This is a genomic window from Chitinimonas violaceus (assembly GCF_052601015.1).
This window is the reverse complement of record NZ_JBQXDJ010000030.1, coordinates 1-49,116: the sequence shown is the minus strand read 5'-3', so window position 1 is coordinate 49,116 and position 49,116 is coordinate 1. Positions and strand designations below refer to the sequence as shown.

General features: G+C 53.3%; 50 protein-coding genes, 5 tRNA genes and 1 pseudogene. 27 read left to right on the top strand and 29 right to left on the bottom strand.

Features of this window, described 5'->3' with window-relative positions; genetic code table 11:
- Window positions 1-105 (top strand): annotated as a pseudogene (locus tag ACUHMQ_RS11875) (IS5/IS1182 family transposase); the annotation flags it as partial.
- Complete coding sequence (locus tag ACUHMQ_RS11870) at window positions 57-389, top strand: DUF1501 domain-containing protein (protein WP_445295673.1); 333 nt, start codon at window positions 57-59, stop codon at window positions 387-389. The pseudogene ACUHMQ_RS11875 and the gene ACUHMQ_RS11870, both read left to right, overlap by 49 nt.
- Before the next feature lie 227 nt (window positions 390-616).
- Here ACUHMQ_RS11870 and ACUHMQ_RS11865 read toward each other — a convergent pair whose 3' ends face one another.
- Complete coding sequence (locus ACUHMQ_RS11865; RefSeq protein ID WP_445295672.1) at window positions 617-1,375, bottom strand: c-type cytochrome; 759 nt, start codon at window positions 1,373-1,375, stop codon at window positions 617-619.
- A 146-nt stretch (window positions 1,376-1,521) separates the two neighbouring features.
- On the opposite strand from ACUHMQ_RS11865, the gene ACUHMQ_RS11860 reads away from it, so the two are divergent.
- Window positions 1,522-1,598: transfer RNA gene (locus ACUHMQ_RS11860), tRNA-Arg, on the top strand.
- Window positions 1,599-1,649: 51 nt separating this feature from the next.
- Here ACUHMQ_RS11860 and ACUHMQ_RS11855 read toward each other — a convergent pair.
- From ACUHMQ_RS11855 to cyaY, 5 genes are all read right to left on the bottom strand, one after another.
- Window positions 1,650-2,357, bottom strand: coding sequence for a Type 1 glutamine amidotransferase-like domain-containing protein (locus ACUHMQ_RS11855; protein WP_445295671.1), 708 nt, complete (start codon window positions 2,355-2,357; stop codon window positions 1,650-1,652).
- Between the two features lie 45 nt (window positions 2,358-2,402).
- Window positions 2,403-2,855, bottom strand: a complete 453-nt coding sequence (gene mscL, locus ACUHMQ_RS11850) for a large-conductance mechanosensitive channel protein MscL (protein WP_445295670.1) — start codon at window positions 2,853-2,855, stop codon at window positions 2,403-2,405.
- A 142-nt stretch (window positions 2,856-2,997) separates the two neighbouring features.
- The gene (locus ACUHMQ_RS11845) at window positions 2,998-4,017 is read right to left on the bottom strand and encodes a porin (RefSeq protein WP_445295669.1); all 1,020 of its coding nucleotides are present in this window, start codon (window positions 4,015-4,017) and stop codon (window positions 2,998-3,000) included.
- A gap of 492 nt (window positions 4,018-4,509) precedes the next feature.
- On the bottom strand, window positions 4,510-4,950 hold the full coding sequence (locus ACUHMQ_RS11840; protein WP_445295668.1) for a YqaA family protein: 441 nt from the start codon (window positions 4,948-4,950) through the stop codon (window positions 4,510-4,512).
- Window positions 4,951-4,981: 31 nt separating this feature from the next.
- Entirely contained in the window at window positions 4,982-5,293 is a 312-nt protein-coding gene (gene cyaY, locus ACUHMQ_RS11835; RefSeq protein WP_445295667.1) for an iron donor protein CyaY, read from the bottom strand.
- A gap of 58 nt (window positions 5,294-5,351) precedes the next feature.
- Here cyaY and lptM point away from each other — a divergent pair, with 58 nt between their 5' ends.
- A complete protein-coding gene (gene lptM / locus ACUHMQ_RS11830; RefSeq protein ID WP_445295666.1) occupies window positions 5,352-5,468 on the top strand; it encodes an LPS translocon maturation chaperone LptM in 117 nt (38 codons plus the stop codon).
- Between the two features lie 258 nt (window positions 5,469-5,726).
- Here lptM and ACUHMQ_RS11825 read toward each other — a convergent pair whose 3' ends face one another.
- A complete protein-coding gene (locus ACUHMQ_RS11825; protein ID WP_445295665.1) occupies window positions 5,727-7,985 on the bottom strand; it encodes an Orn/Lys/Arg family decarboxylase in 2,259 nt (752 codons plus the stop codon).
- Between the two features lie 180 nt (window positions 7,986-8,165).
- Between ACUHMQ_RS11825 and ACUHMQ_RS11820 the strand changes: the two genes are divergently transcribed.
- Window positions 8,166-8,291, top strand: a complete 126-nt coding sequence (locus tag ACUHMQ_RS11820; protein ID WP_445295664.1) for a hypothetical protein — start codon at window positions 8,166-8,168, stop codon at window positions 8,289-8,291.
- Between the two features lie 88 nt (window positions 8,292-8,379).
- Here ACUHMQ_RS11820 and ACUHMQ_RS11815 read toward each other — a convergent pair whose 3' ends face one another.
- The 7 genes from ACUHMQ_RS11815 to ACUHMQ_RS11785 all read right to left on the bottom strand — a co-directional run bounded on the left by ACUHMQ_RS11815 (window position 8,380) and on the right by ACUHMQ_RS11785 (window position 16,065).
- On the bottom strand, window positions 8,380-8,988 hold the full coding sequence (locus tag ACUHMQ_RS11815) for a glutathione S-transferase (RefSeq protein WP_445295663.1): 609 nt from the start codon (window positions 8,986-8,988) through the stop codon (window positions 8,380-8,382).
- 180 nt (window positions 8,989-9,168) lie between these two features.
- A complete protein-coding gene (locus ACUHMQ_RS11810; RefSeq protein ID WP_445295662.1) occupies window positions 9,169-9,942 on the bottom strand; it encodes an ATP-binding cassette domain-containing protein in 774 nt (257 codons plus the stop codon).
- A 407-nt stretch (window positions 9,943-10,349) separates the two neighbouring features.
- On the bottom strand, window positions 10,350-12,449 hold the full coding sequence (locus tag ACUHMQ_RS11805) for a M12 family metallo-peptidase (RefSeq protein ID WP_445295661.1): 2,100 nt from the start codon (window positions 12,447-12,449) through the stop codon (window positions 10,350-10,352).
- A gap of 873 nt (window positions 12,450-13,322) precedes the next feature.
- Window positions 13,323-13,811, bottom strand: coding sequence for a hypothetical protein (locus ACUHMQ_RS11800; protein WP_445295660.1), 489 nt, complete (start codon window positions 13,809-13,811; stop codon window positions 13,323-13,325).
- 133 nt (window positions 13,812-13,944) lie between these two features.
- Window positions 13,945-14,691, bottom strand: coding sequence for a UDP-2,3-diacylglucosamine diphosphatase (locus ACUHMQ_RS11795; RefSeq protein ID WP_445295659.1), 747 nt, complete (start codon window positions 14,689-14,691; stop codon window positions 13,945-13,947).
- 253 nt (window positions 14,692-14,944) lie between these two features.
- Window positions 14,945-15,439: a peptidylprolyl isomerase gene (locus ACUHMQ_RS11790; RefSeq protein WP_445295658.1), complete on the bottom strand. Its 495-nt coding sequence runs from the start codon at window positions 15,437-15,439 to the stop codon at window positions 14,945-14,947.
- 59 nt (window positions 15,440-15,498) lie between these two features.
- Window positions 15,499-16,065 (bottom strand): peptidylprolyl isomerase, encoded by a 567-nt coding sequence (locus ACUHMQ_RS11785; RefSeq protein ID WP_445295657.1) that lies wholly within the window; start codon window positions 16,063-16,065, stop codon window positions 15,499-15,501.
- 172 nt (window positions 16,066-16,237) lie between these two features.
- Here ACUHMQ_RS11785 and coq7 point away from each other — a divergent pair, with 172 nt between their 5' ends.
- Window positions 16,238-16,855 carry a 2-polyprenyl-3-methyl-6-methoxy-1,4-benzoquinone monooxygenase gene (gene coq7 / locus ACUHMQ_RS11780; RefSeq protein WP_445295656.1) on the top strand — a complete coding sequence of 206 codons (618 nt, stop codon included), beginning with the start codon at window positions 16,238-16,240 and terminating at the stop codon, window positions 16,853-16,855.
- A 100-nt stretch (window positions 16,856-16,955) separates the two neighbouring features.
- A complete protein-coding gene (locus tag ACUHMQ_RS11775; RefSeq protein WP_445295655.1) occupies window positions 16,956-18,230 on the top strand; it encodes an MFS transporter in 1,275 nt (424 codons plus the stop codon).
- A 147-nt stretch (window positions 18,231-18,377) separates the two neighbouring features.
- Here the strand turns inward: ACUHMQ_RS11775 and ACUHMQ_RS11770 are convergent, their stop codons facing one another.
- A complete protein-coding gene (locus ACUHMQ_RS11770) occupies window positions 18,378-18,794 on the bottom strand; it encodes an OsmC family protein (RefSeq protein WP_445295654.1) in 417 nt (138 codons plus the stop codon).
- 467 nt (window positions 18,795-19,261) lie between these two features.
- Here ACUHMQ_RS11770 and rplM point away from each other — a divergent pair, with 467 nt between their 5' ends.
- From rplM to erpA, 6 genes are all read left to right on the top strand, one after another.
- The gene (gene rplM, locus ACUHMQ_RS11765; RefSeq protein WP_072429251.1) at window positions 19,262-19,690 is read left to right on the top strand and encodes a 50S ribosomal protein L13; all 429 of its coding nucleotides are present in this window, start codon (window positions 19,262-19,264) and stop codon (window positions 19,688-19,690) included.
- 26 nt (window positions 19,691-19,716) lie between these two features.
- Window positions 19,717-20,109 (top strand): 30S ribosomal protein S9, encoded by a 393-nt coding sequence (rpsI, locus tag ACUHMQ_RS11760; RefSeq protein WP_445295653.1) that lies wholly within the window; start codon window positions 19,717-19,719, stop codon window positions 20,107-20,109.
- Window positions 20,110-20,273: 164 nt separating this feature from the next.
- A complete protein-coding gene (argC, locus tag ACUHMQ_RS11755; RefSeq protein WP_445295652.1) occupies window positions 20,274-21,302 on the top strand; it encodes an N-acetyl-gamma-glutamyl-phosphate reductase in 1,029 nt (342 codons plus the stop codon).
- Between the two features lie 6 nt (window positions 21,303-21,308).
- Window positions 21,309-22,031: a DUF6776 family protein gene (locus ACUHMQ_RS11750; RefSeq protein WP_445295651.1), complete on the top strand. Its 723-nt coding sequence runs from the start codon at window positions 21,309-21,311 to the stop codon at window positions 22,029-22,031.
- A 3-nt stretch (window positions 22,032-22,034) separates the two neighbouring features.
- Complete coding sequence (locus ACUHMQ_RS11745) at window positions 22,035-22,463, top strand: bactofilin family protein (RefSeq protein WP_445295650.1); 429 nt, start codon at window positions 22,035-22,037, stop codon at window positions 22,461-22,463.
- Between the two features lie 102 nt (window positions 22,464-22,565).
- Window positions 22,566-22,916 carry an iron-sulfur cluster insertion protein ErpA gene (gene erpA / locus ACUHMQ_RS11740; protein ID WP_445295649.1) on the top strand — a complete coding sequence of 117 codons (351 nt, stop codon included), beginning with the start codon at window positions 22,566-22,568 and terminating at the stop codon, window positions 22,914-22,916.
- A 59-nt stretch (window positions 22,917-22,975) separates the two neighbouring features.
- Here erpA and ACUHMQ_RS11735 read toward each other — a convergent pair whose 3' ends face one another.
- Both ACUHMQ_RS11735 and ACUHMQ_RS11730 read right to left on the bottom strand, forming a co-directional pair.
- A complete protein-coding gene (locus ACUHMQ_RS11735; protein WP_445295648.1) occupies window positions 22,976-23,743 on the bottom strand; it encodes a 3-hydroxyacyl-CoA dehydrogenase in 768 nt (255 codons plus the stop codon).
- Between the two features lie 112 nt (window positions 23,744-23,855).
- On the bottom strand, window positions 23,856-24,428 hold the full coding sequence (locus tag ACUHMQ_RS11730) for a TetR/AcrR family transcriptional regulator (protein ID WP_445295647.1): 573 nt from the start codon (window positions 24,426-24,428) through the stop codon (window positions 23,856-23,858).
- A gap of 160 nt (window positions 24,429-24,588) precedes the next feature.
- Between ACUHMQ_RS11730 and ACUHMQ_RS11725 the strand changes: the two genes are divergently transcribed.
- From ACUHMQ_RS11725 to thiD, 9 genes are all read left to right on the top strand, one after another.
- Complete coding sequence (locus ACUHMQ_RS11725) at window positions 24,589-30,225, top strand: alpha-2-macroglobulin family protein (RefSeq protein ID WP_445295646.1); 5,637 nt, start codon at window positions 24,589-24,591, stop codon at window positions 30,223-30,225.
- A 106-nt stretch (window positions 30,226-30,331) separates the two neighbouring features.
- Window positions 30,332-30,715, top strand: a complete 384-nt coding sequence (locus ACUHMQ_RS11720; protein ID WP_445295645.1) for a hypothetical protein — start codon at window positions 30,332-30,334, stop codon at window positions 30,713-30,715.
- 29 nt (window positions 30,716-30,744) lie between these two features.
- The gene (locus tag ACUHMQ_RS11715) at window positions 30,745-31,398 is read left to right on the top strand and encodes a Crp/Fnr family transcriptional regulator (protein WP_445295644.1); all 654 of its coding nucleotides are present in this window, start codon (window positions 30,745-30,747) and stop codon (window positions 31,396-31,398) included.
- Between the two features lie 120 nt (window positions 31,399-31,518).
- On the top strand, window positions 31,519-32,025 hold the full coding sequence (locus tag ACUHMQ_RS11710; protein WP_445295643.1) for a glycine zipper 2TM domain-containing protein: 507 nt from the start codon (window positions 31,519-31,521) through the stop codon (window positions 32,023-32,025).
- A 393-nt stretch (window positions 32,026-32,418) separates the two neighbouring features.
- On the top strand, window positions 32,419-32,661 hold the full coding sequence (locus ACUHMQ_RS11705) for a PepSY domain-containing protein (protein ID WP_445295642.1): 243 nt from the start codon (window positions 32,419-32,421) through the stop codon (window positions 32,659-32,661).
- Between the two features lie 3 nt (window positions 32,662-32,664).
- Window positions 32,665-33,342, top strand: coding sequence for a response regulator transcription factor (locus ACUHMQ_RS11700; protein WP_445295641.1), 678 nt, complete (start codon window positions 32,665-32,667; stop codon window positions 33,340-33,342).
- Window positions 33,342-34,673 (top strand): ATP-binding protein, encoded by a 1,332-nt coding sequence (locus ACUHMQ_RS11695; protein ID WP_445295640.1) that lies wholly within the window; start codon window positions 33,342-33,344, stop codon window positions 34,671-34,673. Before ACUHMQ_RS11700 ends, ACUHMQ_RS11695 begins: the two co-directional genes overlap by 1 nt.
- 148 nt (window positions 34,674-34,821) lie before the next feature.
- Window positions 34,822-35,460 (top strand): thiamine phosphate synthase, encoded by a 639-nt coding sequence (gene thiE, locus ACUHMQ_RS11690; protein ID WP_445295639.1) that lies wholly within the window; start codon window positions 34,822-34,824, stop codon window positions 35,458-35,460.
- Window positions 35,457-36,254 carry a bifunctional hydroxymethylpyrimidine kinase/phosphomethylpyrimidine kinase gene (gene thiD / locus ACUHMQ_RS11685; RefSeq protein ID WP_445295638.1) on the top strand — a complete coding sequence of 266 codons (798 nt, stop codon included), beginning with the start codon at window positions 35,457-35,459 and terminating at the stop codon, window positions 36,252-36,254. The genes thiE and thiD overlap by 4 nt, the downstream gene beginning before the upstream one ends.
- Window positions 36,255-36,275: 21 nt before the next feature.
- Here thiD and lysA read toward each other — a convergent pair whose 3' ends face one another.
- The gene (gene lysA / locus ACUHMQ_RS11680) at window positions 36,276-37,514 is read right to left on the bottom strand and encodes a diaminopimelate decarboxylase (RefSeq protein ID WP_445295637.1); all 1,239 of its coding nucleotides are present in this window, start codon (window positions 37,512-37,514) and stop codon (window positions 36,276-36,278) included.
- A gap of 249 nt (window positions 37,515-37,763) precedes the next feature.
- On the opposite strand from lysA, the gene ACUHMQ_RS11675 reads away from it, so the two are divergent.
- Window positions 37,764-38,681, top strand: a complete 918-nt coding sequence (locus tag ACUHMQ_RS11675) for a LysR family transcriptional regulator (protein ID WP_445295636.1) — start codon at window positions 37,764-37,766, stop codon at window positions 38,679-38,681.
- 185 nt (window positions 38,682-38,866) lie between these two features.
- Here the strand turns inward: ACUHMQ_RS11675 and ACUHMQ_RS11670 are convergent.
- The 5 genes from ACUHMQ_RS11670 to ACUHMQ_RS11650 all read right to left on the bottom strand — a co-directional run bounded on the left by ACUHMQ_RS11670 (window position 38,867) and on the right by ACUHMQ_RS11650 (window position 40,201).
- A tRNA-Glu gene (locus ACUHMQ_RS11670) sits at window positions 38,867-38,942 on the bottom strand.
- 44 nt (window positions 38,943-38,986) lie between these two features.
- A tRNA-Ala gene (locus tag ACUHMQ_RS11665) sits at window positions 38,987-39,062 on the bottom strand.
- Between the two features lie 67 nt (window positions 39,063-39,129).
- A tRNA-Glu gene (locus ACUHMQ_RS11660) sits at window positions 39,130-39,205 on the bottom strand.
- Window positions 39,206-39,251: 46 nt separating this feature from the next.
- Window positions 39,252-39,327: transfer RNA gene (locus ACUHMQ_RS11655), tRNA-Ala, on the bottom strand.
- Window positions 39,328-39,412: 85 nt separating this feature from the next.
- Window positions 39,413-40,201, bottom strand: coding sequence for an outer membrane protein assembly factor BamD (locus ACUHMQ_RS11650; protein WP_445295635.1), 789 nt, complete (start codon window positions 40,199-40,201; stop codon window positions 39,413-39,415).
- Between ACUHMQ_RS11650 and rluD the strand changes: the two genes are divergently transcribed.
- Window positions 40,200-41,174, top strand: coding sequence for a 23S rRNA pseudouridine(1911/1915/1917) synthase RluD (gene rluD / locus ACUHMQ_RS11645; protein ID WP_445295634.1), 975 nt, complete (start codon window positions 40,200-40,202; stop codon window positions 41,172-41,174). The two genes, ACUHMQ_RS11650 and rluD, sit on opposite strands and share 2 nt — an antisense overlap.
- Window positions 41,171-41,914, top strand: a complete 744-nt coding sequence (pgeF, locus tag ACUHMQ_RS11640) for a peptidoglycan editing factor PgeF (protein ID WP_445295633.1) — start codon at window positions 41,171-41,173, stop codon at window positions 41,912-41,914. The genes rluD and pgeF overlap by 4 nt, the downstream gene beginning before the upstream one ends.
- 53 nt (window positions 41,915-41,967) lie before the next feature.
- Here pgeF and ACUHMQ_RS11635 read toward each other — a convergent pair whose 3' ends face one another.
- The 5 genes from ACUHMQ_RS11635 to ACUHMQ_RS11615 all read right to left on the bottom strand — a co-directional run bounded on the left by ACUHMQ_RS11635 (window position 41,968) and on the right by ACUHMQ_RS11615 (window position 45,683).
- Window positions 41,968-42,258: a TFIIB-type zinc ribbon-containing protein gene (locus tag ACUHMQ_RS11635; protein WP_445295632.1), complete on the bottom strand. Its 291-nt coding sequence runs from the start codon at window positions 42,256-42,258 to the stop codon at window positions 41,968-41,970.
- A 173-nt stretch (window positions 42,259-42,431) separates the two neighbouring features.
- A complete protein-coding gene (locus tag ACUHMQ_RS11630; RefSeq protein WP_445295631.1) occupies window positions 42,432-43,334 on the bottom strand; it encodes a metal ABC transporter substrate-binding protein in 903 nt (300 codons plus the stop codon).
- A 33-nt stretch (window positions 43,335-43,367) separates the two neighbouring features.
- Complete coding sequence (locus ACUHMQ_RS11625; RefSeq protein ID WP_445295630.1) at window positions 43,368-44,240, bottom strand: metal ABC transporter permease; 873 nt, start codon at window positions 44,238-44,240, stop codon at window positions 43,368-43,370.
- A 29-nt stretch (window positions 44,241-44,269) separates the two neighbouring features.
- Window positions 44,270-45,100, bottom strand: a complete 831-nt coding sequence (locus ACUHMQ_RS11620; protein WP_445295629.1) for a metal ABC transporter ATP-binding protein — start codon at window positions 45,098-45,100, stop codon at window positions 44,270-44,272.
- A 109-nt stretch (window positions 45,101-45,209) separates the two neighbouring features.
- On the bottom strand, window positions 45,210-45,683 hold the full coding sequence (locus ACUHMQ_RS11615) for a Fur family transcriptional regulator (RefSeq protein WP_445295628.1): 474 nt from the start codon (window positions 45,681-45,683) through the stop codon (window positions 45,210-45,212).
- Between the two features lie 555 nt (window positions 45,684-46,238).
- On the opposite strand from ACUHMQ_RS11615, the gene ACUHMQ_RS11610 reads away from it, so the two are divergent.
- Entirely contained in the window at window positions 46,239-48,293 is a 2,055-nt protein-coding gene (locus ACUHMQ_RS11610) for a patatin-like phospholipase family protein (RefSeq protein ID WP_445295627.1), read from the top strand.
- Between the two features lie 99 nt (window positions 48,294-48,392).
- Here the strand turns inward: ACUHMQ_RS11610 and ACUHMQ_RS11605 are convergent, their stop codons facing one another.
- Window positions 48,393-48,683 carry a hypothetical protein gene (locus tag ACUHMQ_RS11605; protein WP_445295626.1) on the bottom strand — a complete coding sequence of 97 codons (291 nt, stop codon included), beginning with the start codon at window positions 48,681-48,683 and terminating at the stop codon, window positions 48,393-48,395.
- 121 nt (window positions 48,684-48,804) lie between these two features.
- Here ACUHMQ_RS11605 and ACUHMQ_RS11600 point away from each other — a divergent pair, with 121 nt between their 5' ends.
- Window positions 48,805-48,954 (top strand): nitronate monooxygenase, encoded by a 150-nt coding sequence (locus ACUHMQ_RS11600; RefSeq protein WP_445295625.1) that lies wholly within the window; start codon window positions 48,805-48,807, stop codon window positions 48,952-48,954.
- The last annotated feature ends 162 nt before the right edge of the window (window positions 48,955-49,116 follow it).

The following is a 49,116-nucleotide window of genomic DNA, read 5'->3' as shown; positions in this document are numbered from 1 at the left end:
TATCGGTATCGTCGACTCTCCAAGGACTATGAATGCCTCACCCTATCCAGCGAAACATTCATTCAAATCGCCATGATCAATTTGATGCTCAACAGACTGGAATAGCAACTTTTAAAACACGCTCTTATGCCGAGTTTGGGCGCAGGCCACAGGAAAATCGGTCTGCCGGAACCGACCATGGAACGGCAAATGCCCACTTCGTTTTAGGTGGCCAAGTGCACGGCGGATTGTATGGTAAACGCCCGGACTTCAACGATCTCGATGGGGATAACTTGCGGTTTGGGGTTGATTTCCGGCAGCTCTATGCAAGTGCGTGCCACTATTGTTGGCAAAGTGATGGTGTGGCGGCGTTAGGTGGGCGTTTCGAACCGCTTCCTGTTGTAGCGTAAGAGCTTGATCAAAGTCTTCTGCGCTTCAGCAATACTGCGTTAAAAACAGCCTCGAAATGCTCATTTACCACGCGTAAACTCTGTTCCCTCGGTTGCTTTCGCCTTGTTTTGTCCTAGCTCGCGAGACGCTGAACCGGTTCTAATCAGTACAGGTGCTTCCTTTATGAATATCAAAATAAAAAACGGTGCACTGAATGGTGCACCGTTTTTATTCCAGCTAGGACGATTTATTTGGCAGCGTTGATCATGTATTCCGCTGCAGCGTGGAACTCTTCGTCCGAACCCTGGTAACCACCTTTCGGGGGCATTGCACCTTTACCTGCTATGCCAATCTTGATGGCGGCATCAACACCCTCTTTCAGGCGGGATGCCCAGTCGGCTTTGTCACCGAACTTGGGTGCACCAGCCAAACCACTTGCATGACAGGCCATACAAACCGTGTCATAGATTTCTTTGCCCTTGGCTGCGGGGTCGGCTTTGCCACCGGCAGCGCCACCGGCAATGGGTGGCTCGGTGAACTTGCCGCCACCCGCATTGCCCAAGTAGGCAACTGCACGGGCGACTTCGTCATCGGTTAGGTCAGCGGCGCCACCTTTGGCTGGCATAGCATTAAAGCCCTTGACCGCATGTTCAACCAATGTCGCAAAGCCCTTGCTGATACGCGCTCCCCAGGCTGCTGTATCAGAAAATTTGGGTGCGCCAGCCAGCCCTGCAGCATGGCAGGAAGCGCAGATATTTTCGTACACGGCTTTGCCGTTGCGACTGCCGGGAGGGCCTGAGTCATCCAGTTTGGAATAGCCCACCGGTTGCACACGAGCAATGACCGCTTCATTGGTCATGCTGGGGCTACCAGCATCGAGAACCATACCCCCTGTGGCAACTTTGATGACTAGGTAGATGAATAGGGGGATACCAATGATTGCGGCAAGAATAATGCCGATAAGACCTTTTGCCGACATCCCGGACTCGGCTTGCGCTTCGCTCATGCTGCGATCCTTTTTTATGCGCTACGGTAAAAACCAATACGGAAAAACCCCGCGATTATAGCGGGGATTAGGCAGGCAACCAATCTACAGCGCTATTGGCTGGACGCAGGAGACCAAATCAGCTATTCTTGCGCGCCTCTAAAGACGCGTCCGTAGCTCAGTTGGATAGAGTGTCAGTTTCCGAAGCTGAAGGTCCCTGGTTCGATCCCAGGCGGGCGCGCCAGAGTTAAATAAAAAAGCCAGCATTTTGCTGGCTTTTTTATTTATTAACCAATCAGTTATTCGTTATGCCCAGATATTGGCAATCAATGGCTGTTTCGGTTATTTGCCTATTTGTGTCGCTGCTAATACGCCAGGCTTTGGCATTTGGGCGTGATGTAATGGCAGCGTGAAATTGTCCGTCAATAAAATGCAACGCTGCGCCATCGTCTGCTGCCCATGTGGTGGGCATCGCACCGCTGGCAACATGGTGGTGCAAACTAGGCCGCCGTTCCGATTCGCCGTCGTAATGGGGGCATGCGCCGCCAGCTAACCAGCCAAGGCCTGGGAGAGGGGTTAATGCACCAGGAATCGAGTCTGTCAGGCCATATTCGAACCAGCAAATCATGCCGGCGCTGATGCCACCGATAACAGTACCCTGTTCATAGGCTTGTTTTAACGTGCTGTCGATTTGCCAATCATGCCACAGCGCCAGCATGGATTTGGTGTTGCCGCCCCCGACAAAAATGACATCTTGTTCCAACAAGTAACCAGCAATATCGTTGGTGTGCGGCCTGAATAAGGAAAGATGGCTGGCAAGGCAATTATAGCCCGCATGGGCCGCGTAAAATTTGAGCAGATAGTTGTCTGCATCGCCGCTCGCTGTGGGTATGAAGCAGATACGCGGCTTTTCCTTACGTGTGGCGTGAAGAACATACTGGTCGAGCAGGGGAGACTTTTCCATCGAAAAACCACCACCACCGAGCACAATAAGCTGTTGCATGTCGATCTGCTTTTCAGTGAAGTACAGGCGCGGCAAGTAGGGGCTTTATGCGAGCTGAGAAGTACAGCAAGGGCAGCGTGTCGCTTTGACAGGTACCGGGCTGTAGCAGAACTCGCATTCCTTGGTGGTAGGAGATGTGGCTACAGGTGTTTCTTCGCGCTTGAGCTTGTTCAAGGTGCGGATTAGTAGAAACACAGCGAATGCGACGATGATGAAGCTGATGACCGCATTGGCGAACAGGCCGATATTGATGGTGACAGCACCGGCATCCTGTGCGAATTTGAGTGTGTCATACGGGCCGGCGGCTTTGACACCTTCCTTCAAGACGATAAACAGGTTGGTGAAATCTACGTTGCCCAGCATCCAGCCTATAGGGGGCATGATCACGTCTTTTACCAACGAATCCACGATCTTGCCGAATGCACCACCAATGATCACCCCGACTGCAAGGTCAACGACATTGCCTCGCATGGCGAATTCTTTGAATTCCTGGAGCATGCTTTCTCCTCAAATTAAAGGTGGATGGGTAGGTTTAGTGCTTAAAGAGGATAACGGCTTGCCAGACTAACATTCATCCAACAAACAAAAAAGGCAGCCTAAGCTGCCCTTTCTGTTTATGCACTAACCGTTGCTGGAACGATTAGAACGAGTGATACGCACCCACTGAGAAGTAGGAGGTGTCCTTTTGACTACCAGCAAAGTCCGTAGCCATATACTCGGTCACGATGTTGGTACGCTTGGACAGAGGTACTGCCAAACCAGCGCCGTAACGAACATAGCGGCTGTCTGCCAACTTGACACTACCGTACTTGAGCTTGTCAGCAATGATTACACCACCGTACAGGGAGTTGCCTTCCAGGTTGTACATGGCGTTGACCAGGAAGCTGTTGCGCTTGTTGGTGCCGTAACCGTTCTCAGAAAATACGTGGCGTTGGAAGCCAGCGCCAAGAGCCAAGTCACCGAAAGCAGTACCGCCGCCCAGCAGAACGTTGTTCAGCTTGGAACCATTATTTGTCAGATTACGGCCCATGTTTGCACCAACGATGTACCAAAAATCGCTTATCGTACCCTTGACTGAGTAGCTCAGGTTGGTGGCTTCTTTCTGGCCTGTGGTCTTGTTCTTGTTCTCGCCAACTGAATAGTCAACCATTACATCCATGCCAGGCATGGAGTAGGTGTAACGAATGGTATTGTCAGTACGGTATTTATAGCCACCGTCTTTTTTGTCTGGCACCAAGGCTGTGCCGGTGTAACCCAGCTGATCATCGCCGTTGACCGAAAAACTCTTGTCTTGATACCAAGGATCGAATTCTTCGTAGGCCTTGGTGTAGGCACTCTTACCGCGACCCAGTTGAATACCACCGAACTCGCTGCTCTTCAAACCCACCCAACCCTCGCGTGTTGCAAAGCCGTTTTGGTTGGCATCATCAGGTCTGACCTTGCTCTCGATCTGGAACCAAGCATTCATGCCATTGCCCAGACCTTCGCTACCTTTGACACCAATACGGGAAGCTTCGTCATCAACGCTGAATGTGTTGTCCTTGGTGTTGTCGGAAACAATAGCCACGTTCACTTGACCGTACAGAACCACTTCGTCAGCAGCAAACGCCGCAGGCGCAACTGCAGCAGCTACGGCGAGGGCGATGAATTTCTTGTTCATTGCGTCTTCCTTTTAAGAAAAGTTTGGAAAGGCGGTGTAGCAAAATCAGACTGCTCATTGAATTTGGAGCAGTACGGTACAGCGGCATGATAGGCGGCGCTCTGTGCACTAAGCAACGAACTGGCAATATGCATGAAGCGTATGAACCGCGGAGTCATGGTCTCTGATTGTTTGTAACGTATTGTTTTTTAATTGCTATTAAATTCTTCGCGGGGAAAATCCTGGTTGCGGCAATGCAACACAAAAGGCATTTTACATTCCAGCAATATCTATTGGCCTGTCTAAATACACCGCTACCTCATCCGGATTGTGTTCGCGGAGAGGAAATGAGGAAATCAGGGGCTTCCTCAATACTTTTATAAAATTGGACTTACCAGACAAGCGTTAGGTTGTGCATTTTCGGAAATGTTCAATTGCCCTGTGTAATTAAATTTTGGGTATTCATAAGTCAAGACAGCTTACATGTTGTGAATGGACAATTATGCATATGGGTTAAAGAATGAATGGTAAACCGACCAAGAGGTAACGTATTGCTTTACCAAGGAAAATGAATAATGCAGTGGGTGTTTTAGCTAGGGTCAGCCAACCTGCTGCCAAGCATAACGCGTCGCCAATCAAGGGTAGCCAAGCGAGCAAAAGGGTAATAACACCATATCGTTTCATTAGGGCAAGTGCGCGTGGCGATAGGTGATCGGTTGCTCGGGGATTGAATCGCCTCAAGTATCTGCCAAGCCAATAACTGCTCAGGCTACCCAAAGTATTGCCAACAGTGACGCAAATTAATGCGGGCACCCAATCATAGGGCCGTTGGTACAGCACGAATGCCAATGCGATTTCGGAATTACCAGGCAGCAAGGTTGCTGATAGCAGGCCGGAAACGAATAGACCGGGTAGGCCAAATTCGGCAACAATACGGATAAGCCAGTCCAGCATGCGTAGTAGTGACTGCTAGGATGCGTATTGCTCAGAATGCAGGGGAGGAGCCAGCCTGGTCGCAGATTAGTTCTGCCAGTTTCTTAAAGAATTCAGATCCGTCGCGGGCACTTTTCCAAACGCCGTTTTCTAGCCGGTAATGAAAGCCACCAGTACGGGCGGCAACCCAGATCTCCTGATTAGCGGCATGCCGGTTGACGATAATCTTGCTGCCATCGTTGAACTCGATTTCCAGGACGTTGCCGTTGCGATTGAGATCGACATCAAACTCGCCTTCATCAAGCGCTGTCTCAATCCGATCGAAGATGCGGTCGCTTAAGCTGAGGAATTCGCTTTCGTTCATTGGCTGGCTCTTAGGTAGGTTGTTAGTATCTTGATTTTACCCTTCCAAAGGCTTTGTGATGCGTGTTGTTACTCTCTGCCTATTGGTTTGCCTCTTGAGTGCCTGTGGGTTCAAAGGGGCGCTGTATCTGCCTGATGCGGCCAAGGCACCAGCCAAGTCAAAGACACAGCCTTAAAACCTGCTTACGAACTTTACTGGTGCAGCCGTGAGCAGGGCTTGTGTACTGCTCAAAATCCTCACGGACAAGAGCACATTTCGGTTTCTGCGCCTTAGGTATTTTCGCCCCGGTTCGCGAGGCTTTGTAAAGGTGCGTAGAAGCTGTTTACATCCTTGTGGCAGGTTAGGGGCTACTTGTAGCACCGTTAGTCCGTTGCCTAACCAGAGAAATAAAAAACCGCCTGTTGAAAGGCGGCATTTTATCGAGCATGTACGCTTACTGGATAACGCAGTCGACGTAGTATTCGCCGCTGTTTTCATCCTTCACCAAACCGTGGATATCGGTTTCGAAGCCAGGGAAACGTTCGTTAAAGGCCCGTGCGAAGCGTAGATAGTCCACGATAGTTTTGTTGAAGCGCTCACCCGGAATCAACAGCGGAATACCCGGGGGATAAGGCGTAAGCAGAATCGCAGTAATACGGTCTTCCAGCTCGTCCAACGGTACCCGCTCGATTTCCCGGTGTGCCATCTTGCTGAAGGCCTTGGCGGGCTTCATTGCAGGCACCATATCGCTGAGGTACATCTCGGTGGTCAAGCGTGCGACGTCGCCAGCGTGGTAAACCTCGTGGATCTGCTGACACAGATCACGCAATCCAATCCTTTCATAACGCGGGTTCTTGGCAATGAACTCCGGCATTACCCGCCACAATGGCGAATTGGCATCGTAGGCGTCCTTGAATTGCTGTAACTCCGTCACCAGGGTGTTCCAGCGGCCCTTGGTGATGCCGATGGTAAACATGATGAAGAAGCTGTAGAGGCCGGTTTTTTCGACGATGATGCCGTGCTCTGACAAGTACTTGGTCAGGATGGCAGCCGGGATACCGGTATCGGAAAAGTTGCCGTCCACATCGAGACCTGGCGTGATCACGGTTGCTTTAATCGGGTCCAGCAGATTGAACCCATCTGCCAATGCACCGAAGCCGTGCCAATGCTCGTTGGCATGCAGTTCCCAATCAGCGCGTTCTCCTAAGCCTTCTTCCGCTAAATATTCTGGTCCCCAGACTTTAAACCACCAGCTGTCGCCATATTCTGCGGCGACTTTGCGCATGGCGCGTCGGAAATCCAGTGCTTCGAAAATCGACTCCTCCACCAGCGCAGTACCGCCAGGTGCCTCCATCATGGCGGCAGCTACATCACAGCTGGCAATGATCGAGTATTGCGGTGAGGTGGAGGTATGCATCAAGTACGCTTCGTTGAAGCGATACCGGTCCAGCTGACGGGTTTCTGATTCCTGTACCAGGATCTGTGAGGCTTGGCTCAGGCCGGCCAACAGTTTGTGCGTTGATTGGGTTGCGAACACCATCGCTTCTTTCGAACGCGGGCGGTCACGGCCAATCGCGTGCATATTCTTGTAAAAGTCGTGGAAAGCGGCGTGGGGCAACCAAGCTTCATCAAAGTGCAGCGTGTCGATGGTATCGCCGAGCACGTCTTTGATCATTTCAACGTTGTACAGCACGCCATCGTAAGTTGACTGAGTAATGGTGAGGATGCGCGGCTTACTGCCAGGACGTTTGGCCAACGCTTCCTTGGCGAATGGGTTCGCTTCGATCTTCTTCTGGATGGTTTCCGGGCGGAATTCATCAAGCGGAATTGGACCGATGATGCCGTAGTGGTTGCGCGTCGGCATCAGAAACACCGGGATAGCGCCACACATCATGATCGAATGCAGAATAGACTTATGGCAGTTACGGTCGACAACGACGATATCGCCAGGTGCCACTGTAGCGTGCCAGACCATCTTGTTGCTGGTGCTGGTACCGTTGGTGACGAAGAACAGATGGTCACAACCAAAGATGCGGGCGGCATTGCGCTCGGAAGCGGCAACAGGGCCGGTATGGTCGAGCAACTGCCCCAGTTCATCCACCGAGTTGCAAACGTCTGCGCGTAGCATGTTCTCGCCAAAGAACTGGTGGAACATCTGGCCTACTGGCGACTTCAGGAAGGCAACGCCGCCAGAATGGCCAGGGCAATGCCAGGAGTAGGAGCCATCCTGCGCATAATGGAGTAGGGCGCGGAAGAAGGGTGGGGCAAGCGAGTCCAGGTACTGCTTGGCTTCGCGCACGATGGCCCGGGCAACGAACTCAGGAGTGTCCTCGAACATGTGGATGAAGCCGTGCAGCTCCTTTAACACATCGTTGGGGATGTGGCGGCTGGTACGCTTTTCGCCATACAGGAAGATGGGGATCTCAGCGTTTTTGTAACGAATTTCGGCGACAAAATCCCGCAAGTTCTTGACGGCAATGGTCTCTTCACCGGGCTCTCCGCCGATGAATTCCTCGTCATCGATGGAAAGGATAAAGCTGGAAGCGCGACTTTGCTGTTGTGCAAAGCCTGTCACGTCGCCATAGCTGGTTACGCCTAGGACTTCATAGCCTTCTTCCTCAATCGCTTTGGCGAGGGCGCGAATACCCAGGCCACTGGAATTCTCGGCACGAAAATCTTCATCGATGATGATGACAGGGAAACGGAATTTCATCGGGGAAACCTCATTAGTCTGGTAAAGACTGATATTGCGTGTTCAAACAAGACATCCATATAGATTGCCAACGCCCTAGTGCCTATCCACAACCTTGCTGCACAGCCATTATCTGGGCACATGTGCTGCGCCTTATCCTGCGGACAACTACTCGTAACAGGTCGTTAGCAGTTTCTAGTTGTGAACAAGAACCTGATGCAGGCCGCCCCCATTCAAAAGTTTGGAGATGGATTTGTGCAGGCGATGCGGTTCTATGTCAAAGGCAATATAGCTAGCGGTGGCTTTGAACTGGTTCTTTGGATGTAGCGACGGAAAAAGGACGAGGCCGCTCCTTCATGGATGCGGCCCCAGGAATATTCAAGTTAAATGTAGGCGCTAGGCAGGCAATCCGTGTTTAGGCTTGTGGGACGGTATCGGCGAAAGCTGGCCGCTGAGCCAGTTTATCTGCCAGGCGAGCAAGGTTTGGGTATCCATTTCGCCAACCAATTTCTGCGAAACGAAGATCCAGGTAGCCAAGGCATGCGCCGACGGCGATATCTGCAAGACTGTAACTTTCCCCATTGCACCAGCTGCCTTCCCCGAGTTCTTCAGAGAGCGTTTTCAGGCCGCGGTGAATTTTTGCTTCCTGCCGCGCGATCCAATCCTGGCTTTGTTGCTCGGATGGGCGTTTACGCTCAAGAAAGATTGTGGCGGCAGCATCGCAAATGCCATCAGCAAGTGCTTCCCAGCGTTTGACTTGTATCGCTTGGCGATAGTCGTTGGGAATCAGCTTGGCCACTGGCGAGACATGGTCGAGATACTCAACGATGACGCGGGAGTCAAACAGCGTTGAACCATCATCCAGAACTAGTACAGGGATTTTGCCAAGCGGATTGACGTCGGGCACTTTGGAGTCGGCATTCCAGGGGATGTCCACGGTCAATGGGCATTCGATGCGCTTTTCCTGCAGCACAATGCGCACCTTGCGGGCGTAGGGGCTGGTGAGCGATGCGATCAGCTTCATGGCAATAACCGTTGAACAGGAACCGTAGATTTTAGGGAAGTGAGGGAGGGATCGCCAGCGCTTCCTATATATGCTGTATCGAGCGGCCAACAACTGCAAAACACGGTGAAGGGCAACGATGAGATACGCTTTTTACCCCTGAATGGTGCAGCGCGCAATGCATGTGTCTATTCGTTGGCATCAGGCCCCAGGCAGGCTGAAGAAAAGTGCTTCCGTACTGCTGCCTACATTCAGCGGAAAGACCCGATTCAGCTGAGCTGGGGAGAGGATCTCACGGCTTGGGCCTGCTGCAACCAGTCTGCCCTGCCGAAGCAGCCAAGTCTGGTCGGTATAGGCGAAAGCCAGATTGACGTCTTGCAGGCTGGCTACGACAGATAAAGGTAGGGTGCGGACCAGCTGATGCAGGCCAGCCAGCAGAACATGCTGATGATAAGGGTCCAAGTAGGCGGTAGGTTCATCAAGTAACAGGAGCGCGGGTGTTTGTGCGGCTGCCGCACAGGCTTGAACCAGTACACGCGCCAGTTGGGTTCGACGTTGTTCACCTGCGGAAAGCCGGGGGTAGGGGTGTTCGGCCAGTTCATATAAGTCGCAGAGCCGCAATACGCTGTCGATAAGCCCTTGCAGTTTACCCAAGGCAATCTCAGCGAAGGGGGCTGCGCCGAGGAGGGCAACTTCGCGTACATTGAACTCGGCATTCAGCTTGCTCGACTGCGGCAGGAAGGCACGCCGCCTCGCCAACTGTTCGGTTGGAACAAGACTTAAATTCAATCCATCAAATGATATTTCCCCACCTCCGGGGCTGAGTTCGCCAGCCACTACTGACAGTAGGCTGGATTTGCCAGCGGAGTTCATCCCCAACAGGCTGATGAGCTGGCTTAGCGGTGCGTCCGCGCTGACACCATCGAGCACTGTTTTGCCATTGCGCCAGAGACTGACTTGGGTGAGTTTGAGCATGAGTTGATGCTAGGTGCTTAGGTCAACAGAGGCTAGTGCAGTGAGCCTGACGGTATGCAGCAGAATAATTTCGTCTTAGAACCTGTTTAAAGTCTGCTGTGCGTCAGCAATACGGCGTTGAAAACACCCTCGGAATGCTCATTTACCACGCGTAAACTCCGCTTCCTTGGCTGTTTTTGCCTTGTCTTGATCTAGCTCGCGAGACTTTAGACAGGTTCTTAAGTGTTCTTGGGTGTTGTGGTTAGTAGGAAGCTTGAATTGGCTACCCAAAAAGAAGCGGGGCATAAATGCCCCGTGTTATTGAAATATTGCCTGTAGGTTATCCAATAAGGTCAATACCAAGGCTTAAATAGGTTCTATCGATCGTGAACAGTTGGCGAGCGATATTTGGCCCGCCAGCCGTTGATTCACTTGCCGTGTACCTGGAACAACCCGGTAGAAGCTGCATCGATGGCACGGGTCTGCGTATTATTGTCCAACCGCTGCCAGCCTGGGCAATAGTTACCCGAGCAGGGTGTGCCTGTGTAACGCCATATCCAGCCGTCGTTATGCAGTTGGTAAAGTCCACCCGTTGCTGCCACGATGGCGGTGGTCTTCGGGTTGTTGTCCAACCGCTGCCAGCCGGGGCAGGAGTTTCCCGTGCAAGGTGTACCGGTGTAGCGCCAGATCCAACCATCGTTATGCAATTGATACAGCGCTGTGCCAGCTGCAGTGATGGCTGTGGTTTTCAGGTTGTTGTCTAACCGCTGCCATCCTGGGCAGGAGCCACCGCTGCATGGTGTGCCGGTGTAACGCCATATCCAGCCGTCGTTATGCAACTGGAACAGCCCACCAGATGCGGCGACGATGGACTTGGTCTTGGCGTTGTTGTCCAGCAGTTGCCAACCTGGGCAGGAGTTGCCACTGCAGGGTGTACCGGTATAGCGCCAGATCAACCCATTATTGTGCAGTTGGTAAAGTGCGCCGTTAGCTGCGGTGATGGATTGGGTTCTGGCGTTGTTGTCCAGCATTTGCCAGCCAGGGCAGGAGCTGCCGCTGCATGGCGTACCGGTGTAGCGCCAGATCCGGCCATCGGTATGCAGCTGGTACAAATTGCTGCCGTCCGCTGTGATGGCAATGGTCTTGGTGTTGTTATCGATCAACTGCCAGCCAGGGCAGGAGACGCCACTGCAAGGCACGCCGGTATAGCGCCATATCCGTCCATCGTTATGCAGCTGGTAAAGTATGCTGCTACTGCCGGCCGCTACGCTGACTGTGCGCGTGTTGTTGTCCAGCCGTTGCCAGCCTGGGCAGGAATCACCGCTGCAGGGCGTACCGGTATAACGCCAAATGGCGCCAGATGGATTACGGAATGTAGAGACCTGCGGGCCGGTAGTACTCAGTGCACGGGCATCATTGGCCTGATCCGCATTGCCCATCGCTACGCCGCCGTATTTGATGCTGGGGTTTGACCAATATGGCAGACGTGGGCAGCTGGGCGAGCAGTCGTAAGCCATGATGGTGCGCCAGGATGGACCCTGGAAACCGTGACCATACGAAAACGGCGTGGTGGTTGGGTCTGCAGCGATATTGTGCCGTGCACCCTGCAAGTGGCCAATCTCGTGACCAAATGAGTAGTAGCCAGTCGCACAGCTGTAATGCACGGCAGCAAAGGCACTGGTAGGCGTTGCCCAGATCGCGTCAGCCATACCGCAGTAATCGGTCTGGTTGACGATCAGCACCACCACGTCCGCGGCATAGGTGTTACGCAGAGTGTGGAGCGTATCCATGCTACCGTCAGTGGTGCCAGCCAAGTCGTTGACGATGGTGTCGTAGCTCTTACCCGATTCCGAATAAGCGACTTTGCCCCGATAGACGAGCTGCAGGCGTGTGTTCACCTTGCTGTTCTGGTAGCTGGCGTTGGTTTCATCCACGGCTAGCTGGATCATTGCCAGTGTATTGGCTGCACCACCCTTCGCGGTTTCCACCGAGCCGGTATAAGCCACCAACACCTTGGTGACAGGGCCTATCGAGCTGAGTGTACTGCTGTCGAGGTTGGCGCTATCGAGCGTAGCGGTGTTGTCCATGGTTGCATCGCCTGCCGCCATATCTGCCTTTCCCTGCTGCAGATTGACGGGTCTGGCCAGCAACTCTTTCTGCTTGAAACTTGGTGGCTCATCGGGTGGGAACTGTGATTCGTCCACTTCGATCAGCGCGTGCATGCCGTTGCCAAGTGATTCAATACGGAACAACTGATTGCCACGCCGGATCGTACCTTCCACGGCTTCGCCATACACTGCCAGCATGGCGTCACCAGGCTGATCGGCCAGTTGGCCACGCCAAGAGAAGTCATCTTCGCTTCGTCGCGTCATGCTCTGCCGAGTTGCAGAGCTGGCTTGGCCCTGCAGTGTAAAGTCAAGCTGCTTGCTCTGTTTGATTGCATCGAGATTGATACGTACAACGGTGAATTGCTTGGTGGTTTTGCGGGCTTTGATCTGATCGGTCAGTTGCTGTTGTTCGGGGCGCATATCGTTATTTGCTGACTGCGCGAGTGGTGTGAACAATTGTGCGGCAAAGGTTGAGATAGGCAGTAGCAGACACCACAGTAAGAGCTGTAGGCCTTTGCTTAGCCATGACCAGAGGGATAAATGTGAAAACATAACCTTCCTCCTTGCTAATACCTGTCAATTAGCAAAACAATAGTGTCCCGTCATTTATGAAAATAAATGAACAGTCTGACGGGTACGCCATCGCTTTAATGGAAAAGTCGGGTTCTATGCGAACGTTGACTTATCGATTGCCCGGTATTTAAAAAGCAAATATGCCGTTGCGATCGATGAGTAATTTTCAGAGCAATTGCCCTAATCTCACATCCCTCATTTGGAGGAAAGATTCGCTAATTGTCTGGAAATGGTATTTTTGCCGATTGGCAATTGCGGAAAATCACTTTTCCATTATTGATCAGCATCGTCGAAGGCTTGACGTGGGCAATCACCATTTGTCGCCAAGACATACTAGGGGTGCAGGTTGCGGTCAGTAATACTGCTCAGTAGTAAAGTTGCTATTTGTCGAAATATGCTGGGATGTTTGGATAGCAAGGCTTGCGTGTTATATGGCTTATTTTCTGCTTATTTTTCAATGAGGTTTAGGTTGGAATTAAATAACTCATGCAAAATAAGGTGAGTGATTTACTTGTGGGTGGTTAATAAAAATAAGTTGGCAATTAATCACGGATATATTCCGTATTCTTTCACTAATTCAAATCAGATTAATATATTGGCGATGGGTTGAAAATATTTGCAATCCATACGCTGCGGTAATCTTTCGGTGTATCCAATTAATAGAGCTTGAGAGGGGTGTAATCTTCGTTCGGGGTGCCTACGTTATCGGCCCATTGGAAGCTAACCAATCTCACTGATTTTGTCGCGTGCTTGCTGGACCGCATTCTTGGCAGCGGCTGAGAAGCGTGTACTGGCGAAGTTGGCAACTTGGCGAGTAGCTTTTGATAACGAGTCCAGTGCACAGCCGCTAACGCAGACAGCTTTCTTCAGGGGATCGCTCACCGCTTCGGGTTGTGTATCCAGGCTGGCTAGGACACCACGTTGTTGCTCGGCCAATGTTTTTTCCATTAGCTGCATCGCATCGGTGATGGCCGACACTTGGGCAACGAAAACAGCGCAACTCAGGCTTATGCCTTGATCGATATGGTGCTGGAATTGTTCTGCAGGAGCGCCAGGACTCCTTAAGGCGGTCATCCAATCACGGTACCCATCAAATTGGGCTGTGAGCAGCCGTTCGAAATTGCGGGCGGCTACGTCGGCACTTTCATTGAAGAGTTCAAACTGTTGATCGAGCCGGGGTTTGGGCCGGGCGGCGGTAGGAGCATTCATTTGCCGTTAACTTCCTGAATCAATCGGTCCTGTAGACAGATGTTGCACCGCAATAATTGGCGCAGTCTATGCCGCTGTAGGGGGAAGTCAATTAGGAAAACGTGAATAATGACATTGATACAACATAGGGAATTCAGCGCCAAGTCACTTCGGTATTGATCCCGACGAAGGATAGGCCTGCCTCTGCGAGCTTTAGATACCCCCCTTTTCCAGCGTACCAATCTGGCAACACCCAACGTTCGCGTACATCTTCGGCCAGTTCATGTTGATGCTGTGCAGGGCGGTGGGTATGGCCATGTATGAGGTCTGCCCCTGCGTGTTTGGCAAACAGTGTGGCAACGGCCTGTAAATTCACATCCATGATCTCGGCAGCCTTTTGCTTCTTGGCTATTTCACTGGCGGCTCGGATGCGTTCGACCTCTGCTTTACGTTCTGCAAGTGGCCTTGCCAGGAAGGCAGCCTGCCAAGCTGGTTGGCGTACAGTGGTACGAAACTGCTGATAGGCGGTGTCATCGGTACACAGCACATCGCCATGGCTTAGAACGAGCTTACGGCCGAAAGCGTCGAGTAGATGCGGGTCATTCAGGAGTGTTGCTCCGGCTGCTGTGGCGAATTGCTGCCCCAGTAGAAAGTCACGGTTGCCATGCATCAGGAAAACCGCAGTGCCTTGGTCTGAGAGCACGCGTAGTTCGGCGGCTATACGCCAGTTCAGGGCGTCATTGTCATCGTCACCTACCCAATATTCGAAGATGTCGCCGAGCAGATACAGCGCGCTGGCTTCTCGGGCGGGCTTCTGTAGAAATTCGATGAAAGCGGCTGTCGTAGCGGGATCCGCATCAGATAAATGCAGGTCGGAAGCGAACAGAATGGGTTGAGGCATATTGCGTGGCTTTTAAATGAGAACGGCGCGGATAACCGCGCCGTGCAGGCTGTGAGCAGATTCTAGGAACACGCTCTTGAGCATTGAAAATAAGCTCGAAGAACTTGCCTTAGAACTTGTTCAAAGTCTCGCGAGCTAAAGCGAGACAAGGCGAAAAACAACCGGGGAAGCGGAGTTTACGCGTGGTAAATGAGCATTCCGAGGGTGCTTTCAACGCCGTATTGCTGACGCACAGCAGACTTTAGACAGGTTCTTAGACCAGCTCGGCCTTTTCGATCACGACATCAGTCACTGGCACATCCTGGTACATAGCTTTGGAACCCGTGCGTACTACCTTGATGGCATCGACCACATTGGCACCTTCAACTACTTTGCCAAATACGCAGTAGCCAAAACCTTGCGCAGTCGGTGCTGTGTAGTTCAGGAAGTTATTGTTGTTGACGTTAATAAAGAATTGGGCGCTGGCTGAGTGTGGATCAGGCGTGCGAGCCATAGCCACCGTGTACTTGTCGTTCTTGAGGCCATTGGCAGCTTCGTTCTCGACGGGTGGACGGGTTTCTTTTTGCTTCATACCGGGTTCAAAACCGCCGCCTTGGATCATGAAGTCGTTAATGACGCGGTGAAAAATCGTTCCGCTGTAATGGCCAGCTTTTACGTACTCGACAAAATTGGCCACGGTTTTAGGTGCTTTTGCCTCATCAAGCTCGATACCGATAAGACCGTGGTTGGTATGCAGATTGACGCGCATGGGGAATGTCCTTTCGTTTATTTTTTGTTTGTTGTCTGTCAGCGAATCAAGACGGACAGTCAGGGAGTTGAAGGTAGCGGTTTGGCCGTCATGATGATGATAGGTTTGAGCGGTACATCTGGCATCCCATTCACAATGCCAGTTGGCTGAGTGGCCATTTTATCGACCACATCCATGCCCTTCACTACTTTGCCGAATACGGTATAGCCCCAACCTGCTGGTGTAGATTCACGGTAGTTCAAGGCGGCGTTATCGCGCAGATTGATATAGAACTGTGCGCTGGCTGAGTGGGGGTCATTTGTGCGTGCCATGGCCAGTGTACCGGGGCTGTTCGATAAGCCGTTGTTTGCTTCGTTCTGAATTGGCTTATCGGTGGGTTTTTCCTTCATGTCGGCACCATATCCACCAGCTTGTGCGACGAAACCCGAAATCACCCGATGGAAAATCGTACCGTTGTAATGACCTTTGTTGACGTACTTAAGGAAGTTCTCGACCGATTTGGGCGCTTTGTCGGCAAACAGCTCTACTTCGACATCGCCTTGATTTGTTTTGAATAGAACGTGTGGGTTTGCTGCCTGGACCAACGGTGCACAAGCAATCAACAAGCTGCAGAGAAGGCGTTTCATCGTATTCCTGTGTGGTTTTACGGTAGTCGATAATGTTAGCACAGCCCTGTGGGCAGACTTTTACTGTGCTTTGGCGTTGCGATGTAAGCAATTTAGCGTATGCGGGCGTGAAAGTTTCCCCATCAACCCCTACAATCGCTCTTCCTCCAAACTGCATAGGGAGCATGGACCCATGGACAAGCTGATTACCGAATTCGATCGTGCATTGCGTACGGTTTTCGCACCAGCAGCCAGTGTACGTCCACATCCCGATGCGCATCTCCATGAAGCTGGCTTGAGCGTAGAAGAAAAACGTCATGCGGCAGGCCTGATGCGGGTGAATCATTGTGGAGAGGTTTGCGCTCAAGCCCTTTACCAAGGGCAGGCATTGACAGCGCGTAACCCTGCAACGCGTGAAGCGTTACGGCAGGCCGCTCAGGAAGAAACAGAACATCTGGCCTGGACCGAACGGCGTTTGGATGAATTGGGCAGTCATAAGAGCCTGCTCAATCCATTCTGGTACGCAAGTTCGCTGGCGATGGGGGTGACTGCCGGGTTGATTGGCGATCGTTGGAATCTGGGCTTTCTTGCCGAGACCGAGCGCCAAGTCAGCGAGCACCTGGACAGCCATCTGACTTTGTTACCTGTTGATGATGCACGTAGCCGTGCGGTGGTGATGCAGATGTTTGCTGATGAGACTGCACATGCGGAAGCTGCGGTTGAACTTGGAGCAGCTGAGTTGCCAGCCCCCGCCAAGGCAGCAATGCGCGCTATGTCACGCGTTATGACCACGCTGTCTTATCGTCTCTAGTACCAATCCACTCGAATTATCGCAGTCAAACCAGTCCAGTCTGCCCATACGCTTGGTACTCTGTTGGGTAAAGCAGTAATAAGAATTAGAAAGCTGCAGTATGTTCCGCATCCGTTTCGATGGGCTGTGGAGGAATCCTGACTTCGTACGTCTTTGGCTAGCGCAGGGGATTTCTGATTTCGGCTCCTATATTTCCCACTTGGCTTTGCCGTTGACGGCTGCCGTGTTATTGCATGCCAGCCCGATGCAGATGGGTATTCTGTCCGCTATCGAAGTGCTGCCATTTGCAATATTCAGCCTGCATGCCGGTGTGTTGATAGACCGGAATCGGCGTATGCCGTTGATGATGTTTCGCGACATACTCTGTGCGTTGTCGCTATTGGTTGTACCTATTGCAGCATGGGGTGGGTGGCTTTCCATGCCGGTACTCTGGGTAGTGGGTTTTCTGTGCCTTAGTGGGGAAGTGGTCGGTGGCTCGGCACATCAGAGCTATGTGGCCAACCTGATTGGCAAGGACAGGCTGGTTGAAGCCCACAGTAAATTTATGGCGACCTCTTCCACGGCCCAGCTGGCGGCACCTGGTTTGGCTGGCATGTTGATCCATTGGCTTACAGCGCCCATGGCGATCTTATTCAATGCGGCGTCATTCATTGTGTCCGCATTCATTCTGCGTACGATCCGTGCCGTAGAGCCGCCAATCGAGGTACGTCAGCGCGAGTCAGTCTGGCTTGAGATCAAGGCGGGCTTGCGTTTGGTGTGGTACACGCCGTTGTTGCGCGCGTTGGCGATCCAGACGTGCCTGTGGCAGTTGCTTAACTACATGCTGGCGGCTGTTTTAGTCCTGTTTGCCGTACGTGAGTTGGGCATGGATGCGGCGCGTATGGGCATGAGTTATATGTTCGGTGGTCTAGGCAGCATGTTGGCGGCGCTCAGTGCAGAACGCCTTGGAAAACGATTTGGTGTAGGACCGATGGTGGGGTGGGGCTTTGTTGCTACCGCGGTATCGTGGTTGAGCTTTGGTCTGATCCCTGGCAGTGTCAGTACCACCATCGTGTGGTTCAGTCTTTGTCAAAGCCTGTTTTCTTATGGCGCCACTATGTTCTCAATCCATTATCTCGCTACACGCGCTGCGGTCACGCCTGACGTATTGTTAGGCAGGATGATTGCGACCATGCGCTTTTTCACTGTAGCGCCGGCGCCATTGGGCGCGCTGGCGGGTGGCGCTTTGGGCACGGTTTGTGGCTTGAGGGGAGCGATATATGTGATTGGCGGGCTTGGTGCGGTGCTTGCCTGGTATGTCGTCAAACACTCACCTGCCAGATTGATATTGGTGCTACCCAAACGGCATGAGCAAGGTATGGTGGGCGTGGGATAAAAGCGGGACAGCAGGTTTTTCCACTTTAATAGAACCTGTTCAAAGATCGGTCGCAAGCAGGCTATGCAGCTGGACGAAGCGCAGCACAGTAGGATCGTGAGCAGGTTCCATAGGCTGTCCTGTGTGGGTCTGATATTGCCAGCTACGTTAAGCCTCGACAATTTCAAAGTCGTGGGTGATTTCCACACTCTTCCCCAGCATGATTGATGCCGAACAGTATTTCTCTGCAGAAAGGGCGATAGCGCGCTTTACTTGCTCGGTTTTCAGTTGACGGCCCTTAACCACAAAATGCATATGGATGTGCGTGAATACCTTGGGGTCGATTTCTGCCCGTTTGGCTTCCAGCGTCACATCGCAATCGACGATTTCCGCGCGCCCTTTTTTTAAGATGGTCACTACGTCGAAGGCAGTACAGCCGCCTGTACCCATCAACAACATCTCCATAGGGCGGGGGCCGAGATTCTGTCCGCCAGCAGCAGGGGCGCCATCCATTAATACGGCGTGGCCAGATTCGCTCTGGGCCAGGAAGCTGACGTTCTCAATCCATTTGATGCGAGTACGCATCGCTTACTCCTTAAAAAAGTGGGGTGGAAGATTGGACTTGCGGCAGTGCAGTAAGCATATTGCGGTTGATAGCAGAGCGGAACTACAGAATTGAAACTTAAGACGTGGATTCAAGCTTTTTTATGGTAATGGGATGTAATTTTGCTCCCGTTTGTCGATTCTATGTCGCGATGCACAAAAAATGCTTGCGATGTTGGGATGTGCTGCGTATTATTCGGACTGCATTGAGGCGGTACACGCAATGTGTGTGCTTTGATGTTGTCTCCTCCATCCTCCTTCTTTGGTGGAACTACGCGCAACCCTTAACCGGTTGCGCTTTTTTTTTTGCCGGCATTTTATGATCCCCTTTATTTGGTGCCGAGGGCTGACCGGGGCGATACGCCTACGTTCCACCGGTTTGACAGCGCTTTGTTTTTTCAAATAGAATGCCCGACTTTCCGTAAATCGAACGAATCTGGAAGAGCCGTATGAAAACCTTCTCCGCCAAGCCGCACGAGGTACAGCGCGACTGGTTTGTAGTCGACGCCACCGATAAGGTGCTGGGTCGCCTCGCCGCCGAAATCGCTCACCGCCTGCGCGGTAAGCACAAAGCTATTTACACCCCTCACGTGGATACCGGTGATTTCATCGTTGTCGTTAACGCAGACAAACTGCGCGTGACCGGTGATAAGGCTAAACAGAAGACCTATTTCCGCCACTCGGGTTACCCGGGCGGTATTTATGAGCGTTCTTTCACTGAAATGCAGGAACGTTTCCCAGAGCGCGTGCTCGAGAAAGCTGTCAAGGGCATGTTGCCCAAGGGGCCTCTCGGCTACGCCATGATCAAGAAGCTCAAGGTTTACGCTAGCGCCGAGCATCCGCACGCCGCGCAACAGCCTAAAGTCCTTGAAGTCTAATCACGACCAGATACAAGGACAGAAAAATGGTTGGTAAATATTATTACGGTACAGGTCGTCGCAAGAGCGCTATTGCTCGTGTGTTCCTGGCTAAGGGTTCGGGCAAGATCGTTGTGAACGGTAAGCCGCTGGACCAGTATTTCTCTCGTGAAACCGGCCGTATGGTGGTTCGTCAACCTTTGGTGTTGACCGAAAACCTGGAAGCGTTCGACATCATGGTGAACGTGGTTGGTGGTGGTGAGACCGGTCAGGCAGGTGCGTTGCGCCACGGTATTACCCGCGCCTTGATCGAGTTCGACGCAGCTTTGAAGCCTGCGCTGTCTCGCGCTGGTTTGGTGACTCGCGACGCTCGTGAAGTTGAGCGTAAGAAGGTTGGTCTGCGCAAAGCTCGCCGCGCCAAGCAGTTCTCGAAGCGCTAATCGCCAGATTCGACGCGAAGATTCGTTCGGGTACGTCGGCGAAAGCCGAAAAAAGCCGCCAGTTTTACTGGCGGTTTTTTTTTGCTTTACCTGCTTGGCTGGGTACACCAAAGAATCGATGTATCATCGACCCTCTCTGGCACTAGGTTTAAAGGAATTACGGCATGATCAAGGTAGGTATCGTAGGCGGTACAGGCTATACGGGCGTGGAATTGATACGGTTGTTGTCACGCCATGGTGGCGTTTCACTCCAGGCAATCACTTCGCGCAAAGACGCGGGAATGCCGGTAGCGGAAATGTACCCCAGCTTGCGAGGCCATGTTGATATTGCTTTTTCTACACCTGCAGAAGCCGAGCTGGATAAGTGTGATGTCGTCTTCTTTGCTACGCCCAATGGCATTGCCATGCAAGAAGCAGAGGCATTATTGGCTGCCGGTGTAAAGGTGATTGATCTTGCTGCTGATTTTCGTATTAAAGATATTAGTGAGTGGGAGAAATGGTATGGCATGAGCCATACAAGCCCTGCTCTTGTAGCAAGTGCAGTTTATGGTTTACCGGAAGTAAATCGGGAGCGGATCAAGTCTGCTCGACTGGTTGCGAATCCTGGTTGTTACCCTACTGCGGTACAACTGGGCTTTTTGCCGTTGATAGAAGCCGGTGTTGTTGATGTAGGCAGTTTGATCGCCGATTGCAAATCCGGGGTATCGGGTGCTGGCCGTAAAGCAGAGGTTCATACCCTGCTGTGCGAAGCAGGCGACAACTTCAAAGCCTATGGTGTTGGTGGTCATCGTCACTTGCCTGAAATCAAGCAGGGATTGATTACTGCGGCGGGTAAATCTGTCAGATTGACCTTTGTACCGCATTTGACACCGATGATTCGCGGTATTCACGCGACTTTGTATGCGCGTCTGACTAAGGACGTAGATGTTCAGAGCCTGTTTGAACATCGGTACGCAAATGAGCACTTTGTTGATGTTATGCCCGCAGGCAGTACGCCAGAGACGCGCTCAGTGCGGGGTGGGAATGCCTGCCGAATTGCGGTGTATCGTCCTCAGGGAGGCGACACTGTCGTGGTGCTGTCTGTGATTGATAACTTGGTTAAGGGGGCCGCAGGGCAAGCTGTGCAGAATATGAATCTGCTGTTTGGTCTGCCCGAAGGGCTGGGCCTGGATATTGTTCCTTTGTTGCCTTGATTTCTCATGATCAGGCGCTGGAAACGTCGTGGTAATCACCTCGCGACCGCAAAGCTGGCGGTAAGGCAGCATCGACCCTGGTATATCCTGATGGGATTGACGTTGCTCAGCGTCGCTGCTTTGGCGGGTATTGGTATGCTGCTATTTCGCTATGGAGAGAGCGAAGGGCGGCGCGACCCAAATGCCATATTGGCGGTGCAAGGCGCATCGCGCGAAGCCAGCCGGCTGACGCAGGAATTGGGTGATACGCGTCAAAAGCTGATCGCGCTGGAGCAGCAGCTCCGCGTTGAGTTGGCCACCCGGGAGACATTGTCGCGCCAGTTACAGCAATTGCAAGCCGATAATGGTGGGTTACGCGAACGGGTAGGTTTCTACGAGTCTTTGCTGACCAAGACTGACCGTGCGCCAGCCCTTGCTATTGAAGTCTTCCGGGTGGAAACACTTGGGCCGGGGCATTATCGCCTCAGCGCAATCTTGTTGCAGGGGCAGTCGAGCCAAGAGGCGTTTAAAGGTGAACTGGAGTTCCGGTTGACGACCGAACGTAACGGCAAACGGGAAACTGTACTTTGGCCGCTGCCGAGAGAGGCTTTTACTGTATCTCGTTTCACTCGCCTGGAGCGGGAGACAAACCTGCCCGTAGATGTGACCCTAAAGCAGGTTGAACTCAGAATTTATGCTGCTGGCGAAAACCGCACGCGGCTGACACGCATTTATGATGTGAAAGGATAAACCGTGTTTGGTAAAGACAAACATAAAGCCACAAACCGGATTGATAGTTTGATTGGTTTGGATGCCCGTATTGAAGGGAACATGAACTTTGGTGGCGGGTTGCGTATTGATGGAGAAATAGTCGGCGATGTCACCGCAGTTGACGACAAACCCAGCACCTTGGTGGTAAGTGAAAAAGCCAAGATCCGCGGTACTGTGCGCGTATCACATCTGGTGCTTAACGGCTCAATCGAAGGCCCCATTCATGCATCTCATTATTTGGAGCTGCAATCCAAATGCAAGGTGGTGGGCGATGTGTATTACAACTCGCTGGAAATGCACCCTGGCGCTGTCGTTGTCGGACAATTGATTCATATGGGCGGCGCGGACAACAAGCCGGCCTTACTGCCGCCAGCGAAAAAGATAGCTAAACTTGAAACAGTGGACGAGTGACTCCATCTGTAAGGTAAGTCTCTCGCAATAATTGGGTTAACAAACGCTTCCCAAACGCGGATAATCGACGCTGTAAATCACTGATTTGTTGGAGTAACCGCCATGAATGCCCCCGCCGAAATGAACACCCCCTTTATATTCACAGACAATGCTGCTGCAAAGGTGGCGGATCTGATCGCCGAGGAAGGCAACCCGGATCTGAAACTGCGTGTATTCGTCACTGGCGGTGGTTGCTCGGGTTTCCAGTATGGTTTTACATTCGATGAAATCGTCAACGACGATGACACACCCTATGAAAAGAATGGGGTGACTTTGTTGGTAGACCCCATGAGTTACCAGTATCTGGTGGGGGCTGAAATCGACTATGTAGAAAGCATTGAAGGTTCCCAGTTCACTATTAAGAACCCGAATGCATCATCAACCTGCGGCTGCGGTTCGTCTTTCTCTGTTTGATCGATATCCAGGCATATAGAAGCCCCGAATTGCCGGGGCTTTTTTATTGGTTGTTCTAATTACTTGGGCTGCATACGCATTGCACCATCAAGACGGATTACCTCACCATTCAACATGGGGTTTTCAATAATCGCACCAACCAGGTGCGCAAACTCAGCTGGCTCGCCTAGGCGGGAAGGGAATGGGACTGCAGCACCCAGGGCATCTTGTACATCGTCGGGCAGGCTGGCCATCATCGGTGTCTTGAAGATACCAGGGGCGATGGTCATGACGCGAATGCCAAAACGCGCCAATTCACGTGCTGCAGGCAAGGTCAGCCCTACAATGCCTGCTTTGGATGCGGTATAGGCACATTGGCCGATCTGGCCGTCGAAGGCGGCAATCGATGAGGTATTGATAATGACCCCACGCTCACCAGACTCTTGAGCGTTCTGTTTGCTCATCGCCTCTGCGGCCAGTCGGAGTAGATTAAAGCTGCCTATCAGGTTCACATCGATGACGCGTTTGAATGCATCGAGCGAATGGGGCGCTTCGCGGCCCACCACCTTTTCACCGTGAACGATGCCAGCACAATTGACCAGTGCATCTAGCCGGCCAAACTGGCTGACAGCTAACGCCACAACGGCGCGGCAACTGGCTTCATCCGCCACGTCGGTTTGCACGAATTGAACCGATGCGCCTAGTTCATCGGCCAGTTTTGCACCTGCAGTGTTGTTCCGGTCCGCAATAATAGCGCGCCCACCGCTTGCCACCACCTTACGCACAACAGCTTCACCAAGCCCGGAAGCACCTCCGCTGACGAGTACAACGCTGTTTTTTATCTGCATGACTTTGTCTCCTGTTCTTATGGAAAAGGTTGGCCGGGCATTGGAACAGACCCATGGCCACCATGAAAAACGCCCCCCTTTGGTTAAGGAGGGCGTGGGATACGGTGTGTGCTTATTTTTTCAGAACCAAGCTCAGCATGCGGTCGGCAAGTTCTCTGGGGGTACTGCCGCCATCGGCCTTGTACCATTGAATGGTCCAGTGCAGTCCACCCAGCAGCAACTTGCGCAAGAGGCGCGTATCGTTGTGTACGAGTCCGGCCGCAGCAGCTTCATCCAATACCTGTTGCCAGTCGCGTTCGTAGCTGTCACGTAGTTTGATTAATTCTGCACGCGCCTTGTCAGATAAGCTCGGCCACTCGTATAACAACACCGATAATGCACCTTTGTCATCTCCGAGCAGGGTTTCGAGGTGAACGCGGAATACGGTCTGTAATCTGTCTAGTGGTGTCTTGGCTTCGGCTAGCGCTTCTTCCAGGCGATCGGTCAACTCGCCTATGCCGGCAGCCATCACGGCTACCAGCATCTCTTCCTTGGTACGGAAGTGGTAGAACAGGCTGCCTGACTGCATGCCAACAGCCTGGGCCAGATCGCGCACCGTGGTACGCTCATAGCCCTGCTCCTTGAACAGACGGCTGGCCGCCATAATGAGCTCGGCGCGGCGAGTTTTTTCTTCTTGGGATGTCATGGTGTGATTTTCTGGTTAGATGGCGGTAGTTGCCGGGGAGTTGCCGCATTTTATACTTTTCCCTCAGTCTAGCGCTTGCTGGTAAGGTAAAACCTTAATAAATGCTCTAATCTGTGGCCTGCTAGCATGTAAGCCACATTGTTCATATGTGAAAGCGGCTATGCGTCCTCGCTGGTTATTTATCTGTCTTCCTATATTGGTTGGTGCCGCTGAGTTAGAGAGCTTTTCTCCTCAGGGCGCTGTCCGCGAAGTACGTCAAGCCAAGGCACGCTTCAGTGAACCCATGGTTCGCTTTGGCGACCCCAGGCTTGCTGATCCGTTTGATGTGACCTGTGGCGAGGAAAAAGGTGCAGGCCGGTGGCTGGATGACCGTAACTGGGTTTACGACTTTAACCGCGATTTACCCGCGGCGACGCAGTGCCAGTTTCGCCTGAAGCCAAACTTGAAGAGCTTGGCGGGCAGTTCCCTCAGCCCAGCCAGTTACAGCTTTTCAACCGGTGGGCCGGAGCCGGGTGCTATCTGGCCAGAAAATTGGCAGCCCATTGCCGAAGACCAGGTATTCATAGTCAGTTTTGCAGCTCCTCCCACACCAGCATCGTTAGCGGCAAAGACACGTTGTGAAGTGGAAGGCGTGCGCGAACGCATACCGGCAGTGATCATGCCGGTAGCCGAGAGAGAAAAGTTGCTGGCTGGATACTTCGGGGAAGATCGCAAGCGCTGGCCTGCCAACGCAGAAGCGCTGCGGTGTCAGCGCCCCTTGCCGAACGAAGCTTCTCTGAAACTCGTTTTCGATGCTGGCTTGAGTGCGGCGAATGGGGCCAGCCTGCGTGAGCCGATGGAATTCGAATTTCATGTCCGGCCGCGCTTTACTGCGTGGGTATCGTGTGAACGCACGAGAGAGAAGGCTGATTGTCTGCCATTGGCGCCGATTGAATTACGTTTTTCTGAGGGGGTTGATGCAAAGTTGGCCCGCCAGATCAGTTTGCGCAGTTCAGACGGTAAGCAGAGCTGGGCACCTGAGCTCATTTTCAACGATGAGGGGGCCTCAGACGACTCTGAAAACGCACAATTGGTTTCTGGTGTACGTTTCAAGCCGCTCTTTCCTGAGAGTGCTTCGTTGAAACTGACCTTGCCGGATGGGGTGCGTGATGAATACGGCCGCTCGCTCAGCAACGCCGGCCAGTTTCCGCAGACTGTCAAAGTGGATACCTTTCCTGCCCTGGCCAAGTTTGCGGCGGACTTTGGCTTGGTAGAGCGTAGCGTCGGGGTGTTGCCGGTTACCGTAAGAAATGTCGGAGTCGCAACGAAGGCAAAGGATAAGCCTGCCCCTGGTTTCTTTGACAACCTGGTCGATGCTGCCAAGACAGCCATGGACAGCAAGCCTGCAGGTAAGTCGTTGGGATTGCCCTATCGGCAGCTGAATGTAAACAGGGAAGCCGATATCCTGCGCTGGTACCAAGCTTTGAAGCGAGGTGCCCAGCCGGCAGCGGGGCAGGATTATCGCTCTGGGTCGTTGCTCAAGAAGGTTGCAGCAGCCCAGCGTTATCAGTTGCCTACACCAAACGATGATCGCGCCGCGGAAGTCATCGGCCTGCCTCTCCCTAAGACTGGTCTGACTGTGGTGGAAGTGGAGAGTGAACGGTTAGGTAAGCGGAACTTACAGCCTGCCGCTCCCATGTTTGTGGCGAGTGGTGCATTGGTGACCAACCTGGGCGTGCACTTCAGGCGTGGGATGGATGACGCGCTGGTGTGGGTGACAACGCTGGATAAGGGTTGGTTGGTCAATAACGCGACAGTCAGCGTATTGGACTGTAAAGGCAAGCAGCTGGCTGCAGGTAAGACCAACAAGCAAGGTGTGTGGCAGCTGAATAAAGCCTTGCCGGCCGAGCGCTACGATTGCCCACTATTTGCGTTTGCTCGCCAAGGAGAAGATGTCAGCTTCGTCGCATCCAACTGGGACGAAGGCATCGAGCCGTGGCGATTCGGTTTGAATACCGAGCATGACCGTAATCAGCGCCGTAGTTACCACGCAGTACTCGACCGGGGTTTGTATCGGGTGGGTGAAACCGTGGCGATGAAGCTTGTGGCGCGAGAAAAGACAGCAAGCGGTTTTGGATTCGTTCCTGCAGGTCAGTTGCCCAATCAAGTGAAGTTGCGGCATATGGGCTCTGATGAGGACACGGTATTGCCGCTGGTATGGCGTGCCGGTGCGGCTGAAATCAGCTGGAAAGTGCCTACCGAGGCAAAGCTTGGCAGCTACAGCATCGAGATGGAGCGCAAGCAAGGGAAGCAGGTTAATGGTCTGGGCGAGGCCGGCGTGCTTAATGTGGCCGAGTTCCGTGTGCCACTGATGCGGGGCATGGTCAAACTGCCATCCGATACAGTTGCAGTCAATAGCATACAGGCTGTAGCCCAGGTGCAATATCTGGCAGGTGGTCCTGCTGCGGGCGAGGCGGTCAAGCTGCGAGCGGTGGTGCGGCCTGCGGAGCACCGTCAGCTTGATGACTTCGAGGGCTTCACATTTGCGAATGGTGATGTCTCTGCCAATGTGCTCAAGGGGGGCGCGTCGGGGGATGAGGAAGTTGAAAACCCTGAGGCAGACCAAGTACTGGAAGTCAAAAATGCGGTATTGGATAAAGCTGGTGGCGCGACGTTGGTATTGGATGGTTGGCGTAAGCAGAGCAGCCCGGCTTGGTTGAATGCAGAGTTGGAATACCGTGATCCCAACGGTGAGGTTCAGACTTCTTCCACCCGTACACTGTTATGGCCTTCAGCGGTGCAGACCGGCTTGAAGTTTGGCGAGAGGAAGTCTCAAGGTGGTATGTCGCTGGAGCTTGGTGTTGCCAATCTTGTCGGGAAGCCGCTTTCCGGACGGCAAGTCAAAGCCCAGGCATGGTCACGGGAGGTGTTCAGCCATCGTAAACGGCTGGTTGGGGGCTTCTATAGCTACGAGCATGAAACCCGCTATCAACCCTTGGGAGATATCTGTAGCGGGAAAACGGATACCCGCGGTCGTCTGGCCTGTTCATTCCCTGCCAAGTTCAAGGGCAACGTAGTGGTGCGGGTCAGCAGCAGTGACGACGCGGGCCATGTGGCCTATGCAATGAATGAAGTATGGCTTCCTGGCGAGGGAGAGAGTTGGGACAGCAGCAATGATGGGGATCGTATCGACCTGATCGCCGATAAGAAACAGTACGAACCGGGTGAGACAGCTACGGTACGTGTTGTTATGCCTTTCCGTGAGGTTACTGCGTTGGTAGCGGTTGAACGCGAGAAAGTGCTGGAATGGCGTACGGTAACGCTCAGTGCAGCCAACCCTGTTATCAAGCTGCCTATTCATCCCCACTATGGTCCGAACGTATTCGTTTCTGTCTTGGCAGTGCGTGGCAGAGTTGCGGAGCCCAGTGCGACGGCATTACTCGACCTTGCGAAGCCGGCCTATAAGCTTGGTGTAATCAAACTGAAAGTCGGCAGCAAAGACTACGGTTTGGACGTGAAGGTGACAGCTGATAAGCCGCTTTACCAGGTGCGAGATAAAGCCAAGGTAAAGGTCGTTGTGAAACGCGTCGATGGCAAGCCAATGGCTAAGGGCTCGGAAATCGCCTTGGCTGCAGTCGATGAAGGGCTTCTGCAGCTGCGTGCCAACGAGAGTTGGAAGTTGCTACCCGCTATGTTGGGTGAGCGTGGCTACGGTTTTTACACGGCGACGGCCCAAGGACAGGTAATTGGTAAGCGTCACTTTGGTCGTAAGGCGGTGCCGATAGGTGGTGGCGGTGGACGTAATGGCACGCGCGAGCTTTTCGATACGCTGCTGTTGTGGAAAGGCCGGGTAACGCTGGATGCCAACGGTGAAGCCAGCGTGGAGATACCGCTGAATGATTCGCTGACCAGCTTCCGTATTGTTGCGGTTGCCACGTCCGGCAGTGACCGCTTTGGTACCGGCGAAACCAGTATCCGTGCCAGCAAGGATGTGATGTTGTTCAACGGCTTGGCGCGTACTGTGCGAGAGGGAGACCACTTTGAGGCAGGCTTTACGGTCCGCAATACCACCAAAGATGCCGTGGCGTTGACAGTGAAGGCCAGTGCCAAGGGTTTGCCTGCACTACCGGACCAGGTGATCAGTTTAGGTGGCGATGAAGCGCGAGAAATCATTTGGCCGGTGGTTACGCCCACCGATATCGGGAAACTCGATTGGACCGTGATGGTTCAGGACAACGCTGGTCGCCAATACGATAAGTTGGCGTTCAGTCAGTCGGTTATCCCGGCAGTACCAGTGCGTGTGCTGCAGGCGACGATTACGCAGCTTCCGCCCAATCTGGATCTGCCATTGGCTCGACCGACCGATGCAATTGCAGGGCGTGGTGGCGTGAACGTTACTTTGTCGCCCAGCTTGGTGGCAGCGCTGGATGGCGTAGCCGACTATTGGCGCGCTTACCCCTATACCTGTCTTGAGCAGCAGACCTCGAAAGCCTTGGGATTGAATGATGAAGCATCCTGGAAAGCCATTGTGGCGAGGTTGGATGGGTATCTCGATAGCGACGGCCTTGCCAAGTACTTCCCGACGGTAGAGCGAGGCAGCCCGGTGCTGACTGCACATCTGTTGACGCTGTCGGCTGCGAGTGGCTGGGAACTGCCTGATAAGGGGCGTGAGCGGATGAAGCAGGCTTTGACGGCTTATGTTGAAGGCCGTCTGGCGCGGGAGGAGTTTCCGAGTGACAGTACGCACCGGGCCAGCCGCAAGCTGGATGCCATTGCTGCCTTGGCGCGGTGGGATGCTGCCCGTCCAGCCATGCTTGATGGCTTGGTGCTGGAGCCAAACCGTTGGTCTACTGCCACCTTGCTGGACTGGATCGCTGTACTGGAAAAGCTGACTGACCTGCCTAAACAACCGGAAAAACTGAAGGAAGCTCGGCAGATTCTCAATGCAAGGCTGGATATGTCGGGGACTTCGTTGAATTTCTCGACTGCTGTAGCTGACGATGCATGGTGGAGTATGGATTCCGCCGATGCCGATGCCGCCAGGATTCTGCTGGATGCGTTGACCGTGAAGGGCAATCGTGCTGACCTGGGTCGGCTGGCGCGTGGCGTGGTCAGCAGGCAGCAGCGTGGGCATTGGGATACAACGGTCGCCAATGCCTGGGGCGCGCTGGCGTTACGCCGGTTTGCGCAGGAAGCGGAAGCAGGGGTGCCTACAGGCAGTACTGTAGCGAAGCTTGGGAATGAAACCCGATTTGATTGGGCAAAGTCGCCCAAGGGTGGGACGCTCAAACTCGCGTGGCCCGAAAAGCCGGCCAGCCTGCAGTTGACCCATCAAGGTCAAGGCAAGCCGTGGGCCATAGTGGAGGCTCGGGCCGCAATACCGTTACGGGCGCCATTGAACGCGGGTTACCGGGTGGAGAAACGCTGGGAACCTGTAGACGCCAAGGGTAAGACATTTGCACGTGGCGAGGTCTGGCGGGCAAGGCTGACAATCGACGCTCAAGCCGATATGACCTGGGTTGCCGTGAATGATCCGATCCCCGCGGGAGCTACTTTACTTGGGCGTGGCATGGCAACCGACTCGACTATTCTTGCAAGCAAGGAAAATCGCGAAGGTGCTTGGCCGGCTTTTGAGGAAAAGGGCGAGACAGCCTATCGCGCTTATTACGATTGGTTGCCAAAGGGACGCCATGTGCTGGAATACACCGTGCGTTTCAATACGCGTGGCGAATTCCCTTTGCCAGCCACGCGCGTTGAGGCTTTATATGCGCCGGAACGATTTGGCGAAACACCTAACTTACCTCTCAAGGTGGAGTGATCGAAACGCCGAGGTTATCGCTTTGGTCGGAATACTAGGTATTGCGGGAAAGTGGCTTACAATTTAAGTACTACTTGAACTTATTTGAAATCAACGCCGGAATACGATGACTACACGCATTTTTTTTCTGGCTGTGCTGGTATTGGGCTTATCTGGCTGTGAGCGAATCACCGAGTTGGCTAACCAGTCCAAGCTCAACGGTCGTGCCATCGGTGCAGCCTGCCGGCATACGGGGCGATCGCTGGAAGATTGTTTCCAGCGTAACCCCCGGGTTTCAAAGGCCGATGTTTTTTCCGGCTGGAAGGAAATGAATGAATACATGGCTAAGAATAAGCTGGAGGTGATCCCGCCATTACCCGACCCACCCAAAAAGGGGGCGGCGGTTTCCAGTATCGAGATTGGTGGCGGGACGGAAGCGACTGAAGAGAAATCGGCTGAGGCGAAACCAACGGCTGATGCGGAAAAAGCGGCATCTTCGTCGGGTCACTAACTGAAGAGTATTACCGTGGAGGGCATCGTATGAGAGCCACACTGAAACAGATCCCCCTCTTTTTTGGGTTGTCCGATGAAGAGCTGTCCCATGTAGAAGCCTCTGCGGCTTCCAGAACGTATGCCAAGGGCACCATTATCATCAACGAAGGTGAGGCTGGTAGCTCGATGTTCCTGCTGGTGCAGGGACGAATGAAGGTGTACGTCAGCGATGTAAATGGCAAGGAATATATCCTCGCGGTATTAGGGCCGGGCGAGTACGTGGGTGAGTTGGCGCTGTTGGATGATGAGCCACGTACTGCATCGGTTGAAACGGAAGATCAGTGCACCTTCCTGGTGATCCAGAAGGAGGATTTCCTCGCATTGCTGCACAATCACCCACATATCCAGTTCAAGGTCTTGGTGAATCTGGTGCACCGGACCCGCCAGTTGACCGAGGCAGTGAAAAATCTGGCGCTGCGCGACGTTTATACGCGGGTGCGCATTCTGTTTGAAGACTTGGCAATTGAGCGTGATGGCCAGGTCATGATAGATGAGCCCCTGACCCAGCAAGCAATAGCGGACCGCGTAGGTTCTTCGCGTGAAATGGTGGCACGGATTATGAAAGAGTTGGTTTTTGGCGGTTATGTCCGCCTGGAAAACAAGCGGTTGATCATATTGCAGAAGCTGCCAGATGCATTTTGACCGTTTCAGGACCCAACCAGCCGGCGCAAAAGCGCCGGTTTTTCTTTGTGGCGACCATTCAGTTTCGGTTCACGGCCTCAAGTGCAAACTGCGTGCAACTTAACTAACAAGGAGCACGCCATGAAACGTATTACTACCCTTTGCCTGTTGGCCACCAGCATCGTAGCAGCCCATGCTGAGTCTTTCACTGATGTTGCCCGTGTGCGTAGCGCCACACCGGAATACGAGCGGACCAACACACCACGTAAGGAATGCAGCAGTGAATGGGTTCGTGAAACGCGGGAAGTGCCTGCCCAACGCCAATACGGCGGTGCTGTGATTGGTGGCTTGGCCGGTGCGCTGATTGGTAATCAGGTCGGTAAAGGCCATGGTCGCGAAGCAGCGACAGCGGTTGGCGCGGTAGTGGGTGCGTTGGCTGGTGACAACATCGACAACCGTGATCGTGGTGGTTATACCGAGGAAGTACCTCGCGAAATCAAGCGTTGTCGCACTGTGGAAGATTGGCAGCGTCGTTTGGTCGGCTACCGTGTGGAATATGAGTATCGTGGTCAGCAATACAGCACGATTATGAGTGAGAACCCAGGCAGGACTATGCAGGTACGCGTCTCTGTGGAACCTGTGAATTAATGGGTTGGCTCTGTATTCTGTATACACCACACCTTATTGCCGAGCGGCATATGAGCCCTGATCACGGTTACACAGCAAGATTGTAAGCAGGTTCTAAGGTGTAGCGGAATATGTACTATGGATTAAAAGAGCAGTTGTCCTGCATATCTGTCTTCAGGTGGATGTCTGCGTTTTAAATGGCTGATTTGGGTCACTATGCTTTCGTATTTTCCGCCTTGTACCTGGGTTCAAATTGAACCCATGCAATGTAAATAGGGCAGGCGTCATCAAGGTCTGGTCCATTTAGGCGATTAACAAGCGTTGGCTTTTGGCTGTAGGCAAACCATACGAGACACGGTTGTTCGCGCTGCTCGTAATACAATGGCTAGCCTGTTTGCCAGAATGGATATGAGCATGATGATGAAACCACTTCTGCTTTGCCTCAGTTGTCTGCTGTTAATAGCTGCCAACCCGGCTTGGGCCGATGTAAGCCGTGATGATGCTGCGGCGATTGCCCAGCGCCAGAGCGGTGGGCGGGTGTTATCGGTGGAAAGAGCCGAGCGCGATGGCCAGCCCGTATGGCGGGTTAAAGTGGTGACAGCGCAGGGTGAAGTCAGAGTGATATTCATTGATGTGGCTACGGGCCGGGCTGGTTAAGCGATGCGATTACTTTTAATTGAAGATGAAGCCCCATTGCGCCATAGCTTGAAAAAGCAATTGGAGGCAGATGGCTATCGGGTGGATGAAGCCGCAGATGGCGAGGATGGCTTGTTCCAGGCCAATGAATATCCAGTGGACCTTGCGATTGTTGATCTGGGCCTGCCAAAGCTCAGTGGCTTGTCTGTTGTGGAGAAGATACGCGCCAACGGCAAGACATTGCCGATTCTGATTCTGACGGCACGTGGCAGCTGGCAGGACAAGGTGACAGGCCTGGAAGCCGGCGCGGATGATTATCTGGTCAAACCGTTTGAATACCCGGAGTTGGCTGCGCGGGTGAAGGCGTTGTTGCGCCGTTCTTTGAAGGCAGCCTCCGATACCTTGACGTTGGGGCCGATCAGCCTCGATTTTTCTGCCCAGCAAGCCAGGGTAAATGGCGTTGCGGTTGATCTCACTACATTTGAATACCGCATGTTGGAATACCTGGTACGTGAACGGGCCCGGGTGGTGAGCAAGCAGGAGCTATCGGATTACCTTTACCCGCACGATGAGGACCGCGACAGCAATGTGCTGGAAGTGCTGATAGGCAGATTGCGGCGCAAGTTGGACCCTGATGGCTCGCTTGCACCGATCGAGACTTTGCGCGGACGGGGTTATCGCTTCGTACTTGAGCCGGGTTGATGGGGTCTGGTTCCATCCGCACCCGGCTGATGTTGGGTGCTTTCTTTGTTTTGACCAGCTTTTTGGCGGGTGCCGGTTACGCCCTTGAGCGTGCTTTTTTTGATAGTGCTCTCTCTGCCCACCGTGCACGACTGCAAGGTGATGTCTACTTACTTATGGCCGCTGCGGAGCTCGATGCGGATGGTGCTTTGGTGATGCCGCCAGCGTTGACAGAGCCTCGTTTTTCCCTGCCGAGTTCCGGCCTGTATGCCAATGTTTCCAATCCTAACCATCGGGAAGAGTGGCAATCCTCTTCCACTTTAGGGGTGCGGCCGCCGTTTCCTCGTGGACTCCAGGCTGGCAAGTGGTTCTATGACGAGCGTGAACGCGATGGCAAGCGTTACCTTACTGCGGCCTATGGTGTGCTATGGGCGGATGGCCCCCGCGCACAGCCGTTGAGCTTCGCTGTGGTGGAGGAAGACACTGAGTTCCAGCGCGAATTGAAACAGTTTCGTAACACGCTATGGGCCTGGCTGGGTGGTGCAGCCTTGGTGTTGTTGATTGCACAGACCCTTTTGCTGGGTTGGGGGTTAGCCCCCTTACGTCGTGTGGCGCGTGAGATCCGCCGGATTGAAGGCGGCGAACAGACGCGGCTGGAAGAGCAATACCCTACTGAGTTGGCAGCGTTGACTGACAACCTGAATACATTGATCGAGCAGGAACGTGCACGGCAGCGGCGTTACAAAGATGCGTTGGGTGATTTGGCCCATAGCCTGAAAACCCCGCTGGCGGTATTGCGTGGTGGCTTGAGTGACCCCACCACGTTGATGCAGACCGTGGAAGAGCAGGTTGCACGCATGGATGGCATCGTGCAGCACCAGCTGGGCCGGGCGGGAGCAAGTGGAGCGACCCGTTTTGCACCAGCCTTGGTTCTGGCCCCTGTTTTACAGCGTATTGTCGATTCGTTGGGTAAGGTTTACGCCGAGCGTAATCTGCAATTTGAAATTGATTGCCGACCAAAGCTCAGTTGGAAGCTCGATGAAGGGGATGTGTTTGAGGTTTGCGGGAACGTGATGGACAACGCTGCAAAATGGGCCCGTAGCCGCGTACGTTGTTCTGTGCGGGTTGAAAACCGAAGTCTGGTGCTCTGTTTTGAAGATGATGGACCGGGGTTCAGCGATACAAGCGCAGCTCTTCAACGCGGTGTGAGACTGGATGAGCAGGTACCGGGCCATGGCATCGGCCTTACTGTGGTGGCGGATATCGTTGCAGCCTATGGTGGCGAGATCAACCTGACGCGTAGCGGGCTGGGTGGCGGACGGGTTGAGATTCGATTGCCCGCAGCTGCTTGAGTTGAGCCCGTGTTTCTTTAAGTTTGAGCTGCATTGTCCTGTGTGTTCGGCTTGTTAGCCTCTCAGCGTGGTGGAGAATCCTCGCTCTGCGAGTCCTTTCTGTTGATCATGTCATCCCCTGTCTTTTTCCAACTGGCGTTTGCCAACTATGAAGCCGCTTGACCTCTCGCTTTATCTTGTACTGGACCCTGAGCTTTGTGGCGGTATGGAGGGGATGGTAACAACGGCAAGAATGGCCGCAGAGCATGGTGTGACCATCGTGCAACTGCGTGCACCGCATTGGAAGAAGCGCCAGTGGATGGAAGCTGCGCGATCGTTGAAGACAGTGCTTGATCCGCTGAATGTGCCGCTGATCATTAATGACCATGTCGACATTGCGTTGGCTGTCGATGCGGCTGGTGTACATGTCGGCCAGGCGGATATGCCGGTTGATGTGGTGCGCCGCTTGATCGGGCCAACCAAACTGCTCGGGCTATCGACTTCGAATAGCGTACATATGGCTGAGGTGTCTGTAGAGCTGGTGGATTACATCGGGGTGGGGCCGGTTTATCCAACCGGCACCAAGCTTGATGCTTCTCCGGTGATTGGTTTGAGCACCTTTGGCCAGTTGATGAGCGAGAAGCCGTTACCCGCGGTCGCAATCGGCGGTATCAAGGCTGGTATGGCCGGGCCGTTGATCAAAGCTGGGGCGGATGGTGTGGCTGTGGTTTCGGCGATTTGTGGGCAGGCAGATCCGGCTGCCGCTGCCGCCATGTTGAGCGCTGAGATTCGTGGAGCTCGATCATGATCCCCAATGTACTGACGATTGCGGGTTCCGACTCGGGTGGTGGTGCTGGTATACAGGCCGACCTCAAAACATTCTCTGCACTTGGGGCTTATGGCCTGAGTGTGGTGACGGCATTGACTGCCCAGAATACATGCGGTGTTAAGGCAGTCCACCCAATTCCCCCCGATTTTGTTGCTGCCCAGCTTGATGCAGTTTTCAGCGATATCCGGATTGATGCCGTGAAGCTTGGTATGTTGGCCAATACAGGGGTCATCCACGCAGTGGCGGATTGTCTGGGTCAATATTGTGGTGCTTATGTGGTGCTGGATACCGTAATGATTGCCAAAGGCGGCCATCCATTACTTGAACCTTCTGCCATCCAGGCGATGCGGCAGAGACTGTTGCCGCTCGTTACGTTGATTACACCGAATCTGCCAGAGGCTGCGGCTTTGCTCGACTGTACTATGGCCGAGACTGAAGATGCCATGCTTGAACAGGGCAGGGCGTTGCTAGAGCTGGGTGCGCGGGCTGTGTTGATGAAGGGTGGGCACTTGGGTGGTGAGGAAAGCCCGGACTGGTTGGTTACACCCGCCGGGGAAATACGCTTTAGCCGGCAGCGCGTCATCACAAAGCATACGCACGGTACAGGATGCACGTTATCCGCAGCACTGGCGGCTTTGCGACCAAGCCATGTGGACTGGACCAGTACGGTGGCGGCTGCACGTGACTATTTGCAGACGGCTCTGGCAGCGGCTGATCAACTCAAGGTAGGCAACGGTATTGGCCCGGTACACCACTTTCATGCTTGGTGGTGAACCGTTACATGCCAATACACGTTAAACCGACTCCAAAGCCAGTAGTTCCTCGATAGTCTGACGTCGGCGAATCAAGCGGTCAGCATCACCATCTACCAGCACTTCGGCAATCAAAGGGCGGGAATTGTAGTTGGAAGACATGCTGGCCCCATATGCGCCAGTATCGTGAATGACCAACAAGTCACCAACTTCGGCGTGGGGCAGAGCGCGAGGTAGCACTACGCCACCATCACCTTGTGTAAAAACATCGCCCGATTCGCATAATGGCCCGGCGATAATGCTTTCACCCAGCGGCCGGACACTGTTAGTGGCAGGTATTAGGCTGATATGGTGGTAACTGCCGTACATGGCTGGGCGCATCAGCTCGTTAAAGCCGGCATCCACCAATACAAAATGATTGTTGCCAGCCTGTTTTGTTGCGCGTACTTCTGTCAGTAGGCATCCGGCTTCTGCAACCAGATAACGGCCGGGTTCAATTTCAAGCCCAAGCGGGTGGCCAACGATTACTTCCGCTTTACTGCGTGCGGTATTCCATAGCCCGAAATAGTGGGTCGTATCTATGGTGGCATCACCGTCCTTGTAGGGAATCGACAGGCCCCCCCCTGCAGAGATGGCGTGTAAATCGTGGCCTTTGGCATGGGTCTGCCGTACCAGGTTGACCATGGCATCGCAGACTTGGCTCAGATGACTGTAATCGACACCAGACCCGATGTGCATATGCAAGCCTTGTAGATGCAGGCCATGCTTAGCGATAGCATCCAGTGCGGTACCTAGCTCGGTATGCCAGATACCATGCTTGCTGTGTTCACCACCCGTGTTGGTCTTGTTGCTATGGCCGTGGCCAAAACCGGGGTTGATACGTAGCCACACTTTGTGACCAGGCGATGCGGTACCGAGTTGATGCAGCATATCAATAGAGCCGGCATTGACCGGCACTTGGTGCTCAACTACGGTTGCTAGCGTAGGGGCATCGAACAGGTCTGCGGTGAATACGATGCCAGGTGTGCTGCCTGTACTGTCATAACCAGCTGCCAATGCACGAAGTATTTCTCCGCGCGATACCGCATCCACCTTTACGCCTTGTTCCCGCATAAGTCGCAGAATGTGCGTGTTGGAGCATGCTTTCTGCGCAAACCGAATGGTATCGAACGATCTGAGTGCGGCAATGCGGGCACGAATGATGGCCGTATCGTAGATCCAGAGCGGGCTGCCATAAGTATTGGCGAGGGTTACAAGTCGGTCGGATGCGATAGACAGCATGGTATGGCTTTCGGAAATTGGTGTTCTAAGAACCTATTTACGCTCTTGCTACGCAGCCTCATGTACCCAAGTACATTCCAGTTATTGTGCTGCTCTGCGCTCTGCTGACAGCTGCTCGCGACAGATCGTAAGCAGGTTCTAGCCAGTGAAATCACATTGTGTGGATAGATGGAGTCATTACTTGGCATGCTGGGCTCAAGCTGTCATGCTGTCCAATAGGTTTATTTCAGGTAACTATTCATTTTTGATATGGCTGAACCTATATCGCACCGCTTGATTGATGTGTTCCGCGCAGTAATGAGTACTGGCAACATCACAGAAGCGGCACGTCTTATGCACAGTTCTCAGCCGACCTTGAGCCGTGAATTGGCAAGGCTGGAGCATGTATTGGGTTATGCACTGTTCAGTCGCACCAAAGGGCGTTTGCAACCCACTGCCCGTGCATTGACATTGTTTGCGGAGGTTCAACGTAGCTACCAGGGCTTGGACCAGGTGATCAGTACGGCGCGACAGCTCGGAAGGGGCGAGCAAGGGCAGATCAGCATTCTTAGCTTGCCGGCACTTACGCATGCGCTATTGCCTCTCGCAAGTGCGCGCTTCTTGAAGGATGCGCCGGGCGTGCAGTTGTCCATCACCCCACAGGAACCGCCGTTACTGGAAGCTTGGCTAAGTGCCCAACGATTTGACCTTGGCTTGATTGAGCAGCATGAGGTGCCTTCTGGAACTAGCCTTCAACCCTTGATACTGGCTGATGAGGTATGTGTATTACCTGCGGGACATCCGCTCTTGGCCAAGCCTGTACTGACGCCAGCTGATTTTTTGGAACTGCCCTTTGTGAGCTTGTCAGGGCACGATCCGTACCGGTTATTGCTGGATCAAGTATTTGCGGAGCAGGGGATCAAGCGGTTGATGACTGTAGAGACGCATAGTGCGGTAGCAATATGTGCCATGGTGCGGGAGGGGATAGGCTTATCCATCATCAATCCGCTGACTGCGTCAGCATTTGCGAGTGATGGACTTCATGTCCGCCGTTTCAGTGTATCCATTCCCTATCGGGTTGGTATGGTGTTACCAAATCATCGTCCGGCAAATGACTTGTTACCGGATTTCGTAAACGCGTTACAGCAAAGTGCGAGTGATGTGCTACATCGGCTGGTATCGGAATAGCCTGTAGCTGTATGACGACGATGGGTGAGTAGGCGTGCTGGTGTTATCGCCAGAAGTAAGAACCTGTTCAAAGTTTTCTGCGCGTCAGCGATACGGCGAGGCTTTGAACAGATTACTAAGAAAAAGAAAAGCCATCCGAGAGGATGGCTTTTCTTTGAACGGCACGCTGAGATTTCAGCTTTTAGTGGCGTCCCCACGGGGATTCGAACCCCGGTAGTCACCGTGAAAGGGTGGTGTCCTAGGCCTCTAGACGATGGGGACTTAGCCTATTGGTCAATTAGTGTGGGGCTAATCGACCGAATTCTTGGTGGAGGTAAACGGGATCGAACCGATGACCTCTTGCATGCCATGCAAGCGCTCTCCCAGCTGAGCTATACCCCCAAACGTACTGCATGCAACTTCTATGGTGAACTTAAAGTCTAGTTTTTGCTAGCTCTAGGTTTTAAGCTGGCGTCCCCACGGGGATTCGAACCCCGGTAGTCACCGTGAAAGGGTGGTGTCCTAGGCCTCTAGACGATGGGGACTTAACCTGTAAATTAATCAGCATGGGGACTGACTAATCTGAATCTTTGGTGGAGGTAAACGGGATCGAACCGATGACCTCTTGCATGCCATGCAAGCGCTCTCCCAGCTGAGCTATACCCCCACTCGGGCTTCGCTGAAAGCTGCGCTGCAGCGAAGAGACGCGCATAATAAGGAGGTTGCTGGTACTTGTAAACACCTTTTTGCAATTACCAGAGCTTCCACCAAGGCGATTCACCAAAAATGTTTGTTTCAGTGAGTTTTGTTTGCGGATAGTTCTGTTTGATTACACGTCGGGCATCATCACGTAGCTCTTGCTGGCCGAGTTTGTCGTAGGAGGCTGCCATGATGAACAGTGCAGTTTCCACCCGGTCGGTATTGGCGTAATTTTCCAGCACGCTCTTGCTTCGATTGGCTGCGGCCAGATAAGCACCGCGGTTGAAATAATATTGGGCGACATGCAGCTCATGGTCGGCGAGCGCTGTGACGAGGAAAGCCATCCGGTCGCGTGCATCAGGGGTATAGCTGCTGTTGGGGAAACGGGTTACCAGATCATTGAAAGCTTCAAAGGACTCGCGTGCGGCTTTGGGGTCCCGTTCAGCCATATTCTGACGTGAAATTCGAGCAAACAGACTGCGGTCTTCGATGAAGTTGACCAAGCCCTTCAGATAAAGCGCGTAATCGACATTGGGGTGCGTTGGGTGCTGCTTGAGAAAGCGATCAATTGCGGCCAGCGCCAGAGTCGGCTCCTGATCTTTGAAATTGGCGTAAGCGACTTCCAACTCCGATTGTTGCGCATACTTGCCGTATGGATAGCGCGCTTGAAGTGTTTCAAAAAGCTTCACGGCACGGGTGTAATTGCCGCCGTCCAGTTCGGTTTTGGCTTCGGTGTAGAGCTCTTCTACGCCGGGTCCGGCGTTATCTGCCGCAGATTTGGGCGTGCCTGCGCAGGCGGCGAGCAGAAGGGTGGCGGTCAGTAACGTTACAATGTGCTTCATGAAACACTCCGATATCGAAGCAGAAGATTATAGCGAGTCGGACGCGCTCGTACGCGTCACATTGCCAAGTAATAGCGGTGGCCGCTTTGATGCGGCACTCGCTGCTGTATTAAGCGACTATTCCCGTAGTCGGCTTGTTCGTTGGATGGACGAAGGCAGGGTCTTGCTTGATGGCAAACCTGCTAGCCCAAAAACCAGGGTATGGGGTGGCGAAGTCGTCGAAGTGATGACAGAGCCAGACCCAGAGGAAGTAGCGTACCAACCCGAGCCGGTCGAATTCCCCGTTGTGTATGAAGACACTACCTTGCTTGTCATCGACAAGCCGGCAGGGTTGGTGGTTCACCCAGCTGCGGGAAATTGGTCGGGCACCCTGCTGAACGGTCTGTTGTATAAGTATCCCGATCTTGCCAGCGTCCCCAGAGCTGGAATCGTGCATCGCCTAGATAAAGATACCAGTGGATTGATGGTGGTTGCTCGCAACTTGAAGGCGCAGACCGATCTGGTCAGGCAACTACAGGCAAGGACGGTAAAGCGGCATTACATGGCGATTGCGCAGGGTGTACTGACACGTGATGGCACAATAAATGCGCCGATAGGCCGTGATCCCAAGAACCGATTGAAGATGGCTGTGGTCGAAGCGGGTAAGCCTGCGATTACCCATTACAGCGTCGTCGAGTCCTATCCGCGGCACACATTGGTGGAGTGTCGTTTGGAAACAGGCCGTACCCACCAGATTCGCGTGCATATGGCCCATTTGGGCCATGCTCTGGCAGCAGACCCGGTTTATGGCGGAAGGCCGGGAAGTCTCTCGACCGAGCTCAAGGCCGCGCTGGTGGTGTTTAATCGGCAGGCACTACATGCAGCCAAGCTGGCCCTTGTGCATCCGGAAACTGGGGCTCAGCAGCAGTGGGAAAGTCCGATACCGGTAGACATGCTTCAATTGATTGCACAGTTGCGTAAGGAAGCCATATGAAAGAATGGTTAGCCCATGCTTTGATACCTGAGTGGCCAGCACCTGTGCGGGTAAGCGCGCTGATGACAACCCGCTTGGGTGGGGTAAGCTCGGGGCGCTACAGCAGCTTGAATTTGGGTACCCATGTCGGTGACGCGCCAGCAAACGTGGCGGCCAATCGGGCCCTTGTAACGGCTGATCTGCCGGCAGAGCCAGTTTGGCTTGAACAGGTGCATGGTACTGCCGTTATTGATGCCGCCAGTGTAGTGGGTACTGTGCCGCAGGCTGATGCAGCAGTGACTTTTCACCCCCGTACGGTTTGTACAGTGATGACGGCAGATTGCCTGCCAGTGTTATTCGCCCGTATGGATGGTAGTGCTGTGGGTGCGGCGCACGCAGGGTGGCGTGGCTTGCACGGGGGGGTGTTGGAGGCGACAGTATCGCGTCTTGGACCGGCCGATCAGATTGTAGCTTGGTTGGGGCCGGCTATTGGGCCAACAGCCTTCGAAGTGGGCGACGAGGTGCGCGATGCGTTCGTCGCTAACGATATGGCTGCCGCGGAAGCCTTTCTGCCTGGCGTGGCAGAGGGGAAATGGTGGGCGGATATCTATTTACTGGCCAAGCAGAGGTTGGCTGCCATCGGTGTCACCCAGGTGTATGGTGGTAATTGGTGCACGGTTGGCGACCCAGACCGTTTCTTTTCATATCGCCGCGATAAAACGACGGGACGTATGGCAGCCTTGATCTGGCTGGAGGCGTGATGAAACGGCTCAATAAAAACGGCAGCCTTTATGGCTGCCGTTTTTATATGAATTTAATCGAACAGCTCTTCCAGAAAGCTCTTCTTGCGGTAGGGTTTTTGGCCGTAGTGCTTATCGTGGTGATGCCGGTCGCCGTGGTGGCGTGAGTCAGCATACTGTTGTGGTTGCGGCGCCTGGTAGGCTGGTTGGGGAGCAGGGGCCGCGGTGCTGCGGCTTTGCTCCAGGATTTTGTCCAGTTCACCGCGGTCAAGCCAGACACCGCGGCACTGTGGGCAGTAGTCGATCTCGACACCAGCGCGTTCGCTCATGACCAGCGCGGTTTCCTTACAGACGGGGCAATGCATTTACTTCTCCAGATTGGGGGAGGGCTATGACAGTTGACTGCGGAAACTGGGGAACAGTTCCTTGGCACTTAATATGTGAGCAATGTCTTGCAATACAGCCGGATAGGGCCATTTTATAGCGGGGTGGGGCCTCGGATATCGCAGTTGATGATGTGTACCCACGCACTGCACTTTTAGTTATTTTTCATCCCTGTCACCAAGGTGGTGATGTTGTAGCGCATCATGGCCAAATAATTGGCAGCTGGCCCATCGGCTTTGGAAAGCGCATCGGAATACAACCGGCCACCTACTGTTGCGCCCGTTTCGCGGCTGATCTGCTCCAGAAGCTTAGGGTTGCTGACATTCTCAACGAAGATGGCTTTGATGCGTTCTTGTTTGGCTTGGCGAATTAACTGCCCAACACTTTTTGCAGAGGCCTCCGCATCGGTATTCATACCTTGTGGCGCCAGGAAGGTGATCTGGAACCGGTGACCAAGATACCCAAAAGCATCGTGGGATGTGATGACGCGCCGTTTGGCGAGGGGGATGCTGGCCAGTTGCGTGTCTGCCCACTTTTCCAGTGCATCGAGTTCCTTACCATACTGTTCTGCCCGCTGATGGTAATAAGCGCTATTGGCCGGATCCGCTTTCGCCAACCCCTCAGCGATATTTGTGACATATAGCCGTACATTGCTGGGATCTTGCCAGGCGTGTGGATCGGTTTTGCCGTGGTCATGCGAGTGACCTGCATGATCGTGCTCATCGACAGGGTAGGTTTTCACTTTGTCGCTGGCAGTTACCCGTGCGCCTTGATAGCGGCTTGCCCGCGCCAGTCGGTCCATCCAGCCTTCAAATGCCAAGCCATTGAGTACGACAACTTTTGCTGTAGCCAGCGTTTTGCCATCCTGTGGGCTCGGCTGGTAGACATGCGCATCACCATCTGGGCCGACCAAGGTCTTGACTTCCACTTTGTCGCCGCCGACTTGCTGGACCAGGTCGCCAAGAATGCTGAAGGAGGCAACTACTGGAAGTTTGTCGGCAAGCGTATGAAGGCTAAGTACAGCAAGCGCTGTACACAGCCAAGGGGACATTCTCATCGGATACTTTCAAATAGGGAGGAATACGGTGTACTAGGCTTCCAGGTGCTCACGACCGAGCCAGCGTCTGATCAGGCCACCACGGGTACCGAAAGCCAGCGAGGCAAAATAAGCCAAACCCGCTGTCAGGATGATGCTTGGGCCTGAGGGAAGGTCACCATGGTAGGAGATCAGTAGACCGGCGTAACCGGCCATCAGGGCAATGGCGAGAGCAATCGCCAGCATGGCGGGCAGCTCTTTCGCCCATAGCCGTGCGCTGGCAGCCGGCAACATCATCAAGCCAACCGCCATCAATGTACCCAGGGCTTGAAAGCCTGCCACGAGGTTGAGCACTACCAGGATCAGGAAGGCGAAGTGGGCCAAGGCGCCTTTTCCTCCCATGCTTTGCAGGAATTCTGGATCGAAGCTTTCCACGACCAATGCGCGGTACAGTACTGCCAGTACCACCAAGGTGATCGTGGCTACGCTGGCAAGGAAAGTCAGCGCAGTGGCGTCGACAGCGAGTACGGTGCCGAACAGGATATGCATCAGATCGACATTGCTACCCCATTTGGATACCAGCAATACCCCCGATGCGAGTGACACCAGGTAGAAGGCGGCAAAGCTTGCGTCCTCCTTCAACTGGGTGGCACGGGTGACCAGGCCAGCAGCCAGTACAACCACCAGGCCGGCTATCAAGCCACCTATGCTCATGGCGGTGAGGGAGAGACCATAGAGAATAAAAGCGATAGCGGCGCCGGGGAGAATGGCATGGCTCATCGCATCACCAACCAGACTCATACGGCGCAGTACCAGAAAGAGCCCAATGGGGGCGCAACCAAGCGCCAGTGCAAGACAACCAATAAGCGCGTGGCGCATGAATGCGAATTCAGCGAACGGTTGCCAGAGGATTTCGTAAGGGCTCATTACTTCAACTTCAATCTGCCGTGTGGCAATCAGTGGGTGTGCAGGGCGTGATCATGTGGTTCAGATGGTGGCGGTGTTTCATCCCGATGGCAGACTGCAGCGCCTTCATCCCAGCTTTGTGGCATGCCGTTGGCACGGGCGAGATTGGCGGGGGTCAACACGTCGACTGTTGGGCCCCAGGCAATGCATTCTTTCGCCAACAGCAGCGTTTGGGGAAAGTAGGTTCTCACCTGCTCGTAGTCGTGCAATACCGCAACCACTGTGCGGCCTTCACGTCGCCAGCCGGCAATCACATCTAGCAAGTCCGCGGTGGTCTTTGCGTCCAGTGCGGTGAACGGTTCATCCAACAGAATCAGCCTTGCATCTTGCAGTAGCAGGCGGGCGAACAATACGCGTTGGAATTGGCCTGCGGATAATTCATCCAATGGGCGTGTGGCGAAGCCGGCCAAGCCTACTCTGCTTAATGCTGCTTCCGCACGTTGACGCGCTCCCTGGTTGACCCGTCCAAACCAACCCGAGCAACGCCAGTCACCCAGCAATACGGCATCTTGAACCGACAACGGGAAGTCCCGTGCTACGGCAGCTTGCTGGGGCAGGTAGGCAATATCGCGTGGTTTCAGGTGGGCAAATTCAATGGCGCCGGAAGGCGTTTGCATCAAACCGACGATCGCTTTGAGCAAGGTACTCTTACCTGCGCCATTCGGGCCGACGATGGCAGTGAGCTCACCTGCCATGAAGCCACCGGAGATGTGATGCACAACCGGGTGGCGATGGTAGGTGAGTGTCAGGTTATGCAGGTGGATTGCCGCATCCTTTGGCACTGCCTCTGTGTGTGAATGTGGGTGAGAGTGCAAGCTCATGCTTCGTTCCCCAACGCCCACCAGACTGCGGCCCAAAGCAAGGTAAGCAAGGGCATGACCAGCAATACACGCTGGAAGGCCGACAGTGCTATCAAGCGGGTTTGCCGTTTCATGGATTGCTTTCGTTCTCACTATTACGGCAGCTGGCGCACAGGCCTTTTACCTCGATGTCCTGCGCGGCCACGCTAAAACCGTAGGTCGCAGCATCTTCAGCCAACCTGGCCTCCAACACTTCATCGCTGAGCTCTTTCACCGTATGGCACTGGTTACAGATCAGCATTACGCCGTGGTGCGGATGTTCGAAGTCGCAACAAGCCACAAACGCATTTTTTGACTCAAGCTTATGCGCTAAGCCTGCCGCAACCAGAAAGTCGAGCGCCCGGTACACCGTTGGTGGGGCTGCAGTCGGTTTTTGTTTCTGAATGGCGGCCAACAAGTCATAGGCTTTCATTGAGCCTGGCGCAGAAAGCAGCAGTGACAAGACTTCACGGCGTTGGTCTGTCAGCTTCTCACCGCGCTTGGCGCACCATTGCGCAGCGGCAGTGAGATTCTCTTCCAGCGAAAGTGTAGGTGAGGTAGTCATTGAAAGATGTTATAACATATCAATTTGATTGAGCAAGCTTTCTACAAATTAACGGCCAAAGTGTTTGAGCTGGGGGTTTTAGAAGCGAATGGAAAAACCACTCTCTGTAGAACGGGAGTAGATTTTGCTGGTTTTGAACGGGCGCTTATTCTGCGGAGTAGATAATCCTATTTAGGAACAGTCTTGTAGATCGGTATTACGTTCTCGCTCATTGTGGGCCGGCGTACCCGGATATTCTCAGCTACTCTGGTTCCGGAAACCCTGAGAGCCTGTGATCTGTCGCGATCGGCTGTAAGCAGGGTGTAGAGCAGCACAGAAACCGGAATGTACTTAGGTATATGAGGTAAGCCTTGATCACAGCTGTGTAGCAAGATCGTAAACAGGTTATTACATTTTTGACCCCGGAAATTGTAGATGTCGCGTTTATTCCGTTTTGCCGTGTTACTCGTGTTCTTGGTGGGCACATTTGCCTATGCAGACGAACGCCCACGTGTAGCTTTGGTTCTGGGCGGGGGCGGTGCCCGTGGGTTGGCGCATGTCGGGGTACTGAAAGTATTGGAAGAAGCGCGCATTCCCGTTGATTGCGTGATAGGAACAAGTATCGGCGCGTTGGTGGGGGGGCTATATGCCTCTGGTGAAACGGCTGATGCAATCAGTAAAGAGGTAATAACTATCGATTGGGATGATGTATTGAATGATCGCCCCAGTCGAGCGCAGCGCCGTTATCACGATAAGCAGGATGATTGGGTCGGCCTGGGCGGGTTTCAGCTGGGTTTGTCCGATAGCGGATATATGTTGTTTCCTAAGAGCGCGCTCGGCACGCAAAAGGTAGATTTGTTGATCCGGCGGTTGGTGCAAGGTGCAACAGTCGATTTTTTTGACAACTTACCGTTGCCTTATCGAGCTGTAGCAGCTGACTTGGAAAGTGGCGATATAGTGGTTTTGTCGCGTGGCGATCTGGCAGGTGCGATGCGTGCCAGTATGGCAGTGCCCGGTGTGTTTCCCCCCGTGGAGCGGGATACACGTGTGCTGATTGATGGCGGTATCGCACGCAACCTACCGGTGGATGTAGCACGTGGTGTTTGTGGCGAGGTTGTCATTGCCGTGGATGTTGGTTCGCCATTGCTAAGCCGCAGAGAGACCAGCGATGTATTGGCTATTTCCGACCAAACCATGCGGGTGTTAACTCAGCGCAATGTGGATGAACAGATTCGTTCGTTAAATACCCGTGATGTTTTGATACGTCCCAGTCTTGGCGCTATGTCTTCTGCCGACTTCACTGACGGTGCCACTGCACAGTTGGCTGGTGAAAAAGCCGCGCGTGACTTGCTGCCTATGCTGCGTTCTTTGAGCGTGAGTGAAACGGACTATGCCAATTGGCGAGCGAAACTTGAGTCGCGGCGCTTCAAGTCAGGTTTGATAAGGGCTGTGGATGTTGAGCCAACGCGCTTTGTTAACCCTGCTGTGCTGCGGGAGTTACTGGATGTGAAGCTGGGCAAGCCATTGGATGTTGATGAATTGGAGAAGCGGCTTACCTATGTATATGGCCGTGACGATTTTGAACAGATTGATTACCGCCTTGTACCTGTACAGGATGGGTATGCAGTCAATTTATCCGCACGGGAAAAATCCTGGGGGCCGAGGTATCTGGATTTTGGATTGGGGCTGCATACTGACTTTGAAGACTCACAGGGATTCCAACTTTCTGGCCAGTACAAACGAAAATGGCTAAATGCATTGGGTGCTGAGTTTAAAACACGGCTTACATTAGGGGAAAATCGAGGAATATATAGCGATATCTATCAGCCCTTAACGCTTAATGGCGAATTATTCGTGGCATTGCATGCCAATTGGAATACGAAGCCAGTGGCTGTATATGCGGCGGGGATAAAAACCTTAGATTATCGAAAAACATCTCGAACTATTGGTTTTGATGTGGGTTCGGCGTGGGGACGTTGGGGTGAAGTCAGGCTGGGGGTTGAGCGCACAAAGTTCAATGCGACTTCGATTAGTGGAGACAACGACAAGTTTAAAGTGAATGACGGCGGTGTTCGATTTAGCATAGGTTACGACCAGCTGGATAATGCCAAATATCCACGTGAGGGTAGCTATGCGCGTTTGGATTGGTATCATTCATTACATAGCTTGGGAGCCGCCGACGAAGAGGATGAATTCTATTCGGGTGTTCTGGATTTGAAGCAGGCTATTCAAATAGGTAGTTGGTCATTTTTAGCCAGTGTCAATGGCGCTGTCTCCGATACTAAACGATTCGATGTATTACCCGCAGTAGGGGGATTATTTAAGCTCTCTGGGTATGTCGAGAATGAAATACGAGCCGGAAAGATTGTCCGTACACAAATTAGGGCATCTCAAGATTTTGGCAAGTTATCGCGGTTCTTAGGCAGATCGGTTTTTTGGGGCACCTCGCTTGAAAATGCTCGGCTATGGGACTCTGAGGTATTGAATCTTCAGCATGTGGAACGATCAACCTTGCATTCGGTTGCTTTATTTATTGGTAGCGATACACGAATTGGTCCTGCTTACTTTGCTTTGGGCTATGGCGACAACAAGAAAATGCGGGTTTACCTGAGTATTAATGGTGATTATTGATCTGCCTACCTTAGAACCTATTCAAAGTCTTGCGAGTTAGGGCGAGACAAGACGAAAAAAACCGTTTTCAGGCTCTGTTGTGTACTGCGGGTTTGGTGACTAGCGTATCGATGGAGATTCCGCTGGGGCTGTATTGTCGTGTACAACGTGAGCATCGGTAGCACTGTCGGCCGCCTTGTCACCTTTATCGATACAGGCCTCGTTACGTTCCTGTATGGCGCGTTCCCGTGCTGCACGTCGTTTTTTGCTTAAGGTGCTCAACCAGAGAAAGCCCGGTACGATGCCGGCAAAAAACAAGGTGAAGAAACCGGAAATGAAATGGCCGCTAAGCATTGCGACGATGGCCACCATGCCGATAACGTAAAAGTAGCCAATAGCAACAATAAGCATGGATAGGGTTCGCTAGGTAAGGGGTAAAAGATTAATTCGTGTGAATATGAATAAAGCAAGTGCTTGATTGTATTTTGAGCGCCACTACTTTTGATTGTCTTTCTTTTTGAGTCCTGCCGCCATGCGTACCCGCATCACAGAATTGTTTGGTATTGAGCGCCCCCTGATCTGTCCAGGGATGAGCTACATCGCCGTACCCGAACTTGTCGCAGCAGTTGGCAACGCGGGTGGGCTGGGTATTCTGGCAACCGGACCAATGAGCGCTGACTAGACACGTGCTGCAATCTGCCGGATACGTGAATTAAGGTAAACCCCCGGCGAGCAGCATCTATCCACGGCAGGCGCTTCGGGTTTATGGCGTGCGCCGTGCTTCGATGAAACGATGGAGCGGTTCGTAGGCCACGCGCCACTGATGCCCATCAACCTGCAGCGT

Coding starts and splice junctions, on each gene's coding strand:
- ACUHMQ_RS11865 (WP_445295672.1), bottom strand. CDS start 1,375: ATGAGCGAAGCGCAAGCCGAGTCCGGGATGTCGGCAAAAGGTCTTATC.
- ACUHMQ_RS11855 (WP_445295671.1), bottom strand. CDS start 2,357: ATGCAACAGCTTATTGTGCTCGGTGGTGGTGGTTTTTCGATGGAAAAG.
- mscL (WP_445295670.1), bottom strand. CDS start 2,855: ATGCTCCAGGAATTCAAAGAATTCGCCATGCGAGGCAATGTCGTTGAC.
- ACUHMQ_RS11845 (WP_445295669.1), bottom strand. CDS start 4,017: ATGAACAAGAAATTCATCGCCCTCGCCGTAGCTGCTGCAGTTGCGCCT.
- ACUHMQ_RS11840 (WP_445295668.1), bottom strand. CDS start 4,950: ATGCTGGACTGGCTTATCCGTATTGTTGCCGAATTTGGCCTACCCGGT.
- cyaY (WP_445295667.1), bottom strand. CDS start 5,293: ATGAACGAAAGCGAATTCCTCAGCTTAAGCGACCGCATCTTCGATCGG.
- lptM (WP_445295666.1), top strand. CDS start 5,352: ATGCGTGTTGTTACTCTCTGCCTATTGGTTTGCCTCTTGAGTGCCTGT.
- ACUHMQ_RS11825 (WP_445295665.1), bottom strand. CDS start 7,985: ATGAAATTCCGTTTCCCTGTCATCATCATCGATGAAGATTTTCGTGCC.
- ACUHMQ_RS11815 (WP_445295663.1), bottom strand. CDS start 8,988: ATGAAGCTGATCGCATCGCTCACCAGCCCCTACGCCCGCAAGGTGCGC.
- ACUHMQ_RS11810 (WP_445295662.1), bottom strand. CDS start 9,942: ATGCTCAAACTCACCCAAGTCAGTCTCTGGCGCAATGGCAAAACAGTG.
- ACUHMQ_RS11805 (WP_445295661.1), bottom strand. CDS start 12,449: ATGCGCCCCGAACAACAGCAACTGACCGATCAGATCAAAGCCCGCAAA.
- ACUHMQ_RS11800 (WP_445295660.1), bottom strand. CDS start 13,811: ATGAATGCTCCTACCGCCGCCCGGCCCAAACCCCGGCTCGATCAACAG.
- ACUHMQ_RS11795 (WP_445295659.1), bottom strand. CDS start 14,691: ATGCCTCAACCCATTCTGTTCGCTTCCGACCTGCATTTATCTGATGCG.
- ACUHMQ_RS11790 (WP_445295658.1), bottom strand. CDS start 15,439: ATGCGCGTCAATCTGCATACCAACCACGGTCTTATCGGTATCGAGCTT.
- ACUHMQ_RS11785 (WP_445295657.1), bottom strand. CDS start 16,065: ATGAAACGCCTTCTCTGCAGCTTGTTGATTGCTTGTGCACCGTTGGTC.
- coq7 (WP_445295656.1), top strand. CDS start 16,238: ATGGACAAGCTGATTACCGAATTCGATCGTGCATTGCGTACGGTTTTC.
- ACUHMQ_RS11775 (WP_445295655.1), top strand. CDS start 16,956: ATGTTCCGCATCCGTTTCGATGGGCTGTGGAGGAATCCTGACTTCGTA.
- ACUHMQ_RS11770 (WP_445295654.1), bottom strand. CDS start 18,794: ATGCGTACTCGCATCAAATGGATTGAGAACGTCAGCTTCCTGGCCCAG.
- rplM (WP_072429251.1), top strand. CDS start 19,262: ATGAAAACCTTCTCCGCCAAGCCGCACGAGGTACAGCGCGACTGGTTT.
- rpsI (WP_445295653.1), top strand. CDS start 19,717: ATGGTTGGTAAATATTATTACGGTACAGGTCGTCGCAAGAGCGCTATT.
- argC (WP_445295652.1), top strand. CDS start 20,274: ATGATCAAGGTAGGTATCGTAGGCGGTACAGGCTATACGGGCGTGGAA.
- ACUHMQ_RS11750 (WP_445295651.1), top strand. CDS start 21,309: ATGATCAGGCGCTGGAAACGTCGTGGTAATCACCTCGCGACCGCAAAG.
- erpA (WP_445295649.1), top strand. CDS start 22,566: ATGAATGCCCCCGCCGAAATGAACACCCCCTTTATATTCACAGACAAT.
- ACUHMQ_RS11735 (WP_445295648.1), bottom strand. CDS start 23,743: ATGCAGATAAAAAACAGCGTTGTACTCGTCAGCGGAGGTGCTTCCGGG.
- ACUHMQ_RS11730 (WP_445295647.1), bottom strand. CDS start 24,428: ATGACATCCCAAGAAGAAAAAACTCGCCGCGCCGAGCTCATTATGGCG.
- ACUHMQ_RS11725 (WP_445295646.1), top strand. CDS start 24,589: ATGCGTCCTCGCTGGTTATTTATCTGTCTTCCTATATTGGTTGGTGCC.
- ACUHMQ_RS11720 (WP_445295645.1), top strand. CDS start 30,332: ATGACTACACGCATTTTTTTTCTGGCTGTGCTGGTATTGGGCTTATCT.
- ACUHMQ_RS11715 (WP_445295644.1), top strand. CDS start 30,745: ATGAGAGCCACACTGAAACAGATCCCCCTCTTTTTTGGGTTGTCCGAT.
- ACUHMQ_RS11710 (WP_445295643.1), top strand. CDS start 31,519: ATGAAACGTATTACTACCCTTTGCCTGTTGGCCACCAGCATCGTAGCA.
- ACUHMQ_RS11705 (WP_445295642.1), top strand. CDS start 32,419: ATGATGATGAAACCACTTCTGCTTTGCCTCAGTTGTCTGCTGTTAATA.
- ACUHMQ_RS11700 (WP_445295641.1), top strand. CDS start 32,665: ATGCGATTACTTTTAATTGAAGATGAAGCCCCATTGCGCCATAGCTTG.
- ACUHMQ_RS11695 (WP_445295640.1), top strand. CDS start 33,342: ATGGGGTCTGGTTCCATCCGCACCCGGCTGATGTTGGGTGCTTTCTTT.
- thiE (WP_445295639.1), top strand. CDS start 34,822: ATGAAGCCGCTTGACCTCTCGCTTTATCTTGTACTGGACCCTGAGCTT.
- thiD (WP_445295638.1), top strand. CDS start 35,457: ATGATCCCCAATGTACTGACGATTGCGGGTTCCGACTCGGGTGGTGGT.
- lysA (WP_445295637.1), bottom strand. CDS start 37,514: ATGCTGTCTATCGCATCCGACCGACTTGTAACCCTCGCCAATACTTAT.
- ACUHMQ_RS11675 (WP_445295636.1), top strand. CDS start 37,764: ATGGCTGAACCTATATCGCACCGCTTGATTGATGTGTTCCGCGCAGTA.
- rluD (WP_445295634.1), top strand. CDS start 40,200: ATGAAACACTCCGATATCGAAGCAGAAGATTATAGCGAGTCGGACGCG.
- ACUHMQ_RS11650 (WP_445295635.1), bottom strand. CDS start 40,201: ATGAAGCACATTGTAACGTTACTGACCGCCACCCTTCTGCTCGCCGCC.
- pgeF (WP_445295633.1), top strand. CDS start 41,171: ATGAAAGAATGGTTAGCCCATGCTTTGATACCTGAGTGGCCAGCACCT.
- ACUHMQ_RS11635 (WP_445295632.1), bottom strand. CDS start 42,258: ATGCATTGCCCCGTCTGTAAGGAAACCGCGCTGGTCATGAGCGAACGC.
- ACUHMQ_RS11630 (WP_445295631.1), bottom strand. CDS start 43,334: ATGAGAATGTCCCCTTGGCTGTGTACAGCGCTTGCTGTACTTAGCCTT.
- ACUHMQ_RS11625 (WP_445295630.1), bottom strand. CDS start 44,240: ATGAGCCCTTACGAAATCCTCTGGCAACCGTTCGCTGAATTCGCATTC.
- ACUHMQ_RS11620 (WP_445295629.1), bottom strand. CDS start 45,100: ATGAGCTTGCACTCTCACCCACATTCACACACAGAGGCAGTGCCAAAG.
- ACUHMQ_RS11615 (WP_445295628.1), bottom strand. CDS start 45,683: ATGACTACCTCACCTACACTTTCGCTGGAAGAGAATCTCACTGCCGCT.
- ACUHMQ_RS11605 (WP_445295626.1), bottom strand. CDS start 48,683: ATGCTTATTGTTGCTATTGGCTACTTTTACGTTATCGGCATGGTGGCC.
- ACUHMQ_RS11600 (WP_445295625.1), top strand. CDS start 48,805: ATGCGTACCCGCATCACAGAATTGTTTGGTATTGAGCGCCCCCTGATC.